Source organism: Paenibacillus sp. sgz302114 (assembly GCF_056120345.1).
In genome coordinates, this window is sequence record NZ_JBVYOI010000018.1 from 1 (window position 1) to 57671 (window position 57671).

58 protein-coding genes, 1 rRNA gene, 1 pseudogene and 2 riboswitches (1 of these 62 running past the window's edge) are annotated in these 57671 nt (G+C 52.4%); of the genes and pseudogenes, 58 read left to right on the forward strand and 2 right to left on the reverse strand.

Features of this window, described 5'->3' with window-relative positions; all coding sequences use genetic code 11:
* A 5S ribosomal RNA gene (gene rrf / locus AC0LWF_RS25480) occupies window positions 1-98 on the forward strand; the annotation flags it as partial.
* A 116-nt stretch (window positions 99-214) separates the two neighbouring features.
* On the opposite strand, the gene AC0LWF_RS25485 is transcribed toward rrf, so the two are convergent.
* Complete coding sequence (locus AC0LWF_RS25485; RefSeq protein ID WP_474654344.1) at window positions 215-745, reverse strand: transposase; 531 nt, start codon at window positions 743-745, stop codon at window positions 215-217.
* A gap of 221 nt (window positions 746-966) precedes the next feature.
* On the opposite strand from AC0LWF_RS25485, the gene AC0LWF_RS25490 reads away from it, so the two are divergent.
* From AC0LWF_RS25490 to rsmI, 10 genes are all read left to right on the forward strand, one after another.
* Window positions 967-1152 (forward strand): sigma factor G inhibitor Gin, encoded by a 186-nt coding sequence (locus AC0LWF_RS25490; protein WP_474654345.1) that lies wholly within the window; start codon window positions 967-969, stop codon window positions 1150-1152.
* Between the two features lie 165 nt (window positions 1153-1317).
* Window positions 1318-2814, forward strand: coding sequence for an aminotransferase class I/II-fold pyridoxal phosphate-dependent enzyme (locus tag AC0LWF_RS25495; protein WP_474654346.1), 1497 nt, complete (start codon window positions 1318-1320; stop codon window positions 2812-2814).
* A 65-nt stretch (window positions 2815-2879) separates the two neighbouring features.
* Window positions 2880-3506, forward strand: a complete 627-nt coding sequence (gene tmk / locus AC0LWF_RS25500; protein ID WP_474654347.1) for a dTMP kinase — start codon at window positions 2880-2882, stop codon at window positions 3504-3506.
* 84 nt (window positions 3507-3590) lie between these two features.
* Complete coding sequence (locus tag AC0LWF_RS25505) at window positions 3591-3920, forward strand: cyclic di-AMP receptor DarA (RefSeq protein WP_090583132.1); 330 nt, start codon at window positions 3591-3593, stop codon at window positions 3918-3920.
* A 16-nt stretch (window positions 3921-3936) separates the two neighbouring features.
* Window positions 3937-4380, forward strand: a complete 444-nt coding sequence (locus tag AC0LWF_RS25510) for a YaaR family protein (protein ID WP_474654348.1) — start codon at window positions 3937-3939, stop codon at window positions 4378-4380.
* Between the two features lie 15 nt (window positions 4381-4395).
* Window positions 4396-5373, forward strand: a complete 978-nt coding sequence (gene holB / locus AC0LWF_RS25515) for a DNA polymerase III subunit delta' (RefSeq protein WP_474654349.1) — start codon at window positions 4396-4398, stop codon at window positions 5371-5373.
* A gap of 4 nt (window positions 5374-5377) precedes the next feature.
* A complete protein-coding gene (locus AC0LWF_RS25520) occupies window positions 5378-6178 on the forward strand; it encodes a PSP1 domain-containing protein (RefSeq protein WP_474654350.1) in 801 nt (266 codons plus the stop codon).
* Window positions 6179-6229: 51 nt separating this feature from the next.
* Window positions 6230-6628 carry an initiation-control protein YabA gene (locus AC0LWF_RS25525; protein WP_474654351.1) on the forward strand — a complete coding sequence of 133 codons (399 nt, stop codon included), beginning with the start codon at window positions 6230-6232 and terminating at the stop codon, window positions 6626-6628.
* 76 nt (window positions 6629-6704) lie between these two features.
* Window positions 6705-7493 (forward strand): tRNA1(Val) (adenine(37)-N6)-methyltransferase, encoded by a 789-nt coding sequence (locus tag AC0LWF_RS25530; RefSeq protein WP_474654404.1) that lies wholly within the window; start codon window positions 6705-6707, stop codon window positions 7491-7493.
* Window positions 7490-8383, forward strand: a complete 894-nt coding sequence (rsmI, locus tag AC0LWF_RS25535; RefSeq protein ID WP_474654352.1) for a 16S rRNA (cytidine(1402)-2'-O)-methyltransferase — start codon at window positions 7490-7492, stop codon at window positions 8381-8383. The genes AC0LWF_RS25530 and rsmI overlap by 4 nt, the downstream gene beginning before the upstream one ends.
* 126 nt (window positions 8384-8509) lie before the next feature.
* On the opposite strand, the gene AC0LWF_RS25540 is transcribed toward rsmI, so the two are convergent.
* Complete coding sequence (locus AC0LWF_RS25540; protein WP_090583121.1) at window positions 8510-8764, reverse strand: AbrB/MazE/SpoVT family DNA-binding domain-containing protein; 255 nt, start codon at window positions 8762-8764, stop codon at window positions 8510-8512.
* A gap of 275 nt (window positions 8765-9039) precedes the next feature.
* Here AC0LWF_RS25540 and AC0LWF_RS25545 point away from each other — a divergent pair, with 275 nt between their 5' ends.
* The 47 genes and pseudogenes from AC0LWF_RS25545 to AC0LWF_RS25775 all read left to right on the forward strand — a co-directional run.
* Entirely contained in the window at window positions 9040-10356 is a 1317-nt protein-coding gene (locus tag AC0LWF_RS25545; RefSeq protein ID WP_474654353.1) for an HD domain-containing protein, read from the forward strand.
* Window positions 10357-10377: 21 nt separating this feature from the next.
* Window positions 10378-11142 carry a TatD family hydrolase gene (locus AC0LWF_RS25550; protein ID WP_474654354.1) on the forward strand — a complete coding sequence of 255 codons (765 nt, stop codon included), beginning with the start codon at window positions 10378-10380 and terminating at the stop codon, window positions 11140-11142.
* A gap of 186 nt (window positions 11143-11328) precedes the next feature.
* Window positions 11329-11568: riboswitch (cyclic di-AMP (ydaO/yuaA leader) on the forward strand.
* 246 nt (window positions 11569-11814) lie between these two features.
* On the forward strand, window positions 11815-12966 hold the full coding sequence (locus AC0LWF_RS25555) for a resuscitation-promoting factor (RefSeq protein ID WP_474654355.1): 1152 nt from the start codon (window positions 11815-11817) through the stop codon (window positions 12964-12966).
* 134 nt (window positions 12967-13100) lie between these two features.
* On the forward strand, window positions 13101-13667 hold the full coding sequence (gene rnmV / locus AC0LWF_RS25560; protein WP_474654356.1) for a ribonuclease M5: 567 nt from the start codon (window positions 13101-13103) through the stop codon (window positions 13665-13667).
* Complete coding sequence (rsmA, locus tag AC0LWF_RS25565; RefSeq protein WP_474654357.1) at window positions 13664-14560, forward strand: 16S rRNA (adenine(1518)-N(6)/adenine(1519)-N(6))-dimethyltransferase RsmA; 897 nt, start codon at window positions 13664-13666, stop codon at window positions 14558-14560. Before rnmV ends, rsmA begins: the two co-directional genes overlap by 4 nt.
* Before the next feature lie 67 nt (window positions 14561-14627).
* Window positions 14628-15503: a sporulation peptidase YabG gene (gene yabG / locus AC0LWF_RS25570; protein WP_474654358.1), complete on the forward strand. Its 876-nt coding sequence runs from the start codon at window positions 14628-14630 to the stop codon at window positions 15501-15503.
* Window positions 15504-15654: 151 nt separating this feature from the next.
* Window positions 15655-15927, forward strand: coding sequence for a biofilm formation stimulator Veg (gene veg, locus AC0LWF_RS25575; protein ID WP_090583107.1), 273 nt, complete (start codon window positions 15655-15657; stop codon window positions 15925-15927).
* A gap of 172 nt (window positions 15928-16099) precedes the next feature.
* Window positions 16100-16273, forward strand: a pseudogene (locus AC0LWF_RS25580) (protein sspF); the annotation flags it as partial.
* A 335-nt stretch (window positions 16274-16608) separates the two neighbouring features.
* Window positions 16609-17463 carry a 4-(cytidine 5'-diphospho)-2-C-methyl-D-erythritol kinase gene (gene ispE, locus AC0LWF_RS25585; protein WP_474654359.1) on the forward strand — a complete coding sequence of 285 codons (855 nt, stop codon included), beginning with the start codon at window positions 16609-16611 and terminating at the stop codon, window positions 17461-17463.
* Between the two features lie 84 nt (window positions 17464-17547).
* Window positions 17548-18384, forward strand: a complete 837-nt coding sequence (gene purR, locus AC0LWF_RS25590) for a pur operon repressor (RefSeq protein ID WP_474654360.1) — start codon at window positions 17548-17550, stop codon at window positions 18382-18384.
* A 17-nt stretch (window positions 18385-18401) separates the two neighbouring features.
* Window positions 18402-18785 (forward strand): RidA family protein, encoded by a 384-nt coding sequence (locus AC0LWF_RS25595; protein WP_090583100.1) that lies wholly within the window; start codon window positions 18402-18404, stop codon window positions 18783-18785.
* A 139-nt stretch (window positions 18786-18924) separates the two neighbouring features.
* Entirely contained in the window at window positions 18925-19212 is a 288-nt protein-coding gene (gene spoVG, locus AC0LWF_RS25600; RefSeq protein WP_090583098.1) for a septation regulator SpoVG, read from the forward strand.
* 189 nt (window positions 19213-19401) lie between these two features.
* Window positions 19402-20802, forward strand: a complete 1401-nt coding sequence (gene glmU, locus AC0LWF_RS25605) for a bifunctional UDP-N-acetylglucosamine diphosphorylase/glucosamine-1-phosphate N-acetyltransferase GlmU (RefSeq protein ID WP_474654361.1) — start codon at window positions 19402-19404, stop codon at window positions 20800-20802.
* Window positions 20803-20893: 91 nt separating this feature from the next.
* Window positions 20894-21547, forward strand: coding sequence for a 50S ribosomal protein L25 (locus tag AC0LWF_RS25610; protein WP_474654362.1), 654 nt, complete (start codon window positions 20894-20896; stop codon window positions 21545-21547).
* Window positions 21548-21700: 153 nt separating this feature from the next.
* Window positions 21701-22261 carry an aminoacyl-tRNA hydrolase gene (gene pth, locus AC0LWF_RS25615; RefSeq protein WP_474654363.1) on the forward strand — a complete coding sequence of 187 codons (561 nt, stop codon included), beginning with the start codon at window positions 21701-21703 and terminating at the stop codon, window positions 22259-22261.
* A gap of 138 nt (window positions 22262-22399) precedes the next feature.
* On the forward strand, window positions 22400-22630 hold the full coding sequence (gene fin, locus AC0LWF_RS25620; protein ID WP_090583090.1) for an anti-sigma-F factor Fin: 231 nt from the start codon (window positions 22400-22402) through the stop codon (window positions 22628-22630).
* A gap of 264 nt (window positions 22631-22894) precedes the next feature.
* The gene (gene mfd / locus AC0LWF_RS25625) at window positions 22895-26422 is read left to right on the forward strand and encodes a transcription-repair coupling factor (RefSeq protein WP_474654364.1); all 3528 of its coding nucleotides are present in this window, start codon (window positions 22895-22897) and stop codon (window positions 26420-26422) included.
* Window positions 26409-27503, forward strand: coding sequence for a peptidylprolyl isomerase (locus tag AC0LWF_RS25630; protein WP_474654365.1), 1095 nt, complete (start codon window positions 26409-26411; stop codon window positions 27501-27503). The genes mfd and AC0LWF_RS25630 overlap by 14 nt, the downstream gene beginning before the upstream one ends.
* Before the next feature lie 106 nt (window positions 27504-27609).
* Window positions 27610-28659, forward strand: coding sequence for a lactonase family protein (locus AC0LWF_RS25635; protein WP_474654366.1), 1050 nt, complete (start codon window positions 27610-27612; stop codon window positions 28657-28659).
* Between the two features lie 334 nt (window positions 28660-28993).
* Window positions 28994-30247: an urea ABC transporter substrate-binding protein gene (urtA, locus tag AC0LWF_RS25640; RefSeq protein WP_474654367.1), complete on the forward strand. Its 1254-nt coding sequence runs from the start codon at window positions 28994-28996 to the stop codon at window positions 30245-30247.
* 123 nt (window positions 30248-30370) lie between these two features.
* Window positions 30371-31279, forward strand: coding sequence for an urea ABC transporter permease subunit UrtB (gene urtB, locus AC0LWF_RS25645; protein WP_474654368.1), 909 nt, complete (start codon window positions 30371-30373; stop codon window positions 31277-31279).
* Between the two features lie 33 nt (window positions 31280-31312).
* Entirely contained in the window at window positions 31313-32404 is a 1092-nt protein-coding gene (urtC, locus tag AC0LWF_RS25650) for an urea ABC transporter permease subunit UrtC (protein WP_474654369.1), read from the forward strand.
* Complete coding sequence (gene urtD / locus AC0LWF_RS25655) at window positions 32367-33152, forward strand: urea ABC transporter ATP-binding protein UrtD (protein ID WP_474654370.1); 786 nt, start codon at window positions 32367-32369, stop codon at window positions 33150-33152. Before urtC ends, urtD begins: the two co-directional genes overlap by 38 nt.
* The gene (gene urtE / locus AC0LWF_RS25660; protein WP_474654371.1) at window positions 33130-33831 is read left to right on the forward strand and encodes an urea ABC transporter ATP-binding subunit UrtE; all 702 of its coding nucleotides are present in this window, start codon (window positions 33130-33132) and stop codon (window positions 33829-33831) included. The genes urtD and urtE overlap by 23 nt, the downstream gene beginning before the upstream one ends.
* 121 nt (window positions 33832-33952) lie before the next feature.
* Window positions 33953-34065, forward strand: a riboswitch (guanidine-I (ykkC/yxkD leader).
* A gap of 92 nt (window positions 34066-34157) precedes the next feature.
* Window positions 34158-35171 carry an ABC transporter substrate-binding protein gene (locus tag AC0LWF_RS25665; RefSeq protein WP_474654372.1) on the forward strand — a complete coding sequence of 338 codons (1014 nt, stop codon included), beginning with the start codon at window positions 34158-34160 and terminating at the stop codon, window positions 35169-35171.
* A 5-nt stretch (window positions 35172-35176) separates the two neighbouring features.
* The gene (locus tag AC0LWF_RS25670; RefSeq protein ID WP_474654373.1) at window positions 35177-35998 is read left to right on the forward strand and encodes an ABC transporter permease; all 822 of its coding nucleotides are present in this window, start codon (window positions 35177-35179) and stop codon (window positions 35996-35998) included.
* Window positions 35999-36108: 110 nt separating this feature from the next.
* On the forward strand, window positions 36109-36897 hold the full coding sequence (locus AC0LWF_RS25675; RefSeq protein ID WP_474654405.1) for an ABC transporter ATP-binding protein: 789 nt from the start codon (window positions 36109-36111) through the stop codon (window positions 36895-36897).
* 21 nt (window positions 36898-36918) lie between these two features.
* Entirely contained in the window at window positions 36919-37047 is a 129-nt protein-coding gene (locus tag AC0LWF_RS25680; protein ID WP_474654374.1) for a hypothetical protein, read from the forward strand.
* Window positions 37048-37351: 304 nt separating this feature from the next.
* Window positions 37352-37894: a stage V sporulation protein T gene (gene spoVT, locus AC0LWF_RS25685; protein ID WP_474654375.1), complete on the forward strand. Its 543-nt coding sequence runs from the start codon at window positions 37352-37354 to the stop codon at window positions 37892-37894.
* Between the two features lie 113 nt (window positions 37895-38007).
* A complete protein-coding gene (locus tag AC0LWF_RS25690; RefSeq protein WP_474654376.1) occupies window positions 38008-39843 on the forward strand; it encodes an oligosaccharide flippase family protein in 1836 nt (611 codons plus the stop codon).
* A gap of 140 nt (window positions 39844-39983) precedes the next feature.
* Entirely contained in the window at window positions 39984-41462 is a 1479-nt protein-coding gene (gene yabN / locus AC0LWF_RS25695; RefSeq protein ID WP_474654377.1) for a bifunctional methyltransferase/pyrophosphohydrolase YabN, read from the forward strand.
* 174 nt (window positions 41463-41636) lie between these two features.
* On the forward strand, window positions 41637-41909 hold the full coding sequence (locus AC0LWF_RS25700) for an HU family DNA-binding protein (protein WP_132490962.1): 273 nt from the start codon (window positions 41637-41639) through the stop codon (window positions 41907-41909).
* Window positions 41910-42194 carry an RNA-binding S4 domain-containing protein gene (locus tag AC0LWF_RS25705; RefSeq protein ID WP_474654378.1) on the forward strand — a complete coding sequence of 95 codons (285 nt, stop codon included), beginning with the start codon at window positions 41910-41912 and terminating at the stop codon, window positions 42192-42194.
* A gap of 117 nt (window positions 42195-42311) precedes the next feature.
* A complete protein-coding gene (yabP, locus tag AC0LWF_RS25710) occupies window positions 42312-42596 on the forward strand; it encodes a sporulation protein YabP (protein WP_474654379.1) in 285 nt (94 codons plus the stop codon).
* The gene (yabQ, locus tag AC0LWF_RS25715; protein ID WP_474654380.1) at window positions 42593-43249 is read left to right on the forward strand and encodes a spore cortex biosynthesis protein YabQ; all 657 of its coding nucleotides are present in this window, start codon (window positions 42593-42595) and stop codon (window positions 43247-43249) included. Before yabP ends, yabQ begins: the two co-directional genes overlap by 4 nt.
* 27 nt (window positions 43250-43276) lie before the next feature.
* Window positions 43277-43606, forward strand: a complete 330-nt coding sequence (locus AC0LWF_RS25720; protein WP_474654381.1) for an FtsB family cell division protein — start codon at window positions 43277-43279, stop codon at window positions 43604-43606.
* Between the two features lie 180 nt (window positions 43607-43786).
* Entirely contained in the window at window positions 43787-44329 is a 543-nt protein-coding gene (locus AC0LWF_RS25725) for a S1 domain-containing RNA-binding protein (protein ID WP_474654382.1), read from the forward strand.
* 503 nt (window positions 44330-44832) lie between these two features.
* Window positions 44833-47340 carry a stage II sporulation protein E gene (spoIIE, locus tag AC0LWF_RS25730; RefSeq protein WP_474654383.1) on the forward strand — a complete coding sequence of 836 codons (2508 nt, stop codon included), beginning with the start codon at window positions 44833-44835 and terminating at the stop codon, window positions 47338-47340.
* Between the two features lie 508 nt (window positions 47341-47848).
* The gene (locus tag AC0LWF_RS25735; RefSeq protein WP_474654384.1) at window positions 47849-48574 is read left to right on the forward strand and encodes a vWA domain-containing protein; all 726 of its coding nucleotides are present in this window, start codon (window positions 47849-47851) and stop codon (window positions 48572-48574) included.
* Complete coding sequence (locus AC0LWF_RS25740) at window positions 48558-49502, forward strand: protein kinase domain-containing protein (RefSeq protein ID WP_474654385.1); 945 nt, start codon at window positions 48558-48560, stop codon at window positions 49500-49502. Before AC0LWF_RS25735 ends, AC0LWF_RS25740 begins: the two co-directional genes overlap by 17 nt.
* A gap of 13 nt (window positions 49503-49515) precedes the next feature.
* A complete protein-coding gene (gene tilS, locus AC0LWF_RS25745; protein ID WP_474654386.1) occupies window positions 49516-50967 on the forward strand; it encodes a tRNA lysidine(34) synthetase TilS in 1452 nt (483 codons plus the stop codon).
* Window positions 50968-51041: 74 nt separating this feature from the next.
* Window positions 51042-51581, forward strand: a complete 540-nt coding sequence (hpt, locus tag AC0LWF_RS25750) for a hypoxanthine phosphoribosyltransferase (RefSeq protein WP_474654387.1) — start codon at window positions 51042-51044, stop codon at window positions 51579-51581.
* Between the two features lie 102 nt (window positions 51582-51683).
* A complete protein-coding gene (gene ftsH, locus AC0LWF_RS25755; RefSeq protein ID WP_474654388.1) occupies window positions 51684-53711 on the forward strand; it encodes an ATP-dependent zinc metalloprotease FtsH in 2028 nt (675 codons plus the stop codon).
* A 366-nt stretch (window positions 53712-54077) separates the two neighbouring features.
* Complete coding sequence (nadA, locus tag AC0LWF_RS25760) at window positions 54078-55016, forward strand: quinolinate synthase NadA (protein WP_126012667.1); 939 nt, start codon at window positions 54078-54080, stop codon at window positions 55014-55016.
* A 49-nt stretch (window positions 55017-55065) separates the two neighbouring features.
* Window positions 55066-56682, forward strand: a complete 1617-nt coding sequence (gene nadB, locus AC0LWF_RS25765; protein ID WP_474654389.1) for an L-aspartate oxidase — start codon at window positions 55066-55068, stop codon at window positions 56680-56682.
* Entirely contained in the window at window positions 56675-57565 is an 891-nt protein-coding gene (nadC, locus tag AC0LWF_RS25770) for a carboxylating nicotinate-nucleotide diphosphorylase (protein WP_474654390.1), read from the forward strand. The genes nadB and nadC overlap by 8 nt, the downstream gene beginning before the upstream one ends.
* 4 nt (window positions 57566-57569) lie before the next feature.
* A protein-coding gene (locus AC0LWF_RS25775; RefSeq protein ID WP_474654391.1) for a type III pantothenate kinase crosses the window boundary here: on the forward strand, window positions 57570-57671 show its 5' portion. Its footprint extends 666 nt past the window's final position; only the first 102 of its 768 coding nucleotides appear in the window; its start codon is at window positions 57570-57572; its stop codon lies off the right edge, out of view.

The window sequence follows — 57671 nt, forward strand, 5'->3', positions numbered from 1 at the left end:
GGGAACCACGCGTACCCATCCCGAACACGACCGTTAAGCCCTCCAGCGCCGATGGTACTTGGACCGCAGGGTCCTGGAAGAGTAGGACGTCGCCAAGCACAGATAACCGACCATATTGATATGGTCGGTTTTTTGTTGTCTGTAAGACGAGCACGATACATTTTTTAAACAAAAAAGTCAGTTCCCACATCGTCCTGCCTCATGAGGAAGCAGGTTAACGATGATAGAAGCTGACATCTGCCGCTGTGATACGGAGGACACCGTCGCGTTTGGCTTTGCGCAGCCGGCGGATTAAGAGCATTCGTGGAAGGAGAAACCAGAGATGACACATAATGAGACTGATCATTGTGCCTTCGTTCGCCCAAGGGTAGAAAACACCGATTGCGCATAGACCGAGCCAGAACAGATGACGATGCAGCCTGCGGAACAATCCGAGCTGTATGTTGGCTGTTGGAATATATCCGATCCATGGTGTCATGACACGCCAGCCCCAGCGCCGGTAATCGGGCTCATCGACACGAATAAGAGTGAGACGAGTAATAATGTAATGGATAATCTGCGTGCCGAGTAACCCAACGCCTAACGCTTTGGCGCCATCTACTTGGTACATAAGCAAAAGGAAGATGGCTAGTATGGCTATAACGCAGAGATGGCTTCGAAGCAGCTCTTCGCGAACGGTTATTTTCTGAATGAGCTGGTACTGATAGATTGTTGCTTTCTCCTGTTCGGAGAGTTTTCCCCTCATAGGTGCTCAACACCTTTCTCTCTTCTAACTCATTTTATCGGATATTTCCCGTCTATTGTGTAGACTTCCCCTCCAAAGAAGTGCAAGCTGTGCGTCACCAATCTGGGCACTTCGACATAAACTGTATTACTATTTGAAATGGGCTATGAAAGTCGTATACGTTGCTAGAGTTTGTGGCATACTAGTAAGATGCAGTAGCTCACTTGGATGAGGTGAAACCTATGGAAGAACATGTAGGAAAGGCTTGTATTATTTGCGGTCATGAGAAGCAGGAAGGTATTCGTATCATTGATGGGTTCATATGCGAAAGCTGTGAGATTGAGATGGTGGGCACCGATGTGCAGGATGCTAAGTACCCCTTCTTTATTCATCAACTGAAGCGCATTTGGATGCAAAATAATGCATAGCAAGGTGCATCTGAACAAGCAGCCGAAGTAATCCCTATATCTCTCGGACCATCATTAGCAACCGAGAAGGTTAGGGGTTATTTTGTTTCACGTGCAACATTTGCACCAAGTCTTATCCAAGATCGATTATGATGGAAGGGATGAGCAGTTAAGGAGGATTTTATTTTGCGAGCGCCATTATTTGAACAACTAATTTCCTTATATGCAACTAATCCGAGCAGTTATCATGTACCAGGACATAAATATGGCACGTCGCTCTCTTTGCTGGAAGATACGAGTAATGAGCAAGTGCTGCAAGCCTATCAAGCGGTTATGCAGCTGGATGTAACGGAGTTGTCCATGACGGATGATCTACACGGACCGTCTGGTGTTATTGAAGAAGCACAACAATTAGCTGCAGCAACGTTTGGAGCGGAAGAAACCTCGTTCCTAGTTGGTGGGAGTACTGCGGGTAATCTGTCCATGGTGCTTGCGGTTTGTGATGCAGGGGATCTCATTATTGTACAGCGCAATGCCCATAAATCCGTATTGAATGGCTTGAAGCTAGCTGGAGCTAGAGCTGTATTCGTCATGCCGCAGAGGGAGCTTGGCAGTGGTCTGGACGTAGTGCCGAGCTTGATACAGATTGAGGAGGCGCTTGAACGCTATCCAGAAGCGAAGGCCGTGTTCCTGACGAATCCAAGCTATTATGGGCTAAGTGTGGAGCTAGAGCCATACGCCAAGCTCGTACATCGCTATGGCAAAGTGCTTCTTGTCGATGAAGCCCACGGGGCGCATTACGGTTTGCATCCAAGATTCCCTCGTTCGGCGCTGCAGGCGGGGGCCGATGCGGTTGTACAGTCTACACATAAGACGTTGACTGCGCTCACGATGGGTGCCATGCTGCATGTACAAGGACCGCGTATCGACCGTAAAGCTCTTGCTGAAGCGTTGCGAATGGTACAGAGCTCGAGTCCTTCGTATCCCATCCTGGCATCGCTTGATATCGCAAGAGCTGTAATTGATAGCGCCGGAGAGCAATTATTCGAGCGAGGGATCGCGGCAGCGGACGATTTTCGACATTGGGTTACCGAAGAGTCAGCTCATTACGAGCTTTGTTCATCACGAGTGTGTGATGGCAACGGTCTGCAAGTACAGCTCGATCCGCTGCGTGTAGTACTGCGAAGTAAGACAGGAAAACACTCTGGCTTCGAGCTATTGCGACAACTGGAGAGCTTCGGCTGTTACGCGGAGATGGCGGATGTTCACTATGTGGTCTTGTTATTTGGAATGGGAGCTGAAACATCCGATGTCGAACGTCTGAAGCAGGCTCTCACCGCGATTGCGGCGGCAGAAGGGATACCAGCAACAGCAACAGTATCGCCGCTGACTAATGAGCCAATTGCCTATCAGCAGTCAGTGTCGGAACCTGTGTTATTTTCCCGAAAAGGGGCAGGAGCGGATTCAAAAAAGATAGAAATCGTGGAGCTATCGTGTGCAGAGGGCTTGCTCGCAGCGGAAGCAGTCATCCCCTATCCACCAGGCATACCGCTTCTCTATGAGGGCGAACGGATTACAGCTGATACCATTGTCATGATTAAGCGGCTTGTCCAGTATGGCGCCAGATGCCAAGGTGCGACTGACCCAACCATGCAGACGATCACGGTGCTGCGGACGGGCTAATCGTTTACGCACCTGATTGGCTTTGATATGATAAGGGTATTAACGGTTAAGAGGAGTTACTTTTGGTGGAAAAAGGATTGTTTTTGACGTTTGAAGGCGGCGAAGGAGCAGGAAAAACGACACTGATCAACGGTGTGGTAGAAGCGCTTCGGAATCGCGGAAGAAATGTGCTTTCAACTAGAGAGCCAGGCGGCAGCCCTATTGCGGAGGAGATCCGCGGTGTCATTCTCGATAAGAAAAATACAGCGATGGACGCGCGAACAGAAGCGCTGCTCTATGCTGCTGCAAGACGTCAGCATCTTGTCGAGATTGTACTGCCAGCTCTGAATAGAGGCGACGTCGTTATCTGTGATCGGTTTGTCGACAGCAGTCTTGCTTATCAAGGACATGCGCGCGGGCTAGGCATTGCAGAGGTGCGGTCTATTAATGATTTTGCGATAGATGGCGTGATGCCGAATTTGACGATTTGGATGGATATTTCGCCGGAAGCCGGCCTTGCCCGAATTAATAGCACGAAGGGGCGAGAAGTGAACCGGCTTGATCTGGAGGAACTCGCATTTCACGAAAGGGTGCGTGAAGGCTATCAGCAGCTAATGGCGAATGAGCCGGACCGTATTATACGCGTTAATGCCGAACAATCGGCGGAAAACGTGCTTCGTGACGTGATTGAGATAATAAATCGACGAATTTAAAGGATTAATTGCTATCGGTGTCAAAATGAATAAGGTGATAGAAATGTCTGCCGTAGAAAGGAACTACTATTGGGAGGGATTCGAATGAAATTAGTTATTGCGATTGTACAAGATAAGGATAGCAACCGGTTATCGAATGCTCTAGTAAGAGAGGGCTTCCGTGCCACAAAGCTGGCCAGTACAGGCGGTTTCCTGCGAGCAGGAAATACAACATTCATGATCGGTATCGAAGATGAACGGGTACACGAGGTGCTGACGGTCATTCGATCCAATTGTAAAGTCCGCGATCAGCTGGTTTCTCCAGTATCCCCGATGGGCAGCACGACGGATGCATATATTCCGTTCCCGGTCGAGGTACAAGTCGGCGGCGCAGCCGTATTCGTCGTACCAGTAGAACGTTTCGAACATTTCTGATTGGGCGTGACGCATAATGAAGATTAATCCGGGCTGGCGGCCACTAGGCCAGGATCGTACGCGGCCGGATCTAGGGGCAAAGCCGATTGCGCCTAAAAACTTTGCAGATGTCATGAATATTCATGATGAGCAAAGAACAATTGAAGAGCTTCAAATGAAGCTGCAAGATATTCATAATCAAGGCGAACGGCTGGCGCGCTCTATGACGGTGAGAGAGCTGCGCCTTTACCGTCAGATGGTAAAGCAGTTCCTTGAGGATACCGTTCGGCGCGGCGTTGGCATGAAAGAAACGCGTGGCTTCGACCGACGCGGACGGACGAAGCGATACAAACTGCTTGAGGAACTGGACTCGAATCTGCTTCAGATGGGCGAAGAGCTTCTTGATTCGGAGGAAGGCAGACTTGAGCTGCTGCAAAAAATCGGTGATATCCGCGGATTATTGATTAACCTGTTTTTCTAGAGAGGATTAACAAGTATGAGCATTGCTGAGCTTGCGGGGCAACCGAGAGCGAAACGCATTTTGCAATTTGCGCTGGCTAGCGGCAAAGTGTCGCATGCCTATCTATTCAGCGGTCCTTCAGGTAGTGGGCGAATGCAGATGGCGATGGCTTTTGCCAAAGCGCTGTTCTGCAAAGGTGGAGGAGACGACGCCTGCGGTCACTGCCTGGAATGCCGCAAATTCGAGCATGGCAATCAGCCGGATCTCCATCTGGTTGAGCCTGACGGCAATTCCATCAAAATCGACCAAATTCGCGAGCTCCAAAGAGAGCTTGCTTATCGAAATATAAACGTGGACCGTAAAGTCTATATTGTGAAGCGTGCCGAGACGATGACTCTTCAAGCGGCGAACAGCCTGCTGAAGTTTCTGGAGGAGCCGCAATCGCCTGTCGTTGCTATTCTGCTGACGGAGAATGGACAAGCTGTTCTGCCTACAATTCGGTCGCGGACACAGCTCGTACCGTTCATACCGCTTGCACCTCAGATGATGCTGCAGACGCTATCAGACGAAGGCGTTCCCCAGCTGTCTGCCCGTGCTGCCGTACATCTTGCATCTGGTGTCGATGCATGCAGGGCGCTTATCCAGCAGAATGGGTTTGCAGAAATGAGAAACGTAGTGATACAATTAGGAAAGGACAGTCTGACCCGATTCACCGCGGCGATGTTGTCTGCACAGCAGCAAATTTTTAAGACAGAGCTCGGTGAGCAACCGCAGCTTCTATTATCTTTATTGGTACTATGGTATAAAGATATGATTCATTTTCAGGCAGGAAGACATGAAGCAATTGTTTTTATAGATCAGCTTGATTGGATTGGCAAACATGCATACTCGCGCTCGGCGGAGGGCTGGGTCAGATGCATGGAGTATACGCTTGAGGCAGGTAAACGGATGCGTGCGAACGTATCGCCGCAGCTTGCGCTTGAGCAGCTCCTAATCCGTGTACAGGAGGGGTGATGAATTGTATAACGTCGTTGGTGTTCGCTTTAAGAAGGCGGGCAAAATCTATTACTTTGATCCAGTCGATTTCTCCATCGATAAAGAGCAGTATGTTATCGTAGAAACGGCAAGAGGGATCGAGTACGGGAAAGTAGTGGTTGGACAGAAGCAAGTCGGTGAATCGGATGTTGTCCTTCCGCTGAAGAAAGTCATACGGATTGCCGGTGACAACGACGCCAGAATAGTCGAAGAGAACAAGACGGCGGCGCGTAACGCTTTTGCCACTTGTCTTGAAAAAATAAGAGACCATCAGCTGAAGATGAAGCTGGTCGATGTTGAATTTACGTTCGACCGCAACAAAATCATTTTTTATTTCACAGCTGAAGGCCGGGTTGACTTCCGGGAACTCGTTAAGGATCTGGCCAGCGTGTTCCGCACGCGGATCGAGCTGAGACAAATCGGTGTACGCGATGAAGCGAAGATGCTTGGCGGCATCGGACCTTGCGGACGCATCTTATGCTGCTCCACATGGCTTGGCGATTTCGAGCCTGTGTCCATCAAGATGGCGAAGGATCAGAACTTATCGCTCAATCCGACGAAGATCTCCGGACTATGCGGGCGACTCATGTGCTGCTTGAAGTATGAGCACGACAATTATGAGAGCATTCGCGAGGAATTGCCGGCAGTTGGTAAATATGTCGTGACTTCTTATGGTGAAGGTAAAGTAACGGGCATCAACGCGGGTTCCAAAACGGTGTATGTACAGCTCTTCGATGGCGGCAAGCCGAAGGAGCTACCGCTCGATGATGTTGTCTTAAAGTAAGCTAGCGCACATAATGCTAAATCCGAAGCTGCACAGCCTTGGGGTGAAGACTTGAAAAGAGATATCTTTAGTCAAATAAGCGAATTTGAATCCCACTTGGGAAGCTTGCATCAAGAGATCGGTGCAATGAAAGAGAAAATCAAATCGCTCCTCGAAGAGAACAACCGGCTCAGTATAGAAAATGGGCAACTGCGTAAAGTATTAAAGCGTGAGACGGCGGTTCATTCGCCGAAGAAGCCTGTTGCGGTACCGGTTGTCGTCGATGAGGAGATCAATACGTTGCCAATTGAAGAGCCAAGCGCCACAGCCGATACAGCTGGTGTTGGACAAGGCTATGACAATTTGGCAAGACTGTATCATGAAGGATTTCATATATGCAATCTGTATTACGGCCATTTGCGTACGGAAGGCGACTGCTTGTTCTGCCTTTCCTTTCTCAATAAAGATTGAACAACAAGACCCTTATTGATAGGGTCTTGTTTGCATATAGAAGGCTGGTACGTAGTCATCAGGTGAAGGAGCAGAAATTGTGGTCAACGAAGTGAAATTAGAGCCGAATGAAAGGCTTGATGATCTCTTAACGCATGAATTATATATTATTCAAAGCCGAGAGGTGTTCAGCTTCTCAATGGATGCGGTGCTGCTGGCACGGTTCGCAGCCGTTCCACCACGCGGGAGGATTATTGATCTATGTACGGGGAATGGCGTTATTCCGCTGCTCTTAACGACACGGACGAAAGCAGCAATCGACGCAGTGGAAATTCAGCCTCGATTGGCAGATATGGCAAGGCGGAGTGTGGAGGCTAATGGGCTGACGGAGCAAATTAAGATCTATGAAGGTGATCTGCGGGAATTTCATAAGCAGCGTCAAGGCATGTATGATGTTGTGACGGTGAATCCGCCATATATGCCGGCAGGCTCCGGCGAACAGAATGGGAATGAGCATTTTGCGATGGCAAGGCATGAGCGTAACGGCACACTTGATAATATTGTGGAGGCATGTGCGCGGCTTGTTCGGACGGGCGGCCGTGTTGCGATGGTTCATCGTCCGTCGCGGCTCGTAGAGATTATGGAGACGATGCGCAAGTGGAAGCTTGAGCCGAAGCGTATTCGTTTCGTACACCCGCATAAGGATGCGGAGGCGAATATGGTACTCATTGAAGCGCTGCGTGATGGTAAGCCGGACATCAAGCTGCTCCCGCCGCTTATCGTGTACAACGAGCAGCGGCAATATAATGAAGAATTAATGCGGATCTATTATGGCGATAAAGCTGCAGAGGCTAAAATGGCGGAAGCGAGGAATACAGAGAAATGATTGTACAACGGAGCTTTAGCAAAGAGGGAGAGCGCAGCGAGAGCGGCACCTTATACTTGGTCGGTACGCCGATAGGCAACTTGGAGGATATGACGTTTCGGGCGATTCGAACGCTGAAGGAAGTGGATTTAATCGCAGCAGAGGATACGCGCCAAACGCGTAAGCTGCTTGCGCATTTTGAAATCGCGACGCGCCTGGTCAGCTATCATGAGCATAACAAGGATGCGAGCGGCCCAGAACTGATTCGGCTGCTGGAGACCGGACAGTCGATCGCGATTGTTAGTGATGCGGGGTTGCCTGCAATCTCCGACCCTGGCGCAGATCTTGCTGCGGCCGCCGCGGAGCGGGGAATAGCGGTTGTACCGATTCCTGGTGCGAACGCTGCTCTGTCGGCGCTTATCGTATCCGGGCTGTCGACGGAAAATTTCTTCTTCGCAGGCTTCCCGCCGCGCGATCGCAAGCCGTTAACGAATTGGCTGCAGCAGCTGCAAAAGCAGGAAGCGACGATAATATGCTATGAATCGCCGCATCGGATTACAAAGACGCTGCCGGTGATGCTCGAGCAGTGGGGCGATCGACGGATGGCAATGGTGCGAGAGCTGACGAAGCGCCATGAAGAAGTAGCCCGCGGTACAATCTCTGAATGTATCAGCTGGCTGGAGGAGCATCCACCGCTTGGCGAGTATTGTCTCGTTATTGCGGGCATAAGCAAGGAAGAAGTGGCCGAGCTAAAGCAAGGCGAGCAGAGCTGGTGGGCAGCGCTAAGTCTAGAGGAGCATGTGAGCCGCTACGAGGAGCAAGGGGAAGATCGCAAGGAAGCAATCAAACGAACTGCACAAGATCGCGGCATGCAGAAGCGGGACGTGTACAATGATGTGATGAAGAAATGAAGAAGTGAATATATAAAAAAAGACCCCCCTGGCCATATTGGCCCAGGGAGGCATCAAGGAGTATAAAAAGGTTAGAATTAACATATTGGATAAACTTATTATAACCTATAATTCTTAGTTTGTCTCTTATTTTGTAACAGGAGTTGGCATTTCAGTCAAACAAGCGTTACAAACGATTTTGCCTTTGAAGTAAGCCACGTTCTCTGCATTGCCACAGAAGATACAAGCAGGCTCATACTTCTTCAACATAATGCGTTCGCCATCTACATAAATTTCGAGTGCGTCTTTCTCGCCAATACCGAGCGTACGGCGCAGCTCGATAGGAATAACAACACGTCCGAGCTCATCTACTTTACGTACAATGCCTGTCGATTTCATCATGATCTATCATTTCCTCTCGTACTAGATTACATCGTCACGATTCGACAAAATCCATCATTTTATGCTTTAATAATACCAACGTTTCCCATAATAGTCAACGACGATTTGACGGTAAATATGACCAGTGACGTTAGGTTTGCTTTAAACAGAAAGCAAATCATCTACTAATATCGTACAATATTTGTAACCAGATTGGAAATGAATTTGCGACATCATTCGACAAACATTCGACTATTGTGTCGAAACGATGAACGATTGAAGGAGTGATTATAGAAATGGCAGCTCGTAAGCGCAAGGAACGATTGGCGGAGGAGAAAGTGTTCAAGGACCCCGTTCATAAGTACATTTACGTGCAGGATCACTTGATCTGGGACTTAATTAATACGAAGGAATTTCAACGACTTCGACGTATTCGCCAGCTTGGCACCTCCTATTTGACCTTTCACGGCGCAGAGCACAGCCGGTTCTCCCATTCTCTCGGCGTCTATGAGATTACCCGCAAAATCATATCCCAGTTCGAGCGAGCTGGCTACACGGATTGGCCTGCCGGAGAGAAGCTGATCGCGCTATGCGCGGCGCTGTTACATGATATCGGACATGGCCCTTTCTCCCATTCCATTGAAGATGTTTTTGACACGAATCATGAAGAGTGGACATGCCGCCTATTATTAGAAGAAACAGAAATTAACGCTGTGCTGAAAGCCTATGATTCCTCCTATCCCGAGCGGGTTGCAGCCGTCATCTGCAAGACTTATTACGAGCCGATTGTTGTTAGTCTTGTCTCTAGCCAAATGGATGCAGACCGGATGGATTATCTGCTGCGGGATGCGTATTTTACAGGAGTAAACTACGGCACTTTCGATCTGGAACGGATTCTGCGAGTACTTCGGCCCTACCGGGGAAGAATTGTAGTGAAAGAGAGTGGCATGCACGCGGTTGAGGACTATCTCATGTCGCGATACCAAATGTACTGGCAGGTGTATTTTCATCCGGTTACGCGCAGCTCAGAGATCATTCTCCGGCAAATCTTCCGCAGGGCGAAGGAGCTGTACGCATCTGGTTACGCATTCAGTTGGATGATTGGTCCGCTGGAGCAGCTGATAGCGGGAAGAATGGATATTGAAGGTTATTTGGCACTTGATGAGGCGCTCGTTCAGACCGCCTTTAGCATGTGGGTAAATGAGCAGGATGAGGTGCTTGCTGATCTATGCCGCCGATTCCTAAACCGAAAGCTGTATAAATATGTAACGATGGATCATGCGGATGAGCAGCTCTGGCAAGAAATACGCGAACAGTTCAAGGCGATCGGGCTGCACCCGGACTACCATCTGGAAATTGACTTTCCATATGACTTGCCCTACGATGTTTATCGACCTGACGCGGCGAATGCTGAGGGTAAGGAAGAAAAACCACCGATTCTGCTGCTGGGCCGTGACGAACAGCTGTCGGAAATATCCGAGCGATCCAGTATCATCAGATCCATCACAGGTATTCGCCAAGGCAAGTACCATCTGTATTACCCGGAAGAACCTCTTCGCGAATCAGCGACGAAGCTCCCGGCGAATTTGCGCGAATTATTCGCTTTATTGTAGAAAGGGGCTACTTTGGCACCAATGTTAATCGACACACATACCCATTTGGACTCGTCGAAATTCGACGAGGACCGCGCAGAAGTTATCGAAAGAGCTCAAGCTGCAGGTGTACATAAGCTTATTAATATCGGCTTCAACCGGGAAACGATTCCGACCACGATGCAACTTGCCGAGCAGTATTCGTTCATCTATGCCGCTGTCGGCTGGCATCCGGTAGACAGCATTGATATGCTGCCGGAGGATCTGGATTGGATTGCATCTTTATGCGATCATCCGAAGGTTGTTGCGATCGGCGAGATTGGACTCGATTATCACTGGGACACTTCACCTAAAGATGTGCAGCAGCGTGTATTTCGGGAGCAAATTCAGCTAGCGAAACAAAAGCAGAAGCCGATTGTAATCCACAACAGGGACGCACATGAGGATGTCGTCAGACTGCTTCGTGAAGAGGGCGCAAGGGAAGTCGGCGGCGTCATGCACTGCTTCTCTGGAAGCTGGGAAACGGCAAAGCAATGCCTCGATATGAACTTCTATATTTCGTTCGGGGGACCGCTTACATTCCAAAATGCACGTGTGCCAAAAGAGGTGCTTGCGCATGTGCCGCTTGACCGTCTGCTGATTGAAACAGATGCCCCTTATTTAGCTCCGCACCCCCATAGAGGGAAACGAAATGAATCATCATTCGTCCGTCTTGTAGCAAATACGATGGCGGAGCTAACAGGCAAGTCCGTGGAAGAAATAGCTAAAATTACGACCGAAAATGCACTGAAATGTTTTGGAATGTAGTGAAAATGGAAGTGAAAGCAAGGATTTAGGACCATTCCGTTGAAAAAACTAACTTTATTCCTAGAAATCAAGTTGAAATCACTGGATTATCCTAAAAATTCGCTAAAATCGTCATTAATCAGTTCTTTACAATGTGCAGCGATAGACGGTATGATTCATTTCAGAGCAACAAAACTTGTATTCCTTTTCCAATAAACGCTTAATCTCCGAAGTTTTGGAGAGCGGGGGAACCAATTGTTGAAACTGTTTGTATCACGCAGTGAAATGAATTGCGCGGTGGCAAACAGAAGTAGACATGGAGATTCTTCTTGGGGTGAATTTTGCTTGGTGACGTGGTTGAAGACATCGCTTAACGTCACGAGCGAATAGGGCGACTCTCACGCCCGAATCCGACAGCTAACCTCGCCAGCGTAAATAAGAGAGATCAACCTCGTGCATGCAATCCATGCTTACCCTTGTCGAATTGGGAAGCCACGAAACAGATCCTCTGTCATCGGGCTTCTTTTTTGTTTGAATGAAGCATATTGTGACGACACAGGGCGTATCATGGAACGGGCACGGAGGTGAATAAGGATTGGAAATGCGTGCGTTTATCGCACGCCAAATCTCAATAGTCGCGTCTAAGTATCATGCGTAACAAGGCGGCGGGGCTATGTAAGGAGGACCGAAGAAATGGGAGCACTCCAGATGAAGGACACCACCCATGGTAAACGATCATCCAGCATGTCTTTCGCATTGCGATGGAAGCATGAGAACGTGCGTTTAATTGTTCTAAGCGCTCTGATCTCAATCGCTATGACTTTCATGTTTTTGGTGTTGTTGCACGGAACGGCTGACAAGCACGTGTCCGTAGTAGTGAATGGACGAGAAACGATTGTTTCGACAAAACAATGGTCCCTTCAACGCCTACTGGATGAACAAGCCATTACTGTTGGCGCTTATGATAAAGTGTCGATGTCGCTCGATGGCGGAATTAAAGATGGCGACCGGATTGTAATTGATCAGGCGGTACCTTTAGTTGTAAAGGCAGACGGCAAAGCAAAGACGATGTATACGACAGAAAAAACGGTAGCGGCAGCGATCGATCAGGCTGACATATCGGTACGTGGTCAAGATAAAGTCGTACCCCCGTTAACGTCTTCGCTTGAGCCTAACATGATTATTACGGTTACACGGATCGATAAGAAGTACTCTGAGAGTGCATATCCGGTTCCGTTCACGGTCGTGAAGAAGGAAGATCCGAAGCTCGCATTGGGGAAAGAAAAACTTGTCCAGACGGGCAAACAAGGCACGATTGTGAAACGGTATGAGAAGGTGTTCCAGAACGGCGTTCTCGTATCGCAAACGCTCGTGGAGAAAATGACGAAGTCCTCTGCCGTGGATCAAGTCGTAGCAATAGGCACGAAAAAGCCTGAACCGAAGGTGACGATGCTGTCTGCTAAATCACCAGCGGTGACAACGCTGACGAAGCGGGGCGTAACGTTCAGCTCGAAGAAGATGCTTCGTAACGTAACGCTGACGGCGTATTCAGCCGGCGTCGCATCGACAGGCAAAGGGAAGAGCCATCCGCAGTACGGTATTACCGCATCAGGGGCACGTGTTCAGGAAGGCCGGACAATTGCAGTTGATCCGAAGGTTATTCCGATCGGCTGGTGGGTCTATATCGAGGGCATCGGCTTCCGTCGTGCGGAGGATACGGGCAGCGCGGTTAAAGGAAACAAGATCGACGTTTACTTTGACAGCGAATCGTTTGCCGATAAATTCGGTTTGAAGCGAGGTTATACGGTCTACATACTAGGACCTAAGAAGCCAGAGTCGCTGTAAGAAGAGATTTTGCCCGTAGTGTATGGGATTTCTTCTTCATTCATATCGTATTTTGCACGTAAATATGCCATCATAAGAAGAGGCGCTGCCTCTTCTTTTTGTATGTTCGTCTGAAGGGAGTGAATGAACGTCCCATGATTAAGGAAATTATTGTCGTAGAAGGTAAAGACGACACCGTCGCGATTAAACGTGCCGTAGAGGCAGAGACCATAGAGACAGGCGGCTCCGCGATCGGTGATGCGGTGCTGAAGCGCGTGAAGCTGGCGATGGAGCGTCGCGGCGTCATTATCTTCACGGATCCCGACCATGCTGGTGAGCGGATTCGCAAAATCGTCGCGCAGCATGTGCCTGGCTGCAAGCATGCGTTCCTCCCACAGGAGGAGGCGCTATACAAGGGCGACATCGGCGTTGAGAATGCTTCGCCTGAAGCGATTCGGCGCGCGCTGGCGAACCTGCGAACGGAAGCGGTAGAAGGAAGCGGCACGCTAGCGGAAGTGACGATGGAAGATCTAATGCGGGCAGGGCTGCTCGTACATCCGCAGGCATCGGAGCGGAGGCTTACGATGGGCAATTTGCTTGGACTAGGCTATGCGAATGGAAAGCAGTTCCTCAAGCGGTGCCAGACGTTCCGAATTACGCGTCAGGAGTTCGACCAGGCGCTTGCAACGATGGAGCAGTCTAATGAAGGAGACCAGCCATGACAGAGGGAATAAGAAAGAATGTCGATGTCGCTTCGCCGAAGCATACGAAGGACATCATTAATAAGTACGGGTTTACATTTAAGAAGAGCCTCGGTCAGAACTTTCTGATCGATCAAAATATTTTGCGTAAAATTGTCGGTGCAGCAGAGCTGGATGAGACGAAAGGCGCACTTGAAATCGGCCCAGGTATCGGTGCGCTTACGCAGCAGCTTGCTCAGGAAGCGGGACGCGTTACGGCAATTGAGATCGACAACAGGCTTATCCCGATTCTGCAGGATGTCTTCGCAGATACGCCGAATGTGCATGTCGAGCACGGCGACGTATTGAAGATGGACTTGCCCGAGCTGATGGAGAAGAAATTCGCAGGGCTGTCCGGCGTAAGCGTTGTGGCCAATTTGCCATACTATGTAACGACCCCCATTCTAATGAAGCTGCTGGAAGAGAAGCTGCCGCTTGAAAATATTGTTGTCATGATTCAGAAAGAAGTGGCGCAGCGGATGGCAGCGAAGCCAGGCGGCAAGGAGTACGGCAGCCTCAGCGTAGCGGTGCAGTACTATTGCGTGCCTGAGCTCGTCTGCATCGTGCCGCATACGGTGTTTATTCCGCAGCCGAACGTCGATTCGGCTGTTATTAAGCTGTCGCTGCGTAAGGAGCCGGCCGTCGAGGTGGAGGATGAAGCTCATTTCTTCCGCACGGTGCAGGCGAGCTTCGCGCAGCGCCGCAAGACGCTGATGAACAACCTGACCGCACTCGTGGGTAAGGAAAACCGCGAGCAGCTCGTGCCGCTGTTGACAAACTGCGGAATAGACCCTGCACGCCGTGGCGAGACACTATCGCTTGCGGAGTTCGCGGTGCTCAGCAAGGCACTGTTAGCGGCAGGCTTCACGGGTTAAAAAACATAATCGGAAGCGCACCATCAGGGGCGTCTCCCCATAGGATAGACGAAGAGGTGATTTGCCCATGAAGCAAGGGGACCTGGTCGTCCGCAAATCCTATGGCGGGGACGTCCTTTTTCGTGTTGCGACAACGTTAGAAGAAACGGCCATTTTGAAGGGAACTGACTACCGTCTGCTTGCAGACGCACCTATTGTCGATTTATCGGTAGTCAGCGACCCGGAATCGTCAGGCGCCGCCAGGCAGGCCCGCATAAAGGCAAGCGAGTCTACCCTGCGGATACAGGAGCAGCGTGAGCAGCAGGCGCTTGAACGTGAGCTTGCGCGCGCGCAGAGTGAAAACCACTCTTATTTTGAGGTGCCAGGAAAAGTCCTTCATCTAGATGGGGACAGCAATTATATGAAGAAGAGCATGCAGTTGTATACGCAAATGCGAGTGCCTGCTTACGGAGTCTATGTGCATGAGTCGCAAATGGCCGATGTCGTATATCGCCTGCTTCCGCAAATCAAGCCGGATATTATCGTGATTACAGGCCATGACGGCGTGCTCAAAACAAGCAATCGCGATGAGCTGCACAGCCTCGCCAGTTACAAGAACTCGCAGAATTTTGTAGACGCCGTGCGCATCGCGCGCCAGTACGAGAAGAGCAGAGACAATCTCATCGTGATCGCTGGCGCCTGCCAGTCTCATTATGAGGCGCTGCTGCAGTCTGGCTCGAACTTTGCTAGTTCTCCTGGCCGCGTGCTCATTCATGCGCTCGACCCGGTCTACGTCGCTATAAAAGCAAGCTACACGTCCATCAGGGAGACAATTAATCTGTCGGACGTCATTCATGGCACGATCAGCGGCATTGACGGTGTTGGAGGCATTGAGACTCTTGGCAAGTTTCGAGTAGGCATGCCGAAGCCGAAAGCGCTTGTCGGTGTGAAGCCAACCGTATAATATGGCAGGGCTCCTAACAAAATATACATGAGTTCCTAAAACAAACTTAATAATTGTTGACATGTGATGAAGACCGCTGTTATAATTATTATTTTTTGACAAACCACCTCCTTTTGGTTATAATGGACAAGGAAAGAGGTGGTAGTGCACAATGGCAAAAAATGCGCTATTGGAGATCAAACGCAGTTTGGAAACCCATGTCGGATCCAAAATACGTCTTCGTGCAAACGGTGGTCGTCGAAAGACTATTGAACGGACCGGTGTGTTAGAAGAAATCTACCCTTCTGTATTTATTGTCAGGCTTGATCAGGATCAACATGCATTTAAACGTGTTTCCTACAGCTACGCCGATATTTTGACGGAGTCCGTTGAAGTGACGGTCGATAGCGATGATGGTCAAGTTCGCATTACGTATATACAGTAAATTGCAGCTAAAAAACAAATGCAATTGCAGTACATGTGCAGATGATGCTAGTGGAGCGGGCTTGCTCCAATTGGCAGTATCTGCACTTTTTTTATGGTCGTATAGCTGTATGAGGAAGTCCGGCTGGAACACATACTAACGGTACGATCCGAGAATCAGGAGGCGACGAGTAGTGTCCCGCAGAAACCGCAGTATGATGAGTGAGGAAATGAAGAATGCGCTGGCTAAGGAGCTGGGCTTCTATGACACCGTCCAGAAGGAAGGCTGGGGAGCGATTAAAGCGAAGGATGCTGGCAATATGGTGAAGCGCGCCATTCAGCTCGCAGAGCAGACTGTGGCAAAGCAGTACCAAGCCGCGCAACAACAAAGGCAGCAACCGGGAGCTTACAACGCTGCCTCTCAGCAGCAGCAAACTGGCAGAACCACGTATATGCCGCCACAGCAGCAATCGTATGCCGCATCTACCAGCACGCAATCTATCGCTAGCCGCGTAACGGTTCCTGCCTATATGCATCAAGCTGTGCAGGCCGCTCAGCAGCAAGCGAACCACTATCCGCATTAATAAGCCATTCACCATGAAGCTAAGATGTGCGTAAAAACGCATCTTAGCTTTTCTTATGACCTTTTGATAAAATAAAAAGATGTATAAGTTTTCTAACGATAATGAACGGGTGAGCATATATGAAAATTTATGAGAAAGCACCGGCGAAGATCAACCTCCTGCTGGACGTCAAGCGTAAGCGCGAGGATGGCTTCCACGAGGTGGAGATGATTATGACGATGGTCGATCTGGCGGATCGGCTCGAGATGGAGGAGCTTCCGCGAGATACGATCATCATATCGAGCCAGGCCGGATACATACCGCTGGATGAGAAGAACTTGGCGTTTCAGGCCGCAAGGCTTATTAAAGACCGATATAACGTCCGCAAGGGCGTCTATATCCATTTGGACAAGAAGATACCGGTTGCAGCAGGCCTCGCTGGTGGAAGCAGTGATGCAGCTGCGACGCTGCGTGGGCTGAACCGCTTGTGGGGGCTCGGCATCTCGGAGGAAGAGCTGTGTGAACTTGGCGCGGAGCTTGGGTCCGATGTGCCGTTCTGCGTGACGGGAGGCACGGCGATTGCCCGAGGGCGGGGTGAGAAGCTCGAGCGGATCAGCAATCCGCCTCAGTGCTGGGTCATTCTTGCGAAGCCGCCGATTAACGTATCGACGGCAGACGTCTACGGCAAGCTGCGCGCGAATGAACTGAAGCAGCACCCGTCGACGCCCGATATGCTGTCGGCGATATCAAGCGGCTCGTTCGCGGGCGTATGCACCTATCTCGGCAATGTGCTTGAAACGGTAACGCTTCAGCTTCATCCGGAGGTGCTGCAGATGAAGGAGATTATGCAGCGTCTTGGTGCGGATGGCGTTCTTATGTCGGGCAGCGGTCCGACTGTATTCGGCCTTGTGAGCAAGGAAGCGAAGGTTTCGCGAATCTATAATGGGCTTCGCGGTTTCTGCAAAGAAGTATACGTGGTAAGAATGCTGACATGAAGCAGACGTGTGTCTTGATTAAATCCGTATGAAAATGTTATATTGTCATTATAATATTCGGGTTTAGCAAGGGGGGAGTACGCTTTGAGGAAGTTGAAACGAAGTGCAAGGTTAGTAGAAATGACGCAATACCTACTTACTCGCCCCCATACGTTAATTTCTCTAACAGCATTTGCTGATCGCTATCAGTCTGCCAAGTCATCGATTAGCGAAGATTTGGCGATTATTAAAGAAGTGTTCGAGGAAGAGGGACTGGGTGAGCTGCATACGTTGGCAGGCGCTGCAGGCGGTGTGAAGTATATTCCGAAGATGGGCGGCGCAGAGGCGCTCACCATAATGAATAGTATCTGCAGGAAGCTGGAGCAGCCGGAACGAGTGCTCGCAGGCGGGTATTTATACATGACCGATATGCTTGGACAACCTGGCTTGCTGTCGGATGTTGGACGAATGTTTGCAACAGCTTTTGCCCATCTCGATATTGATGTTATTATGACCGTTGAGACGAAGGGTATTCCGCTTGCTCATGCTACGGCGGCTTGCATGAACTTGCCGGTCGTCATCGTGCGTCGGGATAACAAGGTAACCGAAGGCTCCGCTGTGAGCATTAACTACGTCTCCGGATCAAATAAACGGATTCAGACGATGTCGCTTACGCGTCGCGCGCTGAAGGAGCATGCACGCGTGCTTATTATTGATGATTTCATGAAAGCAGGCGGAACGATTCAAGGCATGATGGATCTGCTCTATGAATTCAACGCGAAGGTTGCGGGGGTTGGCGTCTTCGTCGAGTCCGGCGAGCTTGAGGGCGAAGAACGACTGTTCGAAGACTATGTGTCGCTGGCAAAATTGACAGCGGTTGATATGAAGACGAAGCATACGACGGTTGTCCCAGGCAACTATTTTACAGGCAACGTAAACTAGAGGAGGATTTCTTGCACATGAAAGCACAACCGCAAATGATTGCAACCGATAAAGCGCCAGCTGCGATCGGTCCTTACTCCCAAGCGATGAAGCTTGGCAATTTGTTGTTCACATCCGGTCAAATTCCGCTGACGGCGGAAGGCGTGCTCGTAGAGGGCGGCATCGAGGAACAGGCTCATCAAGTGTTCCGCAACCTGGAAGCCGTGCTCGCGGAAGCGGGTGCAACATTCGCAGATGTTGTGAAGGCAACTGTGTTCATTAAAGATATGAATCAGTTCGCTGCGCTAAACAGCATCTATGCTTCGTACTTTGGCGATCATAAGCCCGCTCGTTCAACTGTAGAGGTGGCGCGGCTTCCCAAGGATGTCCTTGTCGAAATCGAGCTAATCGTATCAATATAAGTCGAATCGTCGGGGATTATATTTTTTCTTTAAAAAAAGTTAAAAACTTATCATTTATTTTCCAAACTTGTGAAGGATTTTGCATTGGAATGTGGAAGTACTACACCAAGTCTTAGATGGATAAAGGTGGTGAACACAGATGCAAATTACCGATGTTAGACTCCGCCGAGTAAATTCCGAAGGCCGGATGAAGGCAATCGCCTCAATTACCATTGACAATGAATTTGTCGTTCACGATATTCGCGTGATAGACGGTAACAATGGAATGTTTGTGGCAATGCCAAGCAAGCGTACTCCTGATGGAGAATTCCGCGATATCGCACACCCAATTTCTTCGACGACGCGGGAGAAGATTCAAGCTGCCGTACTCGCTGAATACGAGCGTGCTGCAACGGAAGAAGAAGTAGTAATTGAAGAAGGCGCGTAAGGCAAGAGAGTACTTTGTATAAGCGAAGAGAGCCCCTTATGGGGCTCTCTTTTCTTTTGCCTTGTAATACGCTATATTCAGTAGAGAATTTATCGAATTGGCGGATTAAGGTGAGAGTTCAACTCCCTAATATCGTTTAAGGTGAGAGTTTAGCTATCGCTAAACTCCCTATTAATAGGAGGGGTTCCTTTGAAAGTAATGGCAGTTGTTCTTGCAGCAGGTCAAGGAAAACGAATGAAATCGAAACTATATAAAGTGCTTCATCCTGTTTGCGGCAAGCCGATGGTCGGGCATGTGCTGCAGACGGTGAAGGACGCAAATTGCGAGCGGACGGTTGTCGTTGTCGGCCACGGTGCGGAAACGGTCCAAGCCTACTTGGGAGATGGCGCGGAGTTTGTGCTTCAAGCGCAGCAGTTGGGCACAGGACATGCGGTGCGGATGGCGGAGCCGCTGCTTGGCGAAGAGTCCGGTACGACGGTTATTCTGTATGGCGATACGCCGCTTGTGACGTCTGAGACGATCCAGTCACTACTCGATATCCATACGAAGAATGAGGCGGCAGCTACAGTGCTGACGGCTGTTGTGCCGAATCCGCAAGGTCTAGGCCGTATTATCCGCGACGAAGCGGGCAACGTGCTGCGCATTGTGGAGCAGAAGGATTGCACGCCGGAACAAGCGGCAATTACGGAGATCAACACAGGCATGTACTGCTTTGACAATAAGAAGCTGTTCCAAGCTTTGGCGAAGGTGACGAACCAGAATGCCCAAGGCGAGTACTACCTGACAGATGTGATGGAGATTCTGCGGGAAGCGGGCGAGACTGTCGGCGCGTACTGCACGCCGGATTTCGCAGAGGGTATCGGCGTTAATGACCGTGTTGGCCTTGGCGAAGCGGAAGCGCTCATGCGTGCCCGTATCATTCGGAAGCATCAAATCAACGGTGTAACGGTGATAGATCCTGCGGCGACTTATATTGAGGCAGACGTCGCGATCGGCTCGGACACGGTCATCTATCCAGGTTCCGTTCTGCGCGGCAGCACGGTGATCGGGGAGGATTGCGTCATCGGGCCGCATGCGGAATTGACGGATACGAAGGTTGGCAACGGTGTGAATGTGAAGCAGTCGGTAACGACTGAAGCGATCATCGGCGATGAGTGCGCGGTAGGACCTTTCGCGTATTTGCGTCCGGGTGCGAAGCTGGGCACAGGCGTGAAGATCGGCGATTTCGTTGAAATTAAAAATGCCGAGCTCGGCGATGGTACGAAGGTGTCGCATCTGAGCTACGTGGGCGATGCGAAGGTCGGCAAGGACGTGAACATCGGCTGTGGTGCGATCACCGTCAATTATGACGGCTATAACAAGTCGCAGACAGAGATCGGCGACCGTGCATTCGTCGGCAGCAACGTGAATCTGATCGCCCCTGTGAAGATCGGCGACGGCGCTTATGTGGTTGCAGGCTCGACGATTACGCAGGACGTGCCGGAGAATGACGTGGCGATTGCACGCGAGCGCCAAGTGAATAAACCAGGCTACGCGGAGAAGCTGCGCGGACGCGCGAAGGCACGGAAGGACAGCCAGTCCAAAGGATAAGGTAAAGGACGCGTAAGAGGGGCTCGTTCGTTTATTTCAGGGCAGGAATGGGTATGAATATATGGAATCTATTTCGCGAGGAGGGTTCCACATGGCAATACCATTTCGTGCTGAAGAACGGAAGTTATCAACCAGCGGCCAATTGAGAACGATGAGACAGCAGGGCAGCGTGCCCGGCGTCGTATATGGAACGAAGCTGAGCAAGCCGATTAATGTATCGGTGAATGAGAAGGAGCTGGCAGCGCTGCTGCGCACGCATCCGCATTCCTTGCTGGAGCTAGATATCCCCGGTGCAGGCAAGCAGCCAGTTATGCTGAATGAAGTGCAGCGAGAACCGCTGTCACGTCATGTCATTCACGTCGACTTTCATCAAGTGAATATGAATGAGTCGATCAAGACGCCGGTACGGCTTGAAATTATCGGCGATTCAGTCGGCGTTCGCGAGGGTGGCATTCTGCAGCCGATGCTGCATGAGCTGGAGATTCATTGCTTGCCGGATCGTATTCCAGAGGTCATTGAAGTGAATGTGGCAAGCCTCGGCATCGGCGAGAACTTGCTGCTCTCCGATCTCCAGCTGCCGGAAGGCGTAACGACGAAGCTGGATGCCGATCAGGTGATCGTGACGATTCTGGCGCCTCAGCTTGAGCTGTCGGCCGAGGAAGCGCACGACGCAGCCGTAGAAGCTCACGAAGCCGAGCAGCGTGCGCATGAAGCAGAAATGCACGCAGTCAGATTCGAAAAATAATGATCAAGGGCTGCGCGCAAGAAGCAGCCCTTTTACTTTTTTATTAGAACGTTCGCAGGTAAATGGACAGGCTCTGTAGAAAATAGTGGGACAATAGGTTTCGCTGCGCAGGCAGCATGAATATTAGTAGTAGAGCAGGAGTGAAGGTTCAGCATGAAATGGATTGTCGGACTCGGCAACCCCGGTACCGCCTATCAAGGCACGCGGCATAACGTGGGGTTTATGGTCGTGGATACGCTCGCGAAGCGCTGGGGCATTAATGTATCGCAGAGTAAATGCAAAGGTTTAATCGGCGAAGGCAACGTAGGCGGGACGAAGGTCGCGCTTATTAAACCGATGACGTATATGAATCTGTCGGGGGAGACGGTAAGAGGCTTTATGGATTATTTTAAAGCCGATCTCGAAGATGCGATAATTGTATATGATGATTTGGATACAGTAACAGGCAAGATCCGTCTTCGTTATCAGGGAAGCGCTGGCGGCCATAACGGCATTAAATCTATTATTCAGCATACCGGCACGCAGAATTTCAACCGGATTCGCCTCGGCATATCGCGTCCGCAGCCGGGTATGAGCATATCGGACTATGTCCTCTCGAACTTCGCGAAGAGCGAAGGGGATCTGCTGAAGAGCATGGTTGAAGAGTCTTGCGATGCAATTGAGTTCGGCTTGACGAATTCATTCGAGCGGACAATGGCCAAATATAACCGTTAAATTTCACCGTATGAGGGCATACTGAGGGTAGGATGCATACCCGAGCAGCGAACTTGGAAGTACTGAAGAGTGAGATGGGCTCATGAATCAGAGAAAGTTCGAGGGCCAGGGTATAACAACTACTCAGGAGGCATAAATATGGCTGTAAATTACGTTTGCCGGCACTGTAAATCGGCCATGGGATCGATCAACAGCGACCATGTATCGGAAACTCAGCTCGGTTTCCATTTCTTGACCCCCGAAGAGCGCAGCGATATAATAGCCTATAATCCAAACGGAGACGTTACGGTTAATGTCGTTTGCGATTACTGTCGCGAGGCAATTGAGAGCAATCCCGAGCTGCTGCTTGTATCGAATCCGCTGCAATAGCGGGCGGCTAGCAGGGAAAGAAGTTAGAAATTGTATGGACAAGAGAGCCTTGGCGCATGGCTGAGGCTTCTTTTTTTAACATTATAGAATTTATAAGTTTCACTTTTATAAATTTCTATAATGTCTCCGGATTGAAACGCGCTGCCCCGCCAAAACGACGGCGACAGCCGTTTCACCTTGACCATTCAGAATGAAAGGATTCACGCTTCTTCATTTCTGAAATGGGATTTGGTCTGTTGTGAATGAAACGAGGTGCCGCTGAAGTTGAAAGCATTACTGGAAGCTTACGCTGCGGATACGGACTTTGGATCTGTCGTATCCGGGATCAAGAAAGGGATGCAGGAGCAGCTCATTTCGGGGCTCGCAGGCTCATCAAGGCAAGTGATGATTGCGGCGCTGAAGCGGGAGTTCGATCGCCCGATGCTCGTCGTCACCCATAACATGTTCGCGGCGCAGAAGATCGCAGAGGACTTGGTGGAGTGCTTGTCCGAGGATGAGGTGCTGCTCTATCCGGCCAATGAGTTAGTCGCTGCGGAAGCAGCTATATCGAGCCCGGAAACGTTGGCTCAGCGGATGGATGTATTGATCCGGCTGTCCCAAGGGTTTCGCGGGATTGTTGTCGTGCCGTTCTCCGGCGTCCGGCGCTACCTGCCGCTAAGCAGTGCGATGGCGTCCGCGCGGGCGGAGCTGCGCGTAGGCGAGACACTATCTTTGGAAGCGTTCTTACGGCAAATGGTAGAGCTCGGCTACGAGCGTGTCGATAAGGTGGAGGGCAAAGGGGAAATGAGCGTCAGGGGCGGAATTGTCGACCTGTTCCCGTTAACCTCTCCGCATCCATACCGAATTGAATGGTTCGACGATGAGATCGACTCCATTCGTACGTTCGATCAGACGGATCAACGGTCGATCGAGAAGCTGCAGCATTACAGCGTGCCGCCGTGCCAAGAGCTGATGGCGGATAAGCGCCGCTTCGAGAATGCCGCGGAGCATGCAGCTTCGCTGCTGGATCAGCAGCTTGCGAAGATGACGGACCGGACAGCGAAGGACCGGCTGCGGTCGGAGATCGGCTCGGAAATCGAGAAGCTGCGGGAGCATCATTATTTTCCGGAGATCTATAAATATATTTCGCTGCTTTATCCAGAACGGCAAACGCTATTCGATTATATGCCGAAGGACACGCTGCTGATCTATGAGGAGCCGACTCGTCTCATTGAGACGGGCCGCCAGCTGGAGCGGGATGAGGCGGAGTGGGCGACGCATCTGATGACGCATGGTAAAGCGCTGCCTGCGCTTGCTTTGGCGCGCCCTTCGGATGATGTCTTGTTCCACCGACCGTTCCAAACGCTGTTCTTATCGCTATTCTTACGTCAAATTCCGCATACGCAACCGCAGAATATACTGAATGTCGTCTGCCGCTCCATGCAGAACTTCCACGGGCAAATGAACGTGCTGAAGGCAGAGATGGAGCGCTGGCGCAAAACAGGCGCGACAGTCATTATGCTCGCCGGCAACGCGGAGCGGATGGACCGGATGCGCAGGGTGCTGCACGATTACGGCATTGAGCCGCCTACGCTCATAGAGGGTAACCTCCAGAGCGGTTTTGAGCTGCCATCGATTCATCTGATTGTTATTACCGAGGGCGAGATGTTCTCGCAGAAGCAGCGCAAGGCGCGCCGCCTCGATAAGAAGATAGACAACGCGGAGCGGATTAAGAGCTATACGGAGCTCAAGGTTGGCGATTATGTCGTCCATCAGAACCACGGCATTGGCAAGTATATGGGGATCGGCACGCTTGAAATCTCCGGTATTCATAAGGACTACATGCATATTTTGTATGCGGGTGGCGATAAGCTGTCCGTTCCAATTGAACAGATTGACCTCATTCAGAAATATGTCGGCTCCGAAGAGAAAGAGCCGAAGGTGTATAAGCTGGGCGGAAGCGAATGGACACGGGTAAAAAGCAAGGCACAATCATCCGTCAAGGACATTGCTGACGAGCTCATTAAGCTCTATGCGGAGCGTCAAGCGACGACTGGCTTTGCGTTCGGGCAGGACACGACGTACCAGCAGGATTTCGAAGCGATGTTCCCGTATGATGAGACGCAGGATCAACTGCGTGCGATCAGCGAGATCAAGCAGGATATGCAGATTGCGCGTCCTATGGACCGTCTGCTCTGCGGTGACGTAGGCTACGGCAAGACTGAGGTTGCGGTGCGGGCAGCATTCAAATCGGCGATCGAGGGCAAGCAGGTGGCCATTCTGGTGCCGACGACGATTCTCGCGCAGCAGCATTATGAGACGTTCCGCGAGCGCTTCTCTGGCTTCCCGTTCAACGTTCAAGTGCTGAGCCGGTTCCGTTCCAAGAAAGATCAGACCGCAACGATGAAAGGGCTGAAGGCGGGCACGGTCGATGTGGTCATCGGTACGCATCGTTTGCTGTCGCAGGATATTATTTTTAAAGACCTCGGCTTGCTCATCGTCGATGAGGAGCAGCGCTTTGGCGTATCGCACAAAGAGAAGCTGAAGCGGCTGAAGACGAATGTCGACGTGCTTACGCTGACGGCAACGCCAATTCCACGGACGCTCCACATGTCGATGCTCGGCGTGCGCGATCTATCGGTCATTGAGACGCCGCCGGAGAACCGGTTCCCGGTACAGACGTATGTCGTTGAATACAGCACGTCCCTCGTGCGGGAATCCATTGAGCGCGAGCTGGCGCGTGGTGGTCAAGTGTACTATCTCTATAACCGCGTGCAAGGCATCCATCAGATAGCGGAGCAAATTAATGCGCTCGTACCGGATGCGCGCGTGGCGGTCGGCCATGGCCAAATGTCCGAGCAGGAGCTTGAAAAGACGATATTGGACTTCCTGGACGGGGAGTCGGACGTACTTGTCAGCACGAGCATCATTGAGACAGGCGTCGACATACCGAACGTAAATACACTCATCGTCCACGATGCGGACAAGATGGGCCTCTCCCAGCTGTATCAGCTGCGCGGGCGGGTTGGCCGCTCGAACCGGATCGCTTACGCCTATTTCACTTACCAGCGGGATAAAGTGCTGACTGAGGTGGCGGAGAAGCGGCTGCAGTCGATCAAGGAGTTCACGGAGCTTGGCTCCGGATTCAAGATTGCGATGCGCGACTTGTCGATTCGCGGAGCAGGCAACCTGCTCGGCGCGGAGCAGCATGGCTTCATTGCGTCCGTCGGCTTCGACTTGTACTCGCAAATGCTGGCCGATGAGATCGCGAAGCGCAAAGCCGGCATGGATGGGGAAGTAGTAACGCCGGTGAAGGAAGTGAATACGGTTATCGACATGAGCATCGATGCCTACTTGCCGTCTTCCTATATTTACGATAGCATACAGAAGATAGAGATCTATAAGAAAGTAGCCGCAGTGCGCGCGTTTGAGGAAATTGACGATTTGCGCGAGGAGCTTGTTGACCGGTTCGGAGATTTGCCGCAGGCTGTCGATAATTTGCTGTCGGTTGCCCGTCTTAAAGTGTTCGGCGCTGCATGCGGAATCGAGCAAATTAGCGGAAAAGGCGATGATATCACCTTGAAATTCGCTGAGCGGGAGAAGCAGCGGTTCGATAACAAGAAGGTGGACATGATTTGCTTGCAGCTAGAGAACAGATTCAAGCGTTCAACCGGCCAGGAGCCCTATCCGCTTATGCAATTAAGAGGGAAAGGGCTGCAGGTGGAGCAGAAGCTTGAACTGCTGGAACGGTTTTTGACCCATTATAAAGACACCATTCAATCGAAAGGGGAACTACAGAATGCTACGCACTAAAAATTGGAGAAAAGCGATCCTGCTTGTCCTTGCAGGCATTCTCGTCATCACGCTGATGGCGGGTTGCGGCAAGAAGGAGGAGAGCGGCGGCGTACCAGGAGCTGGGGAAGGCAAGACGATTGCAACCTATAAGGACGGTGTCGTCACGGACAAGGAGTTTAAGCTCTACTCCACGTTCTTCGGCGTCGTACAGCCGCAGACGGAGATGTATCTAAGCATTCCGCAGCTGCAGGAGCAGTTCTTGCGTGAATATATCGGGTACAAAATTCTGTACAAGCAACTTGGCGATAAAAAGCAAACGGATGAAGAGAAAAAGAATGTCGACACGTTCTATGCGCAGCTGAAGCAGTCGGTGGATGCTGACGCAGCGACGAAGAAGAAGGTCGACGACGCAGGCTTGAAGGAAAGCGACATCCGTTATTTCTTCACGATGATTTCGACAATCATGAAGGATCAAGAGAGCAAAGTTACGGATGACCAAGTGAAGAAGCAGTATGACGCAACGAAGGACGATTACAACGTCGTTAGCGTTCGACATATTCTAATCGCCACCGTTGATCTGACAACAGGCGCTGCGAAGCGCAAAGACGCGGACGCGCTGAAGATTGCAAAAGAAGTGAAGGCTAAGCTGGATGCAGGCGGCGACTGGACTGCGCTTGCGAAGAAGTATTCCGAGGATACAGGATCCAAGGATAACGGTGGCCTGTATGAAAACCAACCGGCGAAGAGCTGGGTAGCGGAATTTAAAGATGCGGCGAACAAACAGCCGATCGGCAAAGTCGGCGATCCGGTTAAAACGCAGTATGGCTACCATGTCATGAAGGTGGAGAAGCGCACGCCGACTGCATTCGACAAGCTGACGGCAGAAGATAAGGCGCAGCTCAAATCGACGCTGGCGTCCACAAACTTGAACAAATATATGACGGACGAGCTGCCGAAACAAATTACGAAGATCGAGCTGCCGAAGGCAGAGACGCCGGCAACTGACTCCGGTTCCAATGCAGGCGGCACGACAAATACGAATAAAGACGCAAACACGAACACGAAAACAAATGCCGACAAGAAAACAGAAACGAAGTAATAAAGAGCAATCCTTACGGGTGCGGTAACAACAAGACAAGCTCAGCCTAAGCTATGAAGGGCTGGGCTTGTTTTGACTTTATAATCATTTCATGGGAGGTCATAAAGTGACACAGCAGCTATTCTTTGTAGGTTCCTACTCCCCCCGGGAGCAAGAGGGCATATCGGCGATGACTCTGGATACAGAGACTGGTGCAATCAGCCGATTGTCCGGTATAGCAGGCATTCATAATCCATCCTTCTTGCGCGTGAATGATACAGGGAATCATCTCTACGTAGTAAGCGAGACCGGTGTAGAGCCTGGCAGCGTGCTGAGCTATGCGCTGACAGGCGACAACGGCGGGTTAACGGCGATTAACGAAGCGTCCACGCTCGGCGGTTCGCCATGCCATGTCGAATTTGACAAGAGCGGGAAGCTGCTTGTCGTGACGAACTATACGGGCGGCAATTTCAGCTTGTACGCAATCGGTGAGGATGGCTCCGTTACTCTTGCTGATCATATCTCGCATGAAGGCCGCGGACCGCGCGATGACCGCCAGGAAGCGCCGCATCCGCACTCGGCGATCGTGGATCCAGCAGGGCGCTATGTGCTCATTGCCGATCTCGGCACAGATGAAGTCGTCTCGTACCGGATTGATTCAGCTGCACAGAAGCTGAACAAGCGAGGGGTGACTGCTGCGGATCCGGGAGCGGGTCCGAGGCATATGGCGTTCCATCCGCAGCAGCCGATTCTGTACGTAATCAATGAACTGGACAGCACAGTTGCCGTCTACAGCTATGAAGCGGAACAGTCTCAGCTGACACTGAAGCAAGTCATTTCGACGCTGCCGGAATCGTTCACTGATGAGACGACCTGTGCGGACATTCATGTGACGGCTGACGGGCGTTTCTTGTATGCGTCGAATCGCGGACATGACAGCATTGCGGTATATCGCATAGGTGCGGACGGCGCGCTTACGCTTGTGCAGTTCGCGCCAAGCGGCGGGAAGACACCTCGCAACTTTGCGATATCGCCGGACGGACAATATCTGTTGTCAGCGAACCAGGAGTCGAACATCATCGTCACCTACCGGATCGACCAGGCGACAGGTGAATTGCAGCCGACAGGGCACAGCATCGAGACGAATAAGCCGGTTTGCATTGCATTTGTGAAGTAAGCTGCGTGAGCAGAAGAACATATAGGCCGGATGAGCGGGTACTTCGCTTGTCCGGTTTTTTTGCGTTATCCGAAAAGAAGTTTGTGTAATATATATGTTATATATTCGAAATACTCAGCTGGATTATCGCTCAAAAATGTGAGTTAAATTAACATAATTATGAACAAATAACGCATAATAGCAGCAATAAAGAAAAATTTGATTCTTTTGTGTAAAGTTTATTGACATCACTATGAAGCGGATTTTATAATGAGACCACGAACGTTGGAAGACAAATCCAGAAAAACGTTCGGAATAGAGAAAGAGAAAAATAGTAGGGATTGGGAGTGGGAGAATGAGGAGTAGGAAAGCGAAGGGCAGTGCGGCAGTACTCATTGCATTATGCTTGGCGCTCGCGGGATGCGGTACAAACAACGATAAAGCTGCATCCACGAATGAAGGCGCGCAGACAGATTCAACCGGCGGTGGGGAAATTAAAGTTGGTATTCTTCATTCTCTCAGCGGCACAATGGCAATCAGCGAAGTGTCGGTCAAAGATTCAGAGATGATGGCGATCGACGAAATCAACGCGAAGGGCGGCGTGCTCGGGAAGAAGATCGTGCCTGTCGTCGAAGACGGCGCATCGGATTGGCCGACCTTTGCGGAGAAGGCGCGGAAGCTTATCTCCGAAGATAAAGTCGCGACGGTATTCGGCGGATGGACGTCCTCGAGCCGCAAAGCGATGCTGCCCGTATTCGAAGAGCTGAAAGGGCTGCTCTGGTATCCGGTACAGTATGAGGGGCTTGAGCAATCACCGAACATCATGTATACAGGCGCTACGACGAACCAACAGATCGTACCTGCTGTCACCTGGCTCCTCCAAAACCACGGCAAGAAGTTTTTCCTCCTCGGTTCAGACTACGTATTCCCGCGCACAGCGAACAAAATCATCAAAGAACAGCTCAAGGTAGAAGGCGGAGAGCTCGCAGGCGAAGAGTACACCCCGCTTGGTCATACCGACTACGCCACAGTTATCGCCAAGATTAAAGAAGCAAAGCCGGATGTCGTGTTCAACACGCTGAACGGTGACAGCAACGTCGCGTTCTTCAAGCAGTTGAAGGATGCCGGCATTACCTCCAAAGACCTCACAACATTGTCTGTCTCCGTCGCAGAAGAAGAAATTCGCGGTATCGGCACAGACGTACTCGCTGGTACATACGCCGCATGGAACTACTACCAAACAACAGACACCCCTGCCAACAAAACCTTTGTAGAGAACTATAAGAAAAAATACGGCGATGACCGTGTAACCGCTGACCCGATTGAAGCAGGCTATGATGCTGTATACCTGTGGGCTGCAGCTGTCGAGAAAGCAGGCTCCACTAATGTCGAGAAGGTTAAAACGGCGGCAAAGGACCTTGAATGGGATGCGCCGGAAGGCAAAGTGAAGATTGACGGCGAGACCCAGCACTTGTACAAAACCGTTCGTATCGGCGAAGTGCAGCCGGATGGCCAGTTTAAGGAAGTATGGAATTCCGGTGACCCCGTGAAGCCTGATCCATTCTTGAAAGGTTACGCGTGGGCGGCTAGCTTAACTGCAGGCAAGTAAGAGACTACGCAAGTTGCAATTTACTAATCGTGCTGCGCCGCCGCTTCTGTGCTTGGCGGCGCAGCCGGTTTTCGAAAGTCGGTTCGAAAGTTGGTTGCTTGGAACGCGATAAGGGGTGGGTGCATGGACGTTGCTGTGCTGCAGCTGTTTAACGGAATTAGTGTCAGCTCGATTCTGCTGCTGATTGCGCTTGGATTATCCGTTACATTCGGTCTTATGAAAGTCATTAATATGGCGCATGGCGAGCTCATTATGATCGGAGCATATACCGCCTATGTTGTACAAAATTTGTTTGCCTCTTATTTGCCCACCTCGCTCTTCGGCTGGTATTTCGTTCTCGCTATTCCAGCGAGCTTCATCATCGCTTGTCTTTTCGGCCTCGTCCTCGAAATGAGCCTCATCCGCTTCCTATACGGGCGCCCGCTCGACAGCTTGCTTGCCACTTGGGGTGTCGGTCTCATGCTTCAGCAGATCGCGCGCAGCATATTTGGCGCACCGAATGTCGGCGTAACGAGCCCTGCCTGGCTGAATGGTGGCGTAACTGCGTTTGGCGGTGTCGTGTTTCCGTACAAGAGGCTATTCATTCTCGGACTGGTGCTTGTCTGCTTGTTCCTCATGTACGTGTACATTTACCGGAGCCATTCGGGACGCCGCATGCGGGCGGTCATGCAGAACCGGGAGATGGCGGCATGCCTTGGCATTTCGACGCGCCGCGTCGATGCGATGACGTTCGCAATCGGATCGGGCATTGCGGGCATTGCAGGCTGCGCACTTACACTCATTGGACCAATCGGGCCGTCTATCGGCACTTATTATATTGTGGATGCCTTTATGGTCGTTGTGCTTGGCGGCGTCGGCAAGCTGGTCGGCACCGTGTTCGGCGCATTTGGCATTGGCTTGTCGAATACGTTGTTCGAATATTGGACGACGGCCTCACTCGGGAAGGTGCTCGTATTCCTATGCATCGTCGCGTTTCTGCAGTGGAAGCCGAGCGGATTTGTGGCGATGCGCTCGCGCTCGCTCGATAACTAAGCAAGAGGTTTTACTTTGAAAGGTGGTGAGGGCATGCTGCTACGAACATTATCGTCCCGGCGGCTGTGGCTGCTGGCGGTTTATGCGGCGTCGGCAGTCGTTCTCTTCTGCGCGCCGCTTGTGCTCAGTGATTTTCGGCTTAACCTGCTGGCGAAGTTTCTGGCGTATGCTATCGTGGCGCTCGGGCTTGATTTAATCTGGGGCTACACAGGCATCCTCAGCCTTGGCCACGGAGTATTCTTCGGCCTCGGTGGCTACGCGATGGCCATGTACTTGAAGCTGGAGGCAAGCGGAGGGAAGCTGCCGGATTTCATGGATTGGAGCGGGCTGACCGCGCTGCCATGGTTCTGGAGGCCGTTCGAGTCGATCGGCTTCGCGCTGGCTGCAGGCATTCTGCTGCCCGCGCTGCTCGCGCTTGTGCTCGGCTATGTGACGTTTCGCAACCGAATTCGCGGCGTCTACTTCACGATTCTAACGCAGGCGCTCGTCATTATTACGGTGACTCTGTTTGTTGGGCAGCAAGCCTATACGGGCGGGACCAACGGCGTGACAGGCTACAGCAAGCTGTTTGGGTACTCGCTCGCGTCGCCGGAAACGAAGAGATGGTTGTATTTTGTGACGGTGGCGTTGCTAATTGGCGCTTACCTGCTCTGCCGGTTTATTGTGAATAGCCGCTTCGGCAAGGTGCTGCGCGCGATTAGAGACGGCGAGAATCGGGTGCGTTTCATCGGCTACAATCCAGCGATCTATCAGATGGTCGCGTTTGCGATTTCAGCGGGTCTCGCAGGGCTTGCGGGCATGCTGTTCGTGCTGCATGTCGGTATTATTTCACCATCGATGATGGGCATCGTGCCTTCGATTGAGATGGTGCTTTGGGTGGCGATCGGAGGGCGGGGCACGCTCGGCGGCGCAGTGCTTGGAGCGGTGCTGCTTAATTCGGCGAAGAGCACATTCAGTGAATCCTATCCGGATATGTGGACTTTGTTCCTGGGCGCTTTGTTTGTGGTCGTCGTCGTGTTCCTGCCGAAGGGCGCCGCAGGACTATATGGCGGGCTTCGGGGGCTTATTGGAAGGAGGAAGGAATCGGATGAACGAGCGAATGGAGTCCGTAATCCTGCAGTGTGACGGTGTAACCGTTGATTTCGACGGCTTCAAAGCGGTGCAAGGAATGGATTTGACGCTTACGCGCGGCGAGCTGCGGTTTCTCATTGGTCCGAACGGCGCGGGCAAAACAACGATGCTGGATGTCATCTGCGGCAAAGTGAAGCCGGCGTCAGGCAAAGTAACATTGCGCGGCGGCGTTGACATTACGCGGAAGCGGGAGCATCAGATTGCGGAGCTTGGCATCGGCCGGAAGTTCCAAACGCCGTCGATCTTCCCATCGCTAACCGTTTACGACAATCTCGAGATCGCGATGAAGCAGAATCGGGGCGTCTTCGCGGCGATGCGCGCTAAGCTGCGCCCTGCGGAGACTGACCGTCTCGCGGCGCAGCTGGAAATGGTCGGCTTGCAAGGGAAGGCATCGTGGCGGGCAGGCGGGCTGTCGCATGGCGAGAAGCAGTGGCTGGAGATTGGCATGATGCTGCTGCAGGAGCCGGAGATTCTGTTGCTGGATGAGCCTGTGGCAGGCATGACTGACCGGGAGACAGAGAAAACCGGCGAGCTGCTGCAGCATATCCGCAAGACGCAGTCGATTGTCGTCGTGGAGCACGACATGGAGTTCGTGCGCAGCTTTGCGAGCAAGGTGACCGTCATGCATGAAGGCCGGCTGCTGAAGGAAGGGTCTATGGAGGATGTGCAGCGGGATGACCGCGTGGCGGAAGTGTATTTAGGGAAAAGGCGGGATGCCGATGCTAGCCGTTCAACAGCTTGAAGCAGGTTACGGGGAGAGCGTCATCTTAAGGCAGGTGACGCTCCAGGTGAAGCCGGGACAGGTCGTCTGCCTGCTCGGACGCAACGGGGTTGGCAAAACAACGCTCATGAAGAGCATTATGGGCGTGCTCAAAGCGCGCCGGGGAACAGTGACCTACAAAGGCGATGATATGACCAAGCTGCCGCCGGGGCAGCGGGCGAAGAAGGGGATCGGTTATGTGCCGCAGGGGCGTGAGGTCTTCCCGCAGCTCACGGTGTTTGAGAATGTGCTGCTTGGACTTGAAGCAGCAGGAGGGAAGAAGCGGCGTCACGTCATACCGCAGTCCGCAGTCGCCAAGTTTCCAGTGCTTCCCGCAATGTACGACCGCAAGGGCGGGGACTTAAGCGGTGGGCAGCAGCAACAGCTCGCCTTCGCCAGAGCACTCGCTTCGGAGCCGGAGCTGTTGCTCCTCGATGAGCCGTGCGAAGGCATTCAGCCGTCCATCGTTGACGATATCCGCGATGTCATCCGCTCGATCAAGGCAGGAGGGGAGACGTCCATTCTGCTTGCGGAGCAGAGCCTGGAGTTCGTGAAGAGTGTTGGCGACTACTTCTATATTATTGAGAAGGGCTCTGTTGCCTGGGAGGGCGGCCTATCGGATTTGAACGACGAAGTGATTCGTCATTACTTGACGGTATAGACAATTATGTAATAAAACCTAACACAGGTGTTGACACATCCATAGCCCTCCTTTTAATATAAAGACAGATGTTAGATAACCTAACAAACAGAATATCGGTTCCCCGCATTCCGATAGGGAACAACAAGCTGTCTAGGGTTCCGTGGCACGTTACTAGCAAGTGCCAGCTGGTCCGAGAGATGGCGTATGGAGCGAATCGCTTCATATACACGGAAGGACAAAAGCCTGGGAGATCTCTCCTTAGGCTTTTTCTATTTCTTGTACACAAGGTTCTCGTATCAGGCAGCCTTAGGTACATAAAAGAGAAACGATGGGAGTGGGGACGAATGAAGAGAAGAATGAAACGAACGGTTACGGTAGCTGTGCTCGCTGCAATGCTTATTACACTCGCTGGATGCGGGGGATCGAAGGACGCTTCGACAGGTGCGGATGATTCGCCGATTACGATTGCGCTAAGCCCTTGGCCGGGTTGGTTCTTCTGGTTCCTCGTTGATGAGAAAGGCTTCTTCGACAAGCATGGCGTGAAGGTCGATCTCAAATGGTTCCCAGTCTACAGCGATTCCTTGCAGGCGCTAGCGACAGGCAAGGTCGACGCGAACAGCCAAACGCTGAGCGATACGCTTGCGCCAGCATCGAAAGGCATCGGCCTCAAGGCCGTACTGGTTAACGACAACTCCTTCGGCGGCGATGCCATTGTAAGCAAGCCTGATATCGCGTCGATCAAAGATTTGAAGGGCAAGACGGTAGCGACCGAGCTTGGTACAGTCGATCATCTCCTCCTTCTGACGGCACTCGCGCAGAACGGGCTGTCCGAGAAGGATGTCAATTACGTGAATATGACGGTCAACGATGCAGGGCCTGCTTTTATCTCTGGCAAAACAGATGCATCCGTGCTCTGGGAGCCATTCCAGACGAAAGCGGTGAAGGAAGGCAAAGGCAAGGTGCTCTTCTCCTCGAAGGAAACACCAGGGCTAATTCCCGATCTGCTTGTCTTCCGCGATGATGTTGTGAAGAACCGCCCAGATGATATTCAGAAGATCGTCGACGCTTGGTTCGATGCGCTGGACTACTTCAAGACTCATGAAGACGAAGCGATCAAACTCATGGCGGAGAAGGCTGAGACGACGCCGGAGGACTTCAAGCTTGGGCTTGAGAGCATCAAGCTCTTCACGAAGGAAGACAACGTGACGGCGTTCGGCAAACGGGATGAGTACACATCGCTTCCATATACGGCGGAGAAGACGGCAGACTTCCTGAAGAACCTCGACATGGTGGATGAGATTAAAGACTTTAGCGTCCTCTTCGATTCATCGTTTGTAGAAAAAGCAGCGAAGGAGTGAGCCCTATGAGCGCGACGACAGTAGTGAAAGCAAGTACGAGAAAGAGAAAGCCAAACCGGTTTCAAATCTTCAAAGATATTGGCAACAGGCCTTTTGCATTCACGGCAGGCTTCTCCTTCATCCTGCTGTTCGTGCTCTGGTCGCTGCTCAGCTATACCAAATCGGTCAATCCAATCTTTCTGCCGACCCCGGATAAAGTATTCGTCGAGATGTTCCATATGCTCGGCACGAGCGAGTATTGGCATCACATCGGCATCAGCGTATTCCGTGTAACAGCGGGCTTCCTGCTCGCCTGCGTCATCGGCATTCCGCTCGGCATCTTCGCAGGTACGTTCAAGTACGGTGAGGCGTTCGTTGAGCCGCCAATGGAATTTATCCGCTACATGCCTGCAGTTGCGTTTATTCCGCTCATCATGGTGTGGGCAGGGATAGGCGAATTGGCGAAAATCCTGCTTATCTTCTTGGGTTGCTTCTTCCAGCTCGTGCTGATGGTAGCCGACAATACGCGCCGCGTCTCCCACGATCTGCTGCAGGCTTCGTTCACGCTCGGCGCAGGAAGATGGAAGGCGATTGAGACGGTGCTCATTCCAGCAATCCAGCCGCAGCTGATGAATACGCTTCGGCTCATCCTCGGCTGGGCGTGGACGTACCTCGTCGTTGCAGAGCTTGTAGCGGTCAACAGCGGTCTCGGCTACGCCATTATGAAGGCGCAGCGCTTCCTCAACACCGATCAAATCTTCGTCGGAATCATCGTCATCGGACTGCTCGGACTTATCAGCGACCGGATCTTCGCTTTCTTGAACCGCCGACTGTTCCCATGGGCATAGGGCAACAAGAGCAAGGCGTAACACGAACGAGTGAATAAGGAGTGAGTGCCATGGAAGCGGCAAAACGTACGACGGAAGCTGTTGCGGTGCAGGAAAAGGCGGGAAGAAGCATGCACGCGGTAGAGACAGACAAAGCCGCGGCGCAGCGTGGCGAGATTGCGATTAGCGGTCTTACCAAAGTGTACGAAACGAAGAAGAGCCGGTTCGAGGCGCTGCGAGGCATCGACATGTTCGTGCGGACGAATGAATTCGTGACCATCGTCGGCCCTTCCGGCTGCGGCAAATCGACGCTGCTGCGCATCGTGGCCGGGCTCGACGAGCTGAGCGAAGGCTCGGTGACGCTGGACGGCGAAGAAGTGATCGGGCCAGGCGCGGAGCGGGGCATGGTGTTTCAGGGCTATACGCTGTTCCCGTGGCTTACAGTACGGGAGAACATCGAGTACGGCCCGAAGCTTAAGGGTGTGCCTACGCTTGAGCGCCGAAACATCAGCAATCATTTTCTGAAAGTGATCAAGCTTGAATCCTTCGCGAATGCCTACCCGAAGCAGTTATCCGGCGGGATGAAGCAGCGGGTCGCCATCGCAAGAGCGCTTGCGAACCGCCCGAAGGTGCTGCTCATGGATGAGCCGTTCGGCGCGCTTGATGCGCAGACGAAGCTCGAGATGCAGGAGATGCTGCTTGAGGTGTGGGAGAAGGAGAAGACGACGGTTCTCTTCATCACGCATGACATCGACGAGGCTGTATTTCTGTCCCAGCGGGTCATCGTCATGGGGGCAGGTCCCGGACGGATATTGAAGACATTCGATGTATCGCTGCCTGCTCAGCGGACTCCTGAAGTGCGGGAGCTGCCGGAGTTTCTGGCGCTCAAGCGAGAGCTCGGGCTGCTGCTGAAGCACTAATCACGAAGGGGTGACCGATCCATGCCAGGGAAACGTGCAACAAATCGTGAAGGCGCCGATATGCGTAGAAGGTCGGGCAATCGGCTGCTGGCGCTGCTCGGGTCTATTGTGAAAATAATGTTTTTCCGTCATCCTGCCGCTCTTCGTTAGAGCGGCAGTTTTTTTTGTTTGCAGGCTGATTGGATATTTCCAACTAATTTGTGCAGGCTAGCTGGTAATGGAGGCAAGCGCTCCGCAGGACCGCAAGCTGAAGTGGTAGATCCCTCCAGTCGCGGTGAATCAAGGCTTTAGCCCCTTTCCACGTGAATAAGAAAATGGGAGGGGATGAATACTATGGTCAGAACGAAAATCACCTTATTCAAGGATCCTCTCCTCTTGAACCATAGAAATTGCAGCAAGCGCGTTTGCGTCCAGTCCAATTCACAACCTTCAAGGAAAGTGGGGCAACTAGAACATGAAAGCAACTGGAATTGTCCGTCGTATTGATGATCTCGGTCGGGTCGTTATCCCGAAGGAAATCCGCCGAACACTGCGTATACGTGAGGGTGACCCCCTGGAAATCTTCGTCGACCGCGACGGAGAGGTGATTTTGAAGAAATATTCTCCTATTGGGGAGCTTGGCGACTTTGCCAAGGAATATGCAGAGTCTCTCTCGGAAAGCACCAGTCATATTACCTTGATTACGGACAGAGATAACATTATTGCAGTAGCGGGAGCATCCAAGAAGGACTATCTGGAAAAGCAGATCGGCTCTATGCTGGAGAATTGCATGGAGAATCGCAAGACAGTAATGGAAGCCGGAGGAGGCTCCTTTGAAGTCGTGAAGGATATCGGCGAGACATTCAGCTCCTTCGTGGCAGCCCCTATCGTGGCGGGTGGCGATCCGATCGGTACGGTTGTGCTGCTGAGCAAGGATGAGAATATAAAGATGTCGCAAATGGAAACGAAGATGGCAGAGACGGCAGCTGGTTTTCTCGCTAAGCAAATGGAGCAGTAACAAATAATAAGCTTCCCTGAAGAAAGGTCTTCATGGGAGCTTTTTTCTGTATTCTGTAATTTATAAATTTCACTTGTACAACTTCTATGATGCCCTCCGCGAAACGTAAGCTTTTGCCGAAAGGAAGGCGTCAGCCGGTTTCACTTGGTATAGGTCGACTTTGGGGTATAATGGGAGCAGGAGAAGAGATAGGCAGGTGCACGTGGTTGAAGAGTGAAAAGGGGATTCAAGCGGAGTCCGGCAGGCGTGCGAGCGCTCATGGGAAACGTCTGATTGTATATAGAGGCGCTGCGCTTATGGGCGCTGCGATGCTCGTCAGTAAGGCGCTCGGGACACTGCAGAAGATTCCGCTGCAAAATATAGCCGGGGACCGTGTATTCGGCATCTACAACGCGGTGTATCCGCTGTACCAACTGCTGCTCGCGCTCGTGACGGCAGGGTTTCCGGTCGCGATTTCCATTCTTGTCGCTGAACAGGAGGTTCATGGCGCTCGCGGCGGCTCGAACCGGATATTACGTGCGAGTGCGCTGCTGTTGTTTGGCTACGGGGTGGTCTGCTTTGTTCTCTTGTGGAGCGGCGCTGGCCTAATTGCCTCATGGATAGGCGATACGGAAGCAGCGCAAGCGATCCGGATGTCTGCCCTCGCGCTGTGGGTTGTGCCAGTTATGGCTGCGCTGCGCGGGTATTATCAGGGGCGTGGTGAAATGCTGCCCTCCGCCGTGTCGCAGCTGTCTGAGCAGACGGTGCGCGTTGCCGGTATGCTGGCGCTGCTGGCGCTCGGATGGCATTACGGCTGGGCGGACGCAAAGCTTGCCGCTGGCGCGAATGCAGGATCGGCGATCGGTGGCGCGGCAGGGCTTGCGGTCATTGTAGGGATATGGGCTCGGGAGAGGGCTCGTGATGGCCGGGAGAAGGTAGGCCGGGAAGACTGGCGCGAATGGAAAGTGAGAAGAGAGACATTTGAAGGGCAAGAAGAGCGTGGAGTCCATGTAGAGCGGGAAAAACATGAAGTGCAATCGCTTGGAGCTTTGATGCGTCGGCTGGCGCTGCTTGCCGTGCCCGTGACGCTGGGGGCGCTTGCCGTGCCGGTGCTTGGCGCCGTGGATGCATTTACTGTGCCGCGGCTGCTTCGTGCCGCTGGAGATGGACAGGCCGAAGCGATGGCACTCTTCGGCCTGTATAGCCGGGGCCAGCCGCTTGTGCAGCTGGTCGTCATGGTTGCTGGCGCGATGGGCTCCGCGCTTATTCCGGCTCTTGCAGCCGCACGTCTGCGCGGCGATGAGGCTGCGGTGAGACAGCAGGCGGCCATCGTGATGCGGGCTGCCTGGATGATCGGCGCAGCCGCGGCTCTCGGGCTCGCGATTCTGGCCGAGCCCATCAATGTGATGCTGTACGCGGACGATGCGGGCACGCGTACATTCGCCCTTGTCGGGTGCACGGCGTTGGCCGGCACCGTCAGTGCGCTAACCGCGGCGGTGCTGCAAGGGCTTGGGGCGGTTCTCGGCCCCGCCTTGTTCATGCTCGCTGCGGCAGCGCTGAAGGCGGCGCTCAACGCCGCCCTCGTGCCGGCGCTCGGCATCGCCGGCAGTGCCTGCGCCGGCATCGCGGCGCTCACGGCGGCGGCCCTGCTGGGCGCGGGCGCCGTTCGCCGCGCCGCCGGCGCGGCAATGCCGGCGCGGCGCGCCGCGGGCATCGTACTCGCACTCGCGGTCATGTCCGCGGTGCTCGTACCGGCCGAGCGCGGCGCTGCCTCGCTGCTCGGCTCCCTGCCGCCGCGGGCGGCAGCTGCGGCGCTCGCGCTCGGAGGCGTCGCCCTCGGCGGAGCGCTCTTCCTCGCCGCCGTGCTTCGCTTCGGCGGCATAACGGCGCGCGAGCTGCGCGCGCTGCCGGGCGGCGGCGCACTCGCCGCCAAGCTGCAAAGCTTGCGGCTGCTCTCGTCCGGCGACTAGCCCGTGGTTGTTGCTCTTTCCCGGCGACTAGCCGCTAGGTCTTTGCTCTCGTCGGGCGATTAGCCCAATCATGAGCGGCTCTTAAGCTGCTTCTAATCATCCCGCTTATCATCACCAACCTTTCAAGGAGGAATACATATATGCAATCAACCATAACCGTAGTCGGACTCGGTTCCGGCGACGAAGACCAGCTGACGCTAGGTGTCTGGCGCAAACTGCAGGAGGCGGAGCACCGCTTTGTAAGAACGGACAAGCATCCGATGATGCGCCTGTTTCACGACAACAAGCTCAGCTATGAGTCGTTCGACTCGATCTACGAGCAAATGGACTCGTTCCCGGATGTGTACGATGCGATCGCAATGCAGCTGATCGAGCACGCTCAGACCAAACAAAACATCATCTACGCGGTACCTGGTCATCCGATGGTGGCGGAACGCGCCGTGCAACTACTGCGCGAGCGCTGCCCAGAGCATAACATTGAGCTGAACGTTCTAGGCGGCGAGAGCTTCCTCGACCAAGCGTTCACAAGGCTCGGCTTTGACCCGATTGAAGGGTTCCAGCTGCTGGACGCGGCGGAGCTGAAGTCATCGCTAATCCGCACGGACATGCACACGGTCATTGGACAGGTGTACGATGAGTACACCGCTTCAGATGTAAAGCTGTCGCTGATGGAGCTGCTGCCGGACGATTATCCGATCATCATCGGACATGCCCTCGGTGTCCCTGGCGAAGAGCAAATTCTAACGGTGCCGCTCTATGAGCTGGACCGTACGCCCGGCTACGGCAACCTGTCGTTGATCTACTTGCCGCGTTCAAGCGATGAGAGCTTGCGCAACCGTTCCTTTGAACGTCTGCACGAAATCGTCGCCATATTGCGCAGTCCCGAAGGCTGCCCGTGGGATCGTGAACAGACGCATCTATCCATCCGCAAGAATTTCATCGAGGAGACGTATGAAGCGATCGAGGCGATCGACAACGACGATCCGGATGGCATGCGGGAAGAGTTTGGCGATGTCATCCTGCAAGTGATGCTGCATAGCCAGATGGAAGAAGAGGTTGGGACGTTCTCCGTCTATGACGTGATTCAATCGCTCAATGAGAAGCTGCTGTTCCGTCACCCGCATGTGTTTGGCGAAACGAACGCGGGTAATGCCGCCGAAGCGCTTGCGAATTGGGAGCAGATGAAGGCTGAAGAGAAACGGCGCAAAGGCATTGATGCTTCACAAGCTTCGCAGCTGGACGGTATCCCGCCAGGTCTGCCGGAGCTGATGAAAGCTTACAAGATTCAGAAGAAAGCGGCGAAGGTCGGCTTCGATTGGGATAATCTTAATCCGGTGCTAGACAAGATTGCCGAAGAGCTCGGCGAGCTGCGTGAAGCGATTGCGAGCAAGGATGCGGAGGAGCAGGCAGGCGAGCTTGGAGATCTATTATTTGCTGCTGTAAATGCAGCGAGATTCATTCACGCCGATCCGGAAGAAGCTCTAGCACGAACGAATCAGAAATTTAAGAAACGATTTTCATATATTGAGGAGCAGCTTCGTATAAGCGGCCGATCCTTTGACCAAACTGATTTAACAGAGATGGATCGTTACTGGGAGATTGCAAAACGGCTACCCTAGTAAATAAAAAAAGATTCGTCAAATTTCGGCTTTTTTCCTCACAAACTCCGAAAATATTTTCCAGAAAGCAGGATTTATTTGCTAACAGGCAGAATAGTACCACTTGAGGGAATCAGCTAAGCGGCGGCTTTTTAGCTGCCTAAAAGTATAATTCATTTAGGAGGTAATTGAAGGATGAACAAGACTGATTTGATCAACAACATTGCAGCTAAGAGCGGACTCACTAAGCGTGACGTGGAATCCGTATTGAACGGCTTCCTGGGCGAAGTAACAGACGCGCTTGCAAGCGGCGACAAAGTACAACTGATCGGCTTCGGCACTTTCGAGACGCGCAAGCGTTCCGGTCGTACAGGCCGCAACCCGCAAACAGGCAACCCGATTACAATTGCAGAATCCAAGGTTCCAGCATTCAAGGCCGGCAATAAACTGAAGGACGCGATTAAGTAAGTGCGTCTGGATAAATTTCTCAAAGTATCGCGTTTGATCAAGCGGCGTACCGTCGCGAAGGACGTCTCCGAGCAGGGGCGCGTCTGGATCAACGATCGCGAAGCCAAAGCAAGCAGCACCGTCAAAGTCGGCGACGAGCTCAAGATTCAATACGGCCAGAAGATTGTCACCATTCGCGTTGAGCGGATTGTGGAGACGACCAAGAAGGACGAGGCTAGCGGTATGTATACTTTGTTGAAAGAAGAAGCGCGCCAGTCCGAGAACAAGCTATTTACACTTGAATAGTAATAGGAACGTAAGGCCGCTTCCGTCATCGGAGCGGTCTTTTTGTGTTCTAAAACCTGTCCGACATCCATAAGCTAGTCTTAGTTAATAGGACCGCTTATAGGAGGGTGACGGGCAATGAGCGAGCAAGGCAAAGGTCAGAAACGCCAGGAAATCAAAATGCTTAACCGCAAGATCCTTGAGATTACCGGCGTAAATAATGTGGAGAGCTTCGACAATGAAGAGTTTCTGCTTGAGACCGAGCTTGGTTTCTTGGCCATTCGCGGGCAGAATCTGCATATGAAGCATCTTAGCTTGGAGCAGGGATTGGTAGCGATTGAGGGGCTCGTGCATTCGCTTAACTATCTGGATGGCAATACGGCCGCGAAGTCGAAGGGCCTGTTCGGGAAGTTATTCAAGTGAGCCTCAGCATACAATGGTTGACGATGACGACGATGCTGCTCTCTGGGATCGGGATGGGCATCGTCTTCGACGGGTATCGCGTCGTGTCGGACGAGCTGAAGATTAACCGCTTATGGATTCCAGTGCTCGATTTGCTCTACTGGATCGCCGCGACAATTATCGTGTTTCAAGTGCTCTCTTCCAGCAACGAAGGGGAAGTAAGAGCTTATGTGTTCCTTGGCCTGCTCATAGGTATCTGCCTCTATTATTGGCTGTTCAGCAAGATTACGATGAAGATCGTGCATGTGCTGATCGGAACGGTGCGGGCTATTATCCATTTTGTCGTTCGTGCATTCGTTCTGCTCGTTATTAAGCCGCTGCTGCTTCTCTATCGGATTAGCAGGGTGATTTTAGCTTTTTTGCAGGCATTTACTATTTTCATATTCAAAACTGTGTTACAATTGGTTCGTCCTTTTTGGAAATTGTTTGCATGGATGACGAAGCCAATTTGGAAGCCTGTGGTTCGTTACTGGACAAGTCGGGTAAATCCAATTATCGCCAAGTGGCGGCTGAAGGAACGGGTTTTGGCGGTTCGGGAGCGCGCAGTCCGCGTCTGGGAGCGCCTAATGAAACGGAAGCCGGATTCCGATGATGATCCTAAGGAAAATGAATGAAATCATTAGCGTCAGGAGGTCCATGAAATGGCGATTGCACATACAGGTACGAATTCATCCGCCGCTGCCAGCTATGCAGGCACGAAACGTAGGCTGAGAATCTGGTTTATCTTTGTCGCTCTCTTCATGGGCTGGGCGTTGTATACATTGCTTACGCAGCTTGCGCGTCAGGGCGATGCGGAGACGAAGCTTGCGAACGCGACGAAACAGATTGAAGAAGCGACGAAGCAGGTCAAAGATTTGAAGCTTCAAGTGACTCGTTTGAGCGATAAAGAGTATATTGGTCAGCTGGCTACGAAAGAGCAGGGCATGGTAGGCAAGGGCGAGAAGCAAATCGTACCCATCAAACAGCGATAGATAGGCACTGCACCCGGGGTATACGTCTGTTGCCTTGCTTCTCTCATTCGGGTATAATCAGCTTAAGTAACCGCATTTTTAACGGCTTACCGTCATAATTATTTACCTCGCAGCCTAAGGGGCTGAGAGAAATTGAAGCGATCAGCTTCTCATAACGGTTAGGGAGGAACATTTTTATCTATGGCAATTGAAGTGGGCGCCAAGTTAGAGGGCAAGGTGACAGGCATTACGCATTTCGGAGCATTCGTCGATTTGTCGGGAGGTGTCACAGGGCTAGTTCACATCTCAGAGATTGCCGATAATTACGTCAAGGACGTTAAAGACCATTTAAAGCTGGAAGACGTCGTTACAGTTAAGGTCATTAATGTGGACAAAGACGGAAAAATCGGACTTTCCATTAAACAGGCAGTCGATCGTCCAGAAGGCTCTGCACCACCTCCTCAGCGTGAACGCAGTGCGGATCGCGGACCAGGGGGCTTTGGCGGCCGGACTGGTGGACCGAGTGGAGATCGTGGACCGAGCGGTGGCGGCGGTTTTAATCGTCAAGGCGGCGGTGGCGGCGGACGTCCGTTCAACAAAGGTGGCGGCGGTAAACCTGCTTTCGGCAAACCATCCTTCGAGGATAAAATGTCACGCTTCTTGAAGGACAGCGAAGAGCGTATGTCCTCCTTGAAGAAGAATACGGAATCGAAACGCGGTGGCCGTGGCGCTAAGCGCGATTAATTTATAGAACGTCATTGCAGGCAGTGTCTCCTACGACACTGTCTTTTTTTTATGCCATTATTGAATGTATAAGTTTCACCTGTATACATTGCTATAATCACCGCGAAACGTAAGCTTTTGCCGAAAGGATGGCTTCAGCCGTTTCCACTTGTATCCGTTGTTTTAAGCACTCTATGCAGCCCATCGCATTATTATACCCGCCCACGGAAAAAACTTTTCTCCTGTTCTCACTCAATCCCGACAGGTTTGGACGGCAATTCGCTATCGAAATCGATGCCCCGCGCAACAGATTTTGTTGAAAGGATGGCACATGTCAGCTTTCAGAGGGAAGTTATTCCCTTGCCAGCGCTGGTGCGCATCACAATTGACAAGTCGCCGCCCACCGTACGCGAATTGTCGGAAAAAACTTTTGAATTGGCAACGCTTTCTGACAAACTTTCTAAATAAGGTGCTCCTATAATGGGGCTACACTAATTATTCGGAAAGGCTGGTGTCATTCACGTATGGTGGACAAACCTAAAGTTGTTATGTTTCCGGGTGTACGCCCTAGGAACTTCGTACAATCAGCCCTTCGCACAGGGCTTGAGCGTACAGGACTGCTTCGCTTAGCCGGAATGATTACCTCACGCAAGTGGACCTTTGTCTTAATGGCCGTAGGCTTCCTATTAGGCCGAGCAGTTATTCTGGAGTCGCTTACTCCTTTCGCTGTCGCATACTTTACCGTTATTTATTTTTTAAGGAGGGATATGATTCTGCCAGTCGCAGTATCTATTATCGCCGGCAGCTGGCTCGCTATTGCACCGGAGCCGATGTGGACCGCCATGGAGGTAGTCGTTGTCTACCTGCTGCTGCGAGGGCTGGAAGCTTATGAGAGGGCCGAGCTATCGTACGCTCCGCTGCTTGTTTTCCTCTCCACGATGCTGGTCAGGCTGTTCGACAATGTCATTGCGGACAAGCTGGGCTGGTATGAGCTGATGATGGTCGGTGTAGAAGCGTCGCTCGGATTCGTGCTTACGCTCGTCTTCGTTCAGGCGGTTCCGGTACTGACGTTAACGAAGAAGACGTCGGCGCTGAAGAATGAGGAAATTATCTGCCTCATGATTATGCTTGCCTCAGTCATGACAGGCGCTGTCGGCTGGTTAGCTTATGGCCTCTCCATCGAGCATATCTTGTCACGATATATGCTGCTGCTCTTTGCCTTAGTCGGAGGCGCCCCGCTTGGCGCATCGGTCGGCGTCGTGGCAGGGCTCATCTTGAGCCTCGCTGATACGGGCGCAATCGTACAGATGAGTTTGCTCGCGTTCGCTGGGCTGCTTGCTGGACTGCTGCGGGAGGGCGGTAAGGCTGCGGTGGCCTTCGGGATGCTGCTTGGCTCCTCCATTCTTACCATCTATGTTGGCAATCAGACTGATGTGATGGCTTCCACATGGGAGTCGGTCATTGCAGCGACAATGCTGATGCTGACACCGAAATCTATGATTCGGATTATCTCTAAATACGTGCCTGGCACACAGGAGCATGTAAAATCACAGCATGAATATGCCAGAAGGGTACGGGATGTCACGGCACAGCGTGTCTCCCAGTTCTCGGAGGTGTTTCGCCAGCTATCCCGCAGTTTTGGGCAGTTCGGTACCATCGCTGGCGAGGGACAAACGGATGAGAAGGAGAAGCGTGATGCAGCAGTCAATCACTTTATGAACGTGGTTGCTGACCGAACCTGCGACTCGTGTCACCGGAGGGAGCTTTGCTGGGAGGGGAAGTTTTATGAGACGTACAAAATGATGACGGGCATGATGACCGCGGTCCAGGAAGGACGCCGCACCACGCCGAAAGAGGTGCCCCGCGAATGGAGCACACACTGTATTAAGACACCTCAGGTACTGAGTGTCATGCAGCAGCAGTATGAGCTGTATCAGCATGATCAACATTGGAGAAAGCAGCTGAACGAATCGCGTCAGCTCGTCGCCGAGCAGCTCTTTGGCGTCTCTCAAGTCATGGAGGACTTGGCCCGCGAGATTAAGCGGGAAGGACAGCAGCTGCACATGCAGGAAGAACAAATCCGGGAAGCGCTGGAAGGGCTCGGTTTATCCATACAGGGCATTGAAATTATTAATTTGGAGGAGGGAAACGTCGAAATCGAAGTGTACCATACGTTCGGCCGGGGCTATGATGAATGCCGGAAAATTATAGCGCCGATGCTGACTGACATTCTCGGCGAACCGATCGCCGTGATGTCAGAGAATTATCCGGAGAAGGGCGCAGCCATCGTCGTCTTCGGTACGGCCAAAGCGTATGAGGTGGAGACTGGCGTCGCCGGTCTCGCCAAGGGCGGTGATTTGCTGTCGGGAGACAGCTTCAGCACCGTTGAGCTGGGCAATGGCAAGTTTGCTGTCGCAATCAGCGATGGAATGGGCAATGGCGAGAGGGCCAAGCAGGAGAGCAGCACCGCTCTGACCATCCTGCAGCAGCTGCTGCAGTCGGGTATGGATGAGAAGCTGGCCATCAAGTCGGTGAATTCCGTCCTGCTGCTTCGTTCATCTGACGAAATATTCGCGACAGTCGATGTAGCGCTCATCGACATGTACAGTGCGAAGACGACTTTTATGAAAATCGGGTCAACGCCGAGCTTTATCAAGCGCGGTAACGAAGTGATCCCGATCACGGCCAACAATTTGCCGGTAGGCATCTTGCAGGACATTGACATAGACTTGATCCGCGTGCAGCTGCACCCGGGGGATACGCTCATTATGATGACTGACGGCATTTATGACGCGCCGGGCCATGCGGTGAATAAGGAGATGTGGATGAAACGAGTGATCCAGGAGATCAGGTCCGATCAGCCTCAAGAAATTGCGGACGCGCTGCTGGATACCGTAGTGCGATACCACAAAGGCGACATTGTGGATGATATGACGGTTGTCGTTGCGAAGGTGGACAAGCATCAGCCCGAGTGGGCTACATTCCGCTGGCCGGGGAGACCTACGGTCGAGCGTCCAAGGACGGTGAGCTGATTGATGAGTAGATATATTGTTGGCGTTGTAGTTGAAGATGTGGCTGAAGCGAGAATCAGAGCTGGAGCTGGAGCTGGAGCTGGAGCTGAGGTTGTGGCTGTGGCTGTGGCTGGAGTGGGAACCGGAGCAGTAGCAGTAGCGAGAGCAGGAGCTAAAACAGGAACTGAAGTTGGAGCTGGGGCCGCAATGGGTCTAAACAGGGCTGAGTCGAAAGGGCGGAGCGCGGGTAAGCGGCCTGCGCAAAAGGTGGATGCTCGGAAGCGTGCGGAGATGCTGATGTCCCGCGAGCCGATGTCCCGCCGGAAAGCCCGCAAGCGAGTCAGGCGCTCCCAGCAGTTTAAGCGAAGACCCTCCCTGGTGAACGACCAATAATAGAGCCAATAGGAAGAAGCCTGCCTGCTAGCGGCAGGCTTTTTTGCGTTTATTTAAGGGTTATCGCCTCTCAAAAGTGGCAATGCTGATAGAGCTAGTACTAGCAGTAGATTCCAGGGTTTTGGAGGAATGAACGATGAAGCAAATTCTATTGATAACGGACGGCTGCTCCAACGTCGGAGTAAGTCCAGTCGTGGCAGCGGCGCAGGCGTATGCTGCCCAGATTACGGTTAACGTCGTCGGGGTAATTGATCATGGAGATCTTGGTGAGTTCGGCTCATCGGAGATTGAGGAGATTGCCCGTGCTGGCGGAGGCCTAAGCCGATTATCGCATACACGCCAATTGTCGCAGACGGTGCAGATGATGACGCGCAAGACGGTCGTGCAGACGATTCAAAATGCGGTATCGCGTGAGCTGAAGCAGGTGCTTGGGCACTCGTCGATCGAGGAGCTGCCGCCGGAGAAACGTGGCGAAGTGGTGCGCGTCATCGACGACTTGACCGAGACGAGCAGTCTGCGCGTTGCGCTGCTCATCGATGCGAGCGCCAGCATGAAGCCGAAGCTGCAAGCCGTAGAGGAAGCAATTCGCGATCTTGCGCTCAGTCTGCAATCACGGCAAGGCAAGAGCGAGATGGCTGTATTTCATTTTCCAGGCTCGGCTTATGGTGAGGACTGCAAGCAGGACCTTGATTGGACGAGCAATATGAATGGCATTCACTCGATCTTCCCGCGTTTACAGATGCGCGGAACGACGCCAACCGGTCCGGCGCTGCTGCATGTCATTGATTTTTACCAAAAAGCCGATTATGGTAATAGGAAGAATGATGGAACGGACGGGATGATGAGTGACTACGTCGTTTGAATGGAGCCTGCCTCGCGGTTCGATCATTAGCGGTAAGTGGAAGCAAAGCAGCTACCGCGTCGAGAGACCGCTTGGCGAAGGCGCCAATGGTAAAGTGTTCTTGGTTGAGCGAGCGAAGTATTACTATGCGCTGAAGCTCGGGTCCGATGCGGTTGATTTGCAGTCTGAGGTTAATGCGCTGCAATCGATCTATAAGCAGAAGCAGAAACGTGGCGCAGGCGTAGGACAAGGCCTATTCCTTGTCGATGTGGATGATTATCGCGCTGCAGACGGAAAGGAATATCCTTTCTATGTGATGCGTTATATTAAAGGGAAGACACTTTCGGACTACCTGCAGGCGCAGGGTAAGGAGTGGTTTCCCGTTGTGCTCTATAACTTGCTCGGTAAGCTTGCGGAGCTGCATGAAGGGGGCTGGTCGTTCTGCGATCTGAAGATCGAGAATGTACTTGTCGCGGATTACGGCCGTCCGGAGCTTGTCGATTATGGCGGCGCGACGGCTTTCGGCAAAGGAGTGCGGCAGTTTACGGAGATCTACGACCGCGGCTATTGGAATGCCGGATCGCGCATCGCCGATGCGCGCTACGATCTGTTCTCCTTTGCCGTCCTCTGCCTGCAGCTGCAGGAGGGACGACGCTTAGCGCAGCTGTCGTCCGGGCTGCTGCCTCAGACACGGACGCCGGATGAGCTGGCGAAGCTCGCTGCTACGAGCGCCGCTCTGAAGCCGCTGAGCGGATGGCTGCGCAAGGCGCTCTACGGCGAGTTCGCGAGCGCCCGCGAAGCCGCTGCCGCTTGGCAGCTGTGGATGCACAAGGCGGGTGCGCCGACCAAGGCATCGGCGCCCGCGCCGAGCTGGCTGAAGGGCTTGTTCGCCTTGTCAGCGGCGGTACTCGCGACGACTATTTACTTCCTGCTGCGAACAGGGCCGTAAGAGAGAAGAGGGGATGAGTTTAGGCGTGTTAGGTGTGGATGATTGGTCGAGCGGTCTGCTTGCATTAGCCCGGCAGGAGCAGCTATGGCATCCGGGGGACACGGTCGTTGTCGCTGTATCCGGCGGGCCAGATTCAATGGCGCTGCTCCATATGCTTTACAAGCTCGAAGTACCAGAGCGCCTCACTTTAGTGGCCGCACATGTCGACCATGGCTTCCGCGGGGAGGAGTCGGCGAAGGAGGCTGAGTCTGTCCGGCAGTACGCGGCAGCGCTTGGCATTGCTTGTGAAACGGTGTTGTTCGATTTGCCTGCTTATATAGAAGAAACACGAATGAACGCACAGTCGGCGGCGCGGGAGAAGCGCTATGCGTTCTTGCATCAAGTGGCCGCCGATTACGGGGCAGCGCGCATTGCGCTTGCCCATCACGCCGATGACCAGGCGGAGACGGTGCTCATGCGCATGATGCGCGGAACAGGCCCAGGAGGCCTTGCTGGCATGGCGATGAAACGATCCGAAAAAAACGTGGAACTTATTCGTCCTCTTTTGCGTACATACAAGGCAGACATCCTGCGCTACTGTGAACAGTGGGCGGTGCCTTACAGCCACGATAGCAGCAACGGACAGAAGTACTATACTCGTAACGTCGTCCGGTTAGAGGTACTGCCGTATTTAGCGTCGTTTAACCCCCAGATCTCCCAGTCGCTCGTTCGGCTGTCGGAGCTTGCAGCGGTCGAGGATGACTGGCTGGAGCAAGAAACAAGGGCGGTATTTGAGCGCTATACGACGAAGCTGCGCGATGGATGCCAATTAAACCGCAAAGCGCTGCTTGGCTTGCATGTCGCTTTACAAAGGAGATTGATTAAACTAATATTGAGTTATATTGGCTTGGAAACGGAAACCACTTCATTCGATAGCGTAGAAACGATCAGGCTTGCGGCCACAGATGGCGCAGCATCGACGTGGAGCTTCGATGTTGGCAGCGGTGCAAAGTTTCTGCGTGAGTATGACAATCTCATCTTTATCCGCCAAGATCAGTCAGGGATGTCATCCGGACAAGGCGGATACGCATATGTTGTCCCGGAAGGCACAGCTGTACTTCCTCTGCCTGAGTCAGAGTGTGAGCTTGCCCTTGAAGAGATCGCTGCGCCAGAGGCATCAATGCCAGCCAGCCGGCTAGAAGCGTTATTCGACGCCGAAGCCCTTCATTACCCGCTCACTGTACGAAATCGCATCCCGGGTGACCGAATGCAAGTGCTTGGTTTAAATGGTACCAAAAAGGTACAAGATATGTTCGTCGATGAACGCATCGCTCCGTCACGCCGTGACGTGTTGCCGCTCGTTGTCGACGCCAACGGCTTCGTACTTTGGATACCGGGCATTCGAAGATCAAGACATGCGCAGGTGCAAGAATCGACAAGCCGCGTCATTCGCATGACGCTCAGGACGATGTCGGAATTGCCGTAAGCTTCAGGCGCCTTGAATAAGATGCTGCAATCCATTCATAAGTATAGGCAAGATACATTTAGGAGGTCCCTTAGTTGCTGAACGACATTCAAGAAGTGCTTTACGACGCAAACCAAATTCAGCAGAAGGTTCAAGAGCTTGGTGACACGCTCAGCCGTGAGTTTGAAGGTCGCAATCCGCTCGTAATCTGCGTGCTTAAAGGCGCTTTTATTTTTATGGCTGATTTGGTTAAGACCGTTACGATCCCGCTGGAAATCGACTTTATGGCGGTGTCGAGCTATGGCGCATCGACGAAAACAAGCGGTGTAGTCAAAATCATAAAGGACCTCGACACATCCGTGCAGGGCCGAGATGTAATTATTGTCGAAGATATTATCGACAGTGGTCTTACACTCAGCTATCTCATTGATGTGCTGGAGCGCCGCAATTCCAAGTCCATCACGCTTGTGACGCTGTTTGATAAGCCGTCCGGCCGCAAAGTGGAATTGGATGCGGACTATAAAGGGTTTGTACTGCCAGACGCATTCGTCGTCGGCTATGGGCTGGATTATGCGGAGCGATACCGCAACTTGCCGATTATCGGCATCCTGAAGCCCGAGGTTTACGAGAAGTAACCGGAAGTTGCAGGCTCGCCATGTATGACGGGCTCCCACCTACCGTGGGAGCCTCTCGTGCAAGGTCATCTTATTTTTTCGCGTCTTGAGAGGAGGTAGGGGATGAATCGGATCATCCGTAATACTGGCTTTTATTTGATTATTTTTTTGGTGACCGTCGGGATCTTCCAATTTATTAGCAGCCAAAATGACTCCACCACAGAAATCACTTACGATCAATTTAGAAAAGAGCTGGCGAGCAACAACATCAACCAGCTGGAGCTGCAATTTGACAATTACTCCTATCTAATTACCGGTGAATACAAGACCAAACCGGAAAAGGCGGATTCAGCCCAATTCTACACACATACCAGCGTTGAGGAATATGTCGTCAAAGAAATAACTGACGCACAGTCGACGAATGGCTTTAAGATGGAAGTTAAGCCTATGGAAGGCCAAAGCATCTGGCTCACCTTCTTGACATCCATTATCCCGTTTGTCATTATCTTCATTCTGTTCTTCTTCCTGATTAATCAGGCGCAGGGCGGCGGCGGCAAAGTGATGAACTTCGGCAAGAGCCGTGCCCGTCTTTATAATGAAGAGAAGAAGCGCGTAACATTCGAGGATGTTGCGGGTGCTGACGAAGAGAAGCAAGAGCTCGTTGAGGTTGTTGAGTTCTTGAAGGATCCACGCAAGTTTGCGGCTGTCGGTGCGCGTATTCCGAAAGGGGTACTGCTCGTAGGTCCTCCGGGTACCGGTAAAACATTGCTTGCGCGTGCTGTTGCAGGCGAAGCAGGCGTTCCGTTCTTCAGCATTTCCGGTTCGGACTTCGTTGAGATGTTCGTCGGTGTCGGTGCTTCCCGTGTTCGTGACTTGTTTGAGAATGCGAAGAAGAACGCACCTTGTATTATCTTTATCGACGAGATCGACGCAGTTGGCCGTCAGCGTGGCGCAGGTCTAGGCGGCGGGCATGATGAGCGCGAACAAACGCTCAACCAACTCCTCGTTGAAATGGACGGCTTCGGTGCGAACGAAGGGATCATCATCGTTGCTGCTACGAACCGCCCTGACATTCTTGACCCTGCCTTGCTCCGTCCAGGCCGTTTCGACCGTCAAATTACGGTTGACCGCCCAGACGTGAAAGGCCGCGAAGCGGTACTGAAAGTACATGCACGCAACAAGCCGTTTGCTAAAGACGTGAAGCTTGATGTCATTGCAAAGCGTACAACAGGCTTTACAGGCGCGGATCTCGAGAACCTGCTGAACGAAGCAGCACTTCTTGCCGCTCGCCGCAATAAGAGAGATATTGCAATGGTCGAGGTTGACGAAGCGATTGACCGCGTTATCGTTGGTACAGAGAAGCGCAGCCGCGTTATCAGCGACCGCGAGAAACGGATTGTTGCTTACCACGAAGCAGGTCACACGATTGCGGGCTACTTCCTGGAGCATGCCGACCAAGTACACAAAGTAACGATTATCCCGCGCGGACGCGCAGGCGGATATGTCATCATGCTTCCTAAAGATGGCGACCGCATGCTGACGACGAAGCAGGAATTGCTCGATAAAGTAACGGGTCTCCTTGCCGGTCGTGTAGCCGAGGAAATCTACATCGGTGAGATCGGTACTGGTGCATACAGCGACTTCAAACAAGCGACGAGCATCGTCCGTGCCATGATTATGGAATACGGAATGAGCGAGAAGCTTGGACCGATGCAGTTCGGCAGCAGCTCGCAAGGTCAAGTGTTCCTCGGCCGCGATATCGGACATGAGCAGAATTATTCCGATTCGATCGCATACGAGATTGATCAAGAGATGCAGAACATCATCCAATCCTGTTATGCACGTGCGAAGAAGGTTCTTACGGAGAAGAGCAAAGAAATGCATCTTATTGCACAGACGCTTCTCACTGAAGAAACACTCGAGCTTGAGCAGATCAAACGTCTCATTGAGGGCGGTTCTGTGGAAGGCGGCGAGGGTGAGAGCACTTCATCTGCTGTGATGGAGCCGAAAGCTGAACCGATTATCGATACAATCGGCGGCGTGAAGGTACGCATTGGCTCGAAGGAAGCTGGCGAGATTACACCGCCGGCGCTTGATTCGGATAATGGAAACAAGGACGATGACGGCTCGGGAACACCGCCACAATCGTAAGAATAACAGGCAAAAGCTGTCCGCAAGCAGGCAACTGCGCGGGCAGCTTTTCTTTTTTTAAAGTAGCTGTGATATTTTACGAAAAGAATAGGTATTATCCTGCTGTGCTGCTATTTCTCCTTGAAACGGAGTCTCTTGCCTTTAGAGGGCGGTGGGTGCCATTTGCAGTTGGTTGACAGCATACCATACCTTGTGTAAATTAAATGTTAATTACTAATAAAGTAAGCGCGAATCAAGGGGCAGAATGCATGGGCAAACTACAGAAGAAAGCCGTGCAGATTTACTGTTATTCTCAATAAATTAGGTGAACGAACAACCAAGTTTGTGCATCTGTTCACAAAGTTAGTGAAAAGAGGGGAATTTACCATGGAAGCATTGGCTCTCGAGCGGAAAGCAGAGCAAAACCGCGAACTGCGGGAACGTTTGATGCAACTGAAGAAAGAGCGTAACGCAATTATACTTGCACATTATTATCAGCGAGATGAAATTCAAGAGGTGGCGGATTTCCGCGGCGACTCGTTCCTGCTTGCACAGAAAGCAGCCGAGACAGATGCAGATGTCATCGTGTTCTGTGGCGTTCATTTTATGGGCGAGAGCGCGAAGATTTTGGCACCGAACAAGACGGTTATCATTCCCGATGAGCGTGCCGGCTGTCCGATGGCGGACATGGTCAATGTTGACGGCTTGCGCAAGCTGAAGGCGCAGCACCCGAACGCGAAGGTAGTCACGTACATCAACTCGTCGGCGGATGTTAAAGCAGAGACGGATATTTGCTGTACTTCGGCGAATGCGGTGCGTGTCGTAAACTCGGTCGATGCCGATGAGATCATCTGGGTACCGGATAAGAATCTTGGTCACTATGTGCAGCAGAAGACCGACAAGAAGATGATTCTCTGGGAAGGCTACTGCAACACGCATGACATGTTGACCGTTAAAGATGTTGAAGAAATGAAAGCGAAGTACCCGAACGCCCAGTTCGTCGTTCACCCGGAATGCCGTCCTGAAGTTGTGGAGCTTGGCGATTTCGTTGGCAGTACAACCGCTATTATTAAATATTGCAAAGAATCCGATTGCCAGGAATTCATCGTCGGTACGGAAGACGGAACTGGTTATCAGCTGCGTCTCGACAGCCCGAACAAGACATTCCATTTTGCAACGAAATATTTGGTTTGCCCGAACATGAAAGTAAACAACTTGAAGAAGCTTGTTAAATGTCTGGAAACGATGCAGCCGCAAATTTACGTTCCGGAAGAAGTCGCAAGCAAAGCCCGTTTATCCCTGGAGCGCATGTTACAAGTGAAGTAGCATGCGCTACTCTCTTTCCGCACAAACCGCAGAGAGGATAGCTGCCATTATGATTCCACGTTATTTAGTTGATACCCAGTTGGAAGGGCTGCCAGTCATTCATAAAGACGTCATTGTGATCGGGGCCGGCATTGCCGGTCTTTTTACCGCAATCAAAGCAAGCGAAACGAATGACGTCCTAATGATTACGAAGAAGTCCCTCATGGACAGCAACACACGGTACGCGCAAGGCGGCATTGCCGCAGTGTTCTCAGAGGATGACTCGCCTGCTTATCACCGTCAAGATACGCTGATTGCAGGTGCGGGCCTTTGTTCCAATGAAGCGGTGGATGCGCTCGTGCACGAAGGACCGCAGGGCGTACAGGATCTCATTCGCATGGGCACGCAATTCGACCAGGAGAATGGCGAGTTCGCACTGACGAAGGAAGGGGCGCACAGCCAGCGCCGTATCTTACATGCCAACGGTGATGCGACGGGCTTCGAGATTGTCCGTGCTCTGTCAGAGAAGGCGATGGCTAATCCTAGAATTAGCGTTTGGGATGACCACTTTGTCATTGATTTGATTACAGATAACGGTGTTTGTTGTGGAGCGCTTGTTCAGAAGCCGGACGGACAACGATTGTTCGTGCGTGGCAAAGCGACTATTCTTTGCTCCGGTGGTGCGGGGCAGCTATACCGTTATACGACAAATCCGGAGATTGCTACCGCTGACGGCATTGCCATGGCTTACCGGGCGGGCGCTTACATACAAGATGTCGAGTTTATTCAGTTTCATCCGACTTCACTCTGCTATCCAGGGGCGCCGCGCTTCCTCATTTCGGAGGCAGTTCGCGGAGAAGGTGCCATACTGCGCAATATAAGAGGCGAGCGGTTCATGGAGAAATACCATGAGCAGCTTGAGCTTGCGCCGCGTGACGTGGTCGCGCGCGCGATACTTAGCGAGATCGAAGCGACGAAGTCGACCTTCGTCTATCTCGATGTCACGCATGAACCTGCAGAGATGGTGAGGCATCGCTTCCCGAATATTTATGAGTTCTGCCTCAATTACGGTCTTGATTTGACCACGGATTGGATTCCAGTCGCGCCTGCGGCGCATTATATGATGGGCGGGGTTAAAACCGATCTGAACGGCGAGACGAATCTCGCCCGTCTGTTCGCTTGCGGCGAGTGCTCGTCCACGGGCGTCCACGGTGCTAACCGGCTCGCGAGCAACTCGCTGTCGGAAGCGATTGTATTCGGCCGCCGCATCGTCGAGCGAATCAATGCGCTCGCGCCGCTGGAAGGCCACGAGCATGTGCACATGGAGTCGCAGGGCCGGAGCGAGGCGCCGATTCAAGCGGTTGTGGAGAAGCGTCTTAAGCTGCAGAAGCTGATGGTGCGCTACGTAGGGCTTCGCCGCAATGCCAATGGGCTGAACAAAGGATTGGACGAGCTGAAGAGACTTCGTTCCATCTTCAGCTCGGTCATTACGAAGCGCGAAGAATATGAATTCGCCAACTTGCTGACCTGTGCGCTGCTGACGGCGCAATCGGCGCTTTCGCGCGAAGAGAGCCGCGGCGCGCATAGTCGTGAAGATTTTCCAGAGCGGGATGACCTGCATTGGCGCAAGCATACGGTACTCCACCGGGAGTACGGTTTAACAGAGGAGCGAATTGATCATGTATGAGGCTACACTTGCAGCAGTAGGCGGCGGAAGCGCGGATACGTTGCGGGCACAGATTAAGGCGTGGCTCGCAGAGGATATCGGAACAGGCGACATCACAAGCTGGGCGACCATTCCTGCGGGCAGCCGCTCGAGGGCGGTTATTCATGTGAAAGAGGCGGGCGTGCTCGCGGGTATGCCGATTGCAGCTCTCGTGTTCGACGTCGTCGATCCGTCGCTCACGTTCCGTCCGCTTGCTGCTGACGGAGATGCCGTGGAGAAAGGAACCGTGCTGGCTGAGGTTGAAGGCAGCACGCATAGCATATTGACAGGCGAGCGGCTCGCGCTCAATCTGCTGCAGCGCCTATCCGGCATTGCCACGAAGACCCGTGCTTTCGTGAGCGCGATTGAAGGGCTGCCTACGCGCCTTGTTGATACGCGCAAGACAACGCCAGGCCACAGGCTGCTGGAGAAGTACGCCGTTCGTGTAGGCGGCGGACATAACCATCGTTTCGGCTTGTATGACGCCGTTATGATTAAGGACAACCATATTAAGGGCTCGGGCGGTATTACCGGCGCCGTGCAGGCAGCGCGCCATGCGATTCCGCATACGATGAAGATCGAGGTGGAGACGGAATCGCTCGAGCAAGTGAAAGAAGCGCTCGCGTGCGGGAGCGACATCATTATGCTCGACAATATGCCGAATGACTTGATGCGCGAAGCGGTGAAGCAGATTAAAGCTCGCTCGCCGCATGTTATCGTTGAAGCTTCCGGCGGCGTTAATTTGACGACCATTCGTTCCATTGCGGAATGCGGCGTTGATGTCATCTCGGTAGGCGGCCTTACTTACTCGTTCCAGTCGCTGGACATTAGTCTGGACTTGAACGGCAAGAAAGGAGGCGCGTAAGGCAATGATCGTTGTTGTCGACGTTGGGAATACGAACATTGTGCTTGGGATCTATGAAGCGAAGAAGCTGGTCTATCACTGGCGACTGAGCACGAATCGTTCGGCT

What these genes read in the sequence shown, in the direction of transcription:
- AC0LWF_RS25485 (WP_474654344.1), bottom strand. Translation starts at nt 745, where the DNA reads ATGAGGGGAAAACTCTCCGAACAGGAGAAAGCAACAATCTATCAGTAC.
- AC0LWF_RS25490 (WP_474654345.1), top strand. Translation starts at nt 967, where the DNA reads ATGGAAGAACATGTAGGAAAGGCTTGTATTATTTGCGGTCATGAGAAG.
- AC0LWF_RS25505 (WP_090583132.1), top strand. Translation starts at nt 3,591, where the DNA reads ATGAAATTAGTTATTGCGATTGTACAAGATAAGGATAGCAACCGGTTA.
- AC0LWF_RS25510 (WP_474654348.1), top strand. Translation starts at nt 3,937, where the DNA reads ATGAAGATTAATCCGGGCTGGCGGCCACTAGGCCAGGATCGTACGCGG.
- holB (WP_474654349.1), top strand. Translation starts at nt 4,396, where the DNA reads ATGAGCATTGCTGAGCTTGCGGGGCAACCGAGAGCGAAACGCATTTTG.
- rsmI (WP_474654352.1), top strand. Translation starts at nt 7,490, where the DNA reads ATGATTGTACAACGGAGCTTTAGCAAAGAGGGAGAGCGCAGCGAGAGC.
- AC0LWF_RS25540 (WP_090583121.1), bottom strand. Translation starts at nt 8,764, where the DNA reads ATGATGAAATCGACAGGCATTGTACGTAAAGTAGATGAGCTCGGACGT.
- AC0LWF_RS25545 (WP_474654353.1), top strand. Translation starts at nt 9,040, where the DNA reads ATGGCAGCTCGTAAGCGCAAGGAACGATTGGCGGAGGAGAAAGTGTTC.
- AC0LWF_RS25550 (WP_474654354.1), top strand. Translation starts at nt 10,378, where the DNA reads ATGTTAATCGACACACATACCCATTTGGACTCGTCGAAATTCGACGAG.
- AC0LWF_RS25555 (WP_474654355.1), top strand. Translation starts at nt 11,815, where the DNA reads ATGGGAGCACTCCAGATGAAGGACACCACCCATGGTAAACGATCATCC.
- rnmV (WP_474654356.1), top strand. Translation starts at nt 13,101, where the DNA reads ATGATTAAGGAAATTATTGTCGTAGAAGGTAAAGACGACACCGTCGCG.
- rsmA (WP_474654357.1), top strand. Translation starts at nt 13,664, where the DNA reads ATGACAGAGGGAATAAGAAAGAATGTCGATGTCGCTTCGCCGAAGCAT.
- yabG (WP_474654358.1), top strand. Translation starts at nt 14,628, where the DNA reads ATGAAGCAAGGGGACCTGGTCGTCCGCAAATCCTATGGCGGGGACGTC.
- veg (WP_090583107.1), top strand. Translation starts at nt 15,655, where the DNA reads ATGGCAAAAAATGCGCTATTGGAGATCAAACGCAGTTTGGAAACCCAT.
- ispE (WP_474654359.1), top strand. Translation starts at nt 16,609, where the DNA reads ATGAAAATTTATGAGAAAGCACCGGCGAAGATCAACCTCCTGCTGGAC.
- AC0LWF_RS25595 (WP_090583100.1), top strand. Translation starts at nt 18,402, where the DNA reads ATGAAAGCACAACCGCAAATGATTGCAACCGATAAAGCGCCAGCTGCG.
- spoVG (WP_090583098.1), top strand. Translation starts at nt 18,925, where the DNA reads ATGCAAATTACCGATGTTAGACTCCGCCGAGTAAATTCCGAAGGCCGG.
- AC0LWF_RS25610 (WP_474654362.1), top strand. Translation starts at nt 20,894, where the DNA reads ATGGCAATACCATTTCGTGCTGAAGAACGGAAGTTATCAACCAGCGGC.
- pth (WP_474654363.1), top strand. Translation starts at nt 21,701, where the DNA reads ATGAAATGGATTGTCGGACTCGGCAACCCCGGTACCGCCTATCAAGGC.
- fin (WP_090583090.1), top strand. Translation starts at nt 22,400, where the DNA reads ATGGCTGTAAATTACGTTTGCCGGCACTGTAAATCGGCCATGGGATCG.
- AC0LWF_RS25630 (WP_474654365.1), top strand. Translation starts at nt 26,409, where the DNA reads ATGCTACGCACTAAAAATTGGAGAAAAGCGATCCTGCTTGTCCTTGCA.
- urtA (WP_474654367.1), top strand. Translation starts at nt 28,994, where the DNA reads ATGAGGAGTAGGAAAGCGAAGGGCAGTGCGGCAGTACTCATTGCATTA.
- urtB (WP_474654368.1), top strand. Translation starts at nt 30,371, where the DNA reads ATGGACGTTGCTGTGCTGCAGCTGTTTAACGGAATTAGTGTCAGCTCG.
- urtC (WP_474654369.1), top strand. Translation starts at nt 31,313, where the DNA reads ATGCTGCTACGAACATTATCGTCCCGGCGGCTGTGGCTGCTGGCGGTT.
- urtD (WP_474654370.1), top strand. Translation starts at nt 32,367, where the DNA reads ATGAACGAGCGAATGGAGTCCGTAATCCTGCAGTGTGACGGTGTAACC.
- urtE (WP_474654371.1), top strand. Translation starts at nt 33,130, where the DNA reads ATGCTAGCCGTTCAACAGCTTGAAGCAGGTTACGGGGAGAGCGTCATC.
- AC0LWF_RS25665 (WP_474654372.1), top strand. Translation starts at nt 34,158, where the DNA reads ATGAAGAGAAGAATGAAACGAACGGTTACGGTAGCTGTGCTCGCTGCA.
- AC0LWF_RS25670 (WP_474654373.1), top strand. Translation starts at nt 35,177, where the DNA reads ATGAGCGCGACGACAGTAGTGAAAGCAAGTACGAGAAAGAGAAAGCCA.
- AC0LWF_RS25675 (WP_474654405.1), top strand. Translation starts at nt 36,109, where the DNA reads ATGCACGCGGTAGAGACAGACAAAGCCGCGGCGCAGCGTGGCGAGATT.
- AC0LWF_RS25680 (WP_474654374.1), top strand. Translation starts at nt 36,919, where the DNA reads ATGCCAGGGAAACGTGCAACAAATCGTGAAGGCGCCGATATGCGTAGA.
- spoVT (WP_474654375.1), top strand. Translation starts at nt 37,352, where the DNA reads ATGAAAGCAACTGGAATTGTCCGTCGTATTGATGATCTCGGTCGGGTC.
- yabN (WP_474654377.1), top strand. Translation starts at nt 39,984, where the DNA reads ATGCAATCAACCATAACCGTAGTCGGACTCGGTTCCGGCGACGAAGAC.
- AC0LWF_RS25700 (WP_132490962.1), top strand. Translation starts at nt 41,637, where the DNA reads ATGAACAAGACTGATTTGATCAACAACATTGCAGCTAAGAGCGGACTC.
- yabP (WP_474654379.1), top strand. Translation starts at nt 42,312, where the DNA reads ATGAGCGAGCAAGGCAAAGGTCAGAAACGCCAGGAAATCAAAATGCTT.
- AC0LWF_RS25720 (WP_474654381.1), top strand. Translation starts at nt 43,277, where the DNA reads ATGGCGATTGCACATACAGGTACGAATTCATCCGCCGCTGCCAGCTAT.
- AC0LWF_RS25725 (WP_474654382.1), top strand. Translation starts at nt 43,787, where the DNA reads ATGGCAATTGAAGTGGGCGCCAAGTTAGAGGGCAAGGTGACAGGCATT.
- spoIIE (WP_474654383.1), top strand. Translation starts at nt 44,833, where the DNA reads ATGGTGGACAAACCTAAAGTTGTTATGTTTCCGGGTGTACGCCCTAGG.
- AC0LWF_RS25735 (WP_474654384.1), top strand. Translation starts at nt 47,849, where the DNA reads ATGAAGCAAATTCTATTGATAACGGACGGCTGCTCCAACGTCGGAGTA.
- tilS (WP_474654386.1), top strand. Translation starts at nt 49,516, where the DNA reads ATGAGTTTAGGCGTGTTAGGTGTGGATGATTGGTCGAGCGGTCTGCTT.
- ftsH (WP_474654388.1), top strand. Translation starts at nt 51,684, where the DNA reads ATGAATCGGATCATCCGTAATACTGGCTTTTATTTGATTATTTTTTTG.
- nadA (WP_126012667.1), top strand. Translation starts at nt 54,078, where the DNA reads ATGGAAGCATTGGCTCTCGAGCGGAAAGCAGAGCAAAACCGCGAACTG.
- nadB (WP_474654389.1), top strand. Translation starts at nt 55,066, where the DNA reads ATGATTCCACGTTATTTAGTTGATACCCAGTTGGAAGGGCTGCCAGTC.
- nadC (WP_474654390.1), top strand. Translation starts at nt 56,675, where the DNA reads ATGTATGAGGCTACACTTGCAGCAGTAGGCGGCGGAAGCGCGGATACG.